Here is a 54,470-nt window from a genome sequence, read left to right as displayed (position 1 = left end):
ATTCCAACGCCTTGGGGTAATTGCCTTGGGTAGAATAGATCTCAGCCACCCTGGAGTAATAATCAGCGCTATTGGGATTAAGCCCCAGCGCCTTTTGCAGGCATTCCAGCGCCTTGGGGTAATTGCCTTGGGTGGAATGGATCTGTGCCAGGCCAACATATACATCAACATTATTGGGATTAAGCACCAGCGCCTTCTGCAGGCATTCCAACGCCTTGGGGTAATTGCCTTGGGTAGAATAGATCTCAGCCACCCTGGAGTAATAATCAGCGCTATTGGGATTAAGCCCCAGCGCCTTTTGCAGGCATTCCAGCGCCTTGGGGTAATTGCCTTGGGTGGAATGGATCTGTGCCAGGCCAACATATACATCAACATTATTGGGATTAAGCCCCAGCGCCTTTTGCAGGCATTCCAGCGCCTTGGGGTAATTGCCTTGGGTGGAATGGATCTGTGCCAGGCCAACATATACATCAACATTATTGGGATTAAGCCCCAGCGCCTTTTGCAGGTATTCCAGCGCCTTGGGGTAATTGCCTTGGGTAGAGTAGGATTGGGCTAAATTAAAATAAGCACCAGACAAATAATAGGGATTAAACTGCTGGCCATTTTCATAGTAAATACGATAATAATTAAACGCTTCGCCAACAGTTGTCTTGCCCGAATCAGATGAAGACTTTACATTAGCAGTAGCTGATATCTGCGTATCATCAACTGCTTCGCAATGCCCAATTATATCCGCTGATATTAATGCCGCAAATATTAAAAATAATAATTTCATCGGCTCTCCTCTTATTTTTTAAAACAGACCTTTTTATCCCGAAGATAATTTAATATAAGAAATGCAAATGCGCCCAGTAGCGTTACACATGAAATGATTAATCCGCACGCCCAGGATAATGGACGGAAGCTCAAAATAACCGTCTGTTTCCCCTTCTCTAACCATACTCCTCTCTGACAATAGTTTACACGGAATATTTTGGCATAACGTCCATTTATTGTAGCCCTCCAGCCAGGATACCATACCTCTGTTAATACTAACATTGAAGGAACGCTTACCTCTATATTTATATAAATACGGTTGGGATCTGAAAAATCTGTTTTTGTGATCGGGTTTTTTTTCTGTAAAATAGCAAACTGGGATTCTGATTCTGAATAACCCTTATCGCCCCGGGAAAATAAAGAATAGTCTCCGGGATCCATATAAACTGCATTTCTTAAATCTCCAATTATCAATTGACTAAGCTGCTCCTGTTCAGGAACAGAGATTATATTTGTAACGGTATACGCGCGCGGCAGCGCCCCGGGGTTAATATGCATAAAAAATCCCGGATCTCCGGATAAAGGTATGCCATTACTTTGTAAAAAAGGAAGCCTTTCTGTCGTAGTCAACAAATAACCTACAGAAAAGTTATCCAAAAAGGCTCTGCTAAGCGGGAAAGAATTATCTCCTTCGTAAAATGGCCAATCCATCGCCCTGGCATAGGCAACTTCAATGGCATACTTAAAACGCCTTTCTAAGGGGTGCATCTCGTATCCCATAAATGAAAAATGCTTATTAAGCTGGGCAAAATTGTCATGAAATGGCTGGTCGCTTGCTATCCGTAATATCGAATTTCCGGTCAAGGGAGGCAGCTCGAGCAGTTGGCGCCGAAGCATGCTGTATTCGAGGGGAGACTTAGCACGGGCTTGACCTGGCAGATAATCCTGGCTGAAATTCGTCCCGTAAAAAGCGACTGCTCCGAAAACAAAAAATTCTGTTGCCGCTAAACACGATAACAGGTAACCGGCCTTCTGCGAATGACATAAGAGCGTCACGCATATAATTAAAATAGCCGCTACCAATAAATACAGTAAAGACGAAAAAATCGGAAATTTTACTATAGAGCCTCTTTGCAACCTTGAAAGTAATGAAGCTGGCAGGATGTCATCCGGCTCGAGATATAGATAAAGGATTGTCTTATTTATTTCTTCCCTCCATACTTTTTGATAAACAAAAGAGGTGGGGTCTCCCTTCTGTAATTTGTATCCTATGGCGCCGTTACCCCTCTCGGGATAAATATAAATAAACTTGCCGGGTCCGACATCTACCTCAAATTCAAACCAGCCTTTAGCTGGAACGCTGTAACTAGAAACCCTTTTCCATTTTTCTCCGAGACCATCTATAGGTCCGTTGCTGTATCTTATTTCTCCGCTCGAGGGACCGCTAAAAAACACTCCCACCTTCTTGACTCTTGCCGTGTCAGGAGAATAAATTCCTACCGGCTCTCTTGAAAGCAGATACCCGTCAACTATATTAGCGCCTTCTCCTGTCCAGGCCGAAGAATAGATGCTTTTTTGAGGTTGGATTAAGGCCAAGCCAACAATAAAGAAAGAAATAAGCAGGTACAACCAAGCCCATCTTTTTATAAGTGAGATTGATTTGAAACTCTTATCTCCGACCAAAAATCCTGCACCCAAGGCGACCAATACCGCCACCGCAAAACACTGAATCATCCTATAGCGAATGGGATAAGGAAAAATATTAACCAGGGGGAGCGACCCGATTACATAACGATAAAACGGCAGGTGATCTCCTAACATGCAAATAACGGCAAAAAAACACAAGCCCGCCATTGCTATAACCCAATAGCGCCGTTTATCGTTTGGGACTATAAAGGACAGCGAGAAGGCGAGCGTTACGAGAAACATCACCGCTAACCCGCCGCTCATATTGGCATCATAGAATTTTAATGGGGGGACGGTAAAATTTGACCCCGTTATATTACCGAATAGATTAGGGGCAAAAAGAGTGGCGAGATAAAAAGGCGGCAATACGCTGTCGGGAGACAAAAGCGCCTCCTCGGGCGAAAGCCTCATATGGGCAAGAGTGTAACTAACCCCATCTGCCACAGGCAGGAGATAAACTGCGCTCAGCGCCAGCCCTAAGACTATTATGCCTCCTGCTATAAAAAGATAACCGAAGGCCCGCTTTAATTGCCTTTGCTTAACGGCCTGTAAAAAATATATAATAATGACGGCTATCCAGATAAATATTACGAATGGCATATAATTTGGGGCGCCCACCGTCAACATAAAAACAAAAATAAGCGCCGTTAATATAAGTTTCCACGGCCTAAAGTCCTCAATTGTTTTTATGTAAAGAAGCAGAAACCAGGGAAGCCATGCCTGCAATATTACTATTTTTAGCCAGACATATGCGTAAACAAATGTCGGGCTATAGATGTATGCAAGCGCTCCGAGTATCGCCGGGAAGAAATCGCATCTTAGCGCTTTTCTCAGCAAAAAAAACATTCCGCTGGCAGCTAATATGTAATGCAGCAAAAGCGGTATCAAATAAAGAAACCAATAGGCATGATTTATATTCTTTAAATTGGCCATTAAATAAAACGGCCAGAGTATTACGTAATAGGTATCGGCGTAGTAACGCGCGCAAAACGGAATGGCCCCGCACCATATATGCGGGTTCCACAACGGGAGGATACCTTTTTGAAGGTTGGTAGCAAGAAAAAAATGCCTTGGGAAAACCTCTAATGCTAAATCATCGTGGAATATGCCTTTTAGACCGAGCATGGCCGGCAGGAATAGAATCGCGGTAACAAGGATTATGAAAAGCACCGAAAATAAAGCGTACCGTTGAGCTTTATTCATAACCTAATCCGATAGCAGTTTGGGCCCTTTCATCATTAAACAAGTTGACGGCTTGCTTGGGATTGCTAAAATCTAAAAAACTCAGGGTACCTAGAATCTTCTTTTTCTGAAGTTGCAGGATTATTCACGTTTTTGAACCTAAATACCTAGGATTTTCGATGATAAAACGGGACGCCTGTCTTTTGAACAGCCTTGCTTTAAAACTGAGCGCGAAATGTAATCCTGTTTTAAATATCTTTAAAAGACTGTATTTTGAATTGCCGTGTTTACGCGGATGATGCCTTATTCTAATCTCGCCTATTGATTGAGCTAAGCAAGCAATCAAAGGCTTGATAAAACGACACCCTCTGCCTCGGCTTAGGAGGCGATCCATTAAACTCCTCCTTATTGCCATAAAGGCGCATCCGTAATCATGCAATTTGACACCTGTCTTTAATCCAATAAACCAGTTTGCAAGACAGGAAATAGATTTTCTTACGCAACTATCATTCCTAGCATGCCTCCATCCGTTTACGGCCTCAAAGCCCTTCTCAATCTCTTTTAAGAACAAAGGGATATCTGCCGGATCATTCTGTAAATCACCATCCATAGTTATGATGACGTCCCCCTTGCTGATATCAAAACCTGCCCAGAACGCATATGCCTGACCGCAGTTTTTAGCAAGCCTTACAACCTTTATGCGACTATCGTTGGCTTGGATGCCTCGCAGAATTGAAAACGTCCTATCTTTGCTGCCGTCATCTACGACAATAATCTCGTAAGGAAAACACAAGGAATCCAATGTTGTCCTTAAGCCCGAACAAACCTCTGCCATATTGGGTTCTTCATTGTACACCGGGATAACAAGAGACAACAACTTTAGTTCCAATTTGCGGCTTTTAAAAAACTTTTATCGTTCAACAAAAACCCTAGCCCCTCACCCATCTCTCAATAACCTTGACTAAGTTATCGGTATCAAGTTTATTTAAACATTTCAGATATTCTCGCGAACCATACCTTCTGCAAAACTTATCCGGTATACCGATAGATTTCAAAAAATGCCCTGCGCCCCTCGCGCTGGATAATGCCTCGGCCATGGCGCTCCCGATCCCCCCAGTAGTAAAATGTTCCTCTATTGTCACGATATGCTTGTTATGTTCGATTTTCCTCAATATCTCTTCTGCATTAAGGGGTTTGATTCTAAATAAATCGATTACGCTTGCGCTAATCGCCTTCTGGGATAATCTTTTGGAGACCTCCAGCGAATTATAAACCATCCTGCCCGTGCTGATAATGCATAAATCTCCGCCTTTTTTCAATAAAGAAAACCCGGCGTTAGCATCAATGTCTTCTTTCTTTTTATACACTGCCGGAAGACCTTCCCTATCGAGCCTGATATACGCCGGCCCTTTATGTTTATGACTTATTTTTGCAAATAAGCTTGCGCTCAGGCTGTCGCTCGGACTATAAATTGTCATCCCTGGCAACGTCCTCATCAATGCGATATCTTCCGTTCCATGATGCGTTGGTCCTAACGTAGAGTAATCGAATCCAGCGCCTATCCCTACGACGGTGACCGGAAGATCCATACAACATAAATCTATCTTTACCTGATCAAAGCAACGCGCTGTCACAAAAGGAGATATGGCATAAACATATACGGTCTTGCCTGATAAGGCCAATCCCGAGGCTAAGCCGACCATGTTCTGCTCCGCTATGCCTACATTAATGTATTGTTTATTTAAATTCTTCCTGAATCTGTCGAGACATATCGCTCCGGTATCGGCGGTAACCAAAATTACCTTTTTATCTTTTTGGGCTATGCTATAAAGAGATTCGAAAAAGGCATCTCTCATTCCTCTAATCCAGTATTTCATTCCTCTCTTCTCTCGCCGATTCAAAACAACTCCTCTCTCGCCATCCTTAATTCCTTGCCCGTGGGTACGCGGAAATGCCAGATAGGCTTATTTTCCATAAACGAAATACCTTTGCCTTTTGTGGTTAAAGCTATTATTGCCAGGGGTCTTTCGGATTTTCTCCTCCTGATATCACTAAACGACGAAAGGATCTCGCGATAAGAATGACCGTCTATTATTCTGACTTCCCATCCGAAAGATTTCCATTTTCCGTCCAACGGCTCAACTTTTAGATAATTATTAAGAAAATCCGTAGCCGAGAGGCCGTTATGGTCGATGATAGCAACTAAATTATTTAAACGCTGCTGAGACGCAAACATTGCCGCTTCCCATACTGCACCCTCGTGGCATTCCCCGTCTCCCAGCAAGGCTATGGCAAAATGTTTCTTTTGGTCCATCTTCGCCGCTAAGGATATTCCGGCTGCGATGCATAAACCGTGGCCGAGTGAACCGCTCAAGGCCTCAACGCCGGGCACATTATTCTCAATGTGCCCGCCCAAACTGCTTCCTGCTTGGGTAAAAGTCATTAATTTTGACCTGGGGAAAAATCCCTTATCCGCCAGGATAGCATAGAGAGCTAAAGCCGCGTGTCCTTTGCTTAAAATAAACCTATCACGCCCTGGCCATCGCGGACGTTTAGGATCAACATTTAATATTCCGCAATAATAAAGCGCCGTCAGTATTTCGACGCATGAAAAGGAGGGAGCGATATGCCCCCCGCCGCTTTTAACTGCCATTTCCAATATTTTTTTCCTAATCCAGCTCGCTTTAAATTTCAAATAATCTATTCCGCGTTTTTTATCCATATACCTTTCGACTTTTCCTATCCATACTGCCGCTGCTCTTATCTACTGATGACCTCTTTGATTATGGTATCCGCGAGATTCTCGGCAATAAGCCTGTTGCCGCGGGCAGTAGCATGACCAAACTCGCCACCAAAACTGTCTACAAAGAGGTCTTCGTATCTGGCTTTTTTTAGCTCTTCCTTGAAGATCTTTTCGTTGCTTACGAAGATGATGTCTTCGTTAGAGTCAAAAATCTTTTTCAAAGGTTCTATGCTGCGCATCGGATACTGCATACAGACAAATTTAATTCCTCTTTCTGTAACAATCTTCTTGATTCTTCTGTAGTTATAGTAAGTTACGGGATTGTAATACTTGGCCCTGAATTCGTTTGCTTTCTTAATAAAAATCTCTGCCTTTTTATCATTTCCTTGGGCCCTATAATACAGGGCCTCAAGCGCATATAAACGGTCATTGTAAATATTTCTTTTTTTGGCCTGCTCCAGCAACTCTTCCAGCTCGCTGATTTTATTTTCCTGCATATAGCAACTGCCCAATTCAACATAAACGCTGATGTGCCTCGGATCAAGCTCTATTGCTTTTTGATACATTTTTTCTGCGTCAGCACATCGCTTAGAACCAGCGTAAAGATTTCCAAGCTCCCCATATGCCCAGTCGCTTCTAGGGTTTATTACTATGGCTCTCTTAAACATTGCCTCTGCCTGTTGATGTTTTCTTTGATCTCTATAACAATAGCCGAGCATCATATAAGTTACGTGATTTTCAGGTGCTAACTCTATCGCCTTTTGATATGTCTCTTCTGCTTCGACAAATGCATCATGAGAACTATAACAATCTCCCAGTTCGATATAGGCCTTGTAATTCTTAGGGTCTAAGGCTATAGCTTTTTTAAGTGCTTCTACTGCCTGAGAATAAGCCCCGTTCTTTTTATAATAACGCGCCAGCCTAAGATATGCCTCATCATCCCGGGGATTAATCTCTATTTTTCTTTTAAATATCGCCTCCGCCCTATTGTATTGCTTCCCAAATGCATAAGAATTACCATTATTAATAATTCCGGATTCGCAGTTTTTAGAAATATTGCTCTTGCGGCTATATCTTGTTCTTTTAATATTTTTAACAATTGCTAAGTAAATTTTTCTCGTTAAGTTATATATCTTTAACTGGGGAGGATACCTCTTTTTATTAGGAATCTCTAAATTATCATAAGGTGTATCGCGTATGCCATCGTTGATACCGCTCATTACGACAACCATATCTGGCTTAATTTTATTTAGCAGGTCATCCAGCTTTGAAACGATGACCGAGGTGTCCGTATCTGTTCTGCCTTTATTTATTACTTTAAATCTTACGCCTGTATTCTGTGCATTTAATACTTTGTCTAACTGCGCTGGCCAAGAATCCATTCCTCCCAATGCAGTAGTGCAATCACCGAGGGCCAAAATGCAATATACACCTTCATTTTTGGGAAATTGTATATTTTTGTAGTGTTTTAATGAAATAGTTATAGATTCTTCGAGACGCATCACCGCCTCAAGCGCAAAAAAAGAAAAAAAGATCGCCAAGGATACCACTGCTATCTTATAACGAAGCCTGGCATGTCGCATGAATTACTCCTTCCAAGAGACCTCTTTGATTATGGTATCCGCGAGATTCTCGGCAATAAGCCTGTTGCCGCGGGCAGTAGCATGACCAAACTCGCCACCAAAACTGTCTACAAAGAGGTCTTCGTATCTGGCTTTTTTTAGCTCTTCCTTGAAGATCTTTTCGTTGCTTACGAAGATGATGTCTTCGTTAGAGTCAAAAATCTTTTTCAAAGGTTCTATGCTGCGCATCGGATACTGCATACAGACAAATTTAATTCCTCTTTCTACCAGGATTTCTCTGAGTTTATTATAATTGTGCCTCGTAGCAGGATTATAATATCTCAACCGAAATTCTTCTGCCTTTCTATAATATTCGCCGGCTTCATAATATCTGCCTTCCTCCACATAAGAAGTAGCCACAAAACCATAAAGACGATCATTAACCAGCCCTTCCTTTATAATTCTTTTAGCTAGGTCGTGCGCCTCTTTTACCTTTCCTTGTTTCCTATAACAACTTCCTAATTCTGTATAAGCGGGTTCCCACCTCGGATTAAGTTCGACGGCCTGTTTCAGCGCCTCTTCCGCACTCCGGTAATCTTCCCGATCCTGATAGGCATTTCCAAGCAGGATATAGGCATCTGCGTTGCCGGGGTCAAGCCTAATCGCTTGTTTTGCCGCCTTCTCCATCTCTTTATTCCTGTCCTGTTCTCTATAACATTGCCCTAAGCCGATATGCCCAGCTGCATCCTGGGAATCCGCACTTATTGCTTTCTTAAAAGCATGCTCTGCTTCTTTATATTCCCCTCTCTCATAATAATAATACCCTAACTCAACGAATGCCTGCCCGTTAGATAAAGCCGCTTCTGCACCTAACTGCTTTCCGCCGCTAGAAATAGATGAAATTCTAAGAGACCCCCCATCCTTCTGCTTCTTAGATTGCGCCGCCTGATTAACCTTATTTATCGTATGCAGCCAAACTAATCTTGCTAATTTGTAGCTTTTCAGTCTGCTTATAAATAACTTGATTCTAAAAACCCGAGAATCTTGATACGGTATGGTCCCTACCCAGTCATTCACGCCTATCATAGTAATTACCATATCAGGATTGTATTTATCCAAGTCTGCTTTTAGGAGCGACAGCACAGCTGAGGATTCAACCGCCATTCTACCCATATTTATAACCTTGTAACTTATTCCGTTCTTATTCTCATTTAATATCTTTTCGAGTTGCGTAGGCCAAGAGCTATCTTCTCCTAAGGCTGTGGTTGATTCACCCAGGCATAAAATACAGTAGCTGACACCATTAGATAAAGATTTAAGTGGTGTTTTATTTTTATGCTTTCTTAATGACAGGAATGCGAAAGACGACAATTGCAGCCCCAACTCAAGAATAAAACAACACAGCAATATCCCAAATAATACCAGGCTTACTTTTTGCTTAATCGGCATTTGTATATATACTGCAGGGCTATTTACTGATGACCTCTTTGATTATGGTATCCGCGAGATTCTCGGCAATAAGCCTATTGCCGCGGGCAGTAGCATGACCAAACTCGCCACCAAAACTGTCTACAAAGAGGTCTTCGTATCTGGCTTTTTTTAGCTCTTCCTTGAAGATCTTTTCGTTGCTTACGAAGATGATGTCTTCGTTAGAGTCAAAAATCTTTTTCAAAGGTTCTATGCTGCGCATCGGATACTGCATACAGACAAATTTAATTCCTCTTTCTGTAACAATCTTCTTGATTCTTCTGTAGTTATAGTAAGTTACGGGATTGTAATACTTGGCCCTGAATTCGTTTGCTTTCTTAATAAAAATCTCTGCCTTTTTGAATTGCCCCTCATCTAAATAAGAGAGGGCTATGATGCCGTAAATGCGGTCGTGCTGTATCTCTCTTTTCCTGAGCAAATTGGCTAATTCTTCTACTCCTTCAAGCTTGCCCTGCTCTCTATAGCAAGTGGCTAATCCTAGATAGGCCTCAATTTCGTACGGGGCAAGCTCTATTGCTTTCTTGAACATCTCTTCTGCCTCGCCGTATCTCTGATGACTGCTATAAAGATGACCCAATTCACAATAGGCAGCACTGTCAGATGGGTTAATCTCGATTACCTTCCTGAACATTTTCTCTTGTTCCTTATATCTATGCTGGTTAATATAACAAGTTCCTAATTCAAAATAGGCCCTTGCATTATCTGGGGCTATACGAATGGCCTCTTTAAGAATTTTTTCCGATTCGGCATATCTTTCTTGCTCTCGGTAATAAGACCCTAGCACTATGTATTTATTATAGTCGAGCGGCGTAAGCTCTATTGCTTTTCTATATGCTTCTTCTGTTTCGCTATAGGCGCGCTCTTCTTGCCTTGCGTCAATTTCATTATCCTGAGAAGACTCGGCAATCGTTAAGCTCATTGCTTTTTTAAACATCACTGTTGCCTGATGATAGTCTTTTGTTTTGCTATAGAGCCTCCCTAATTCATTATAGACCTCGGAATTGTTGGGGTCGATTTTCAATGCCTTCTTGAACATCTCTTCTGCCTCGCCGTACCTGCTCTGGCTAGCATAACAAGCCCCCAGTCCGTCATATGCACTAAACATCACCGGAGAGATCTTCAAGGCCTTCTTGAACATCTCTTCTGCCTCGCGGACCCTATTAAGATTGTTATAGAGATGCCCTAATTCATTATAGACCTCGGAATTGTTGGGGTCGATTTTCAAAGTATCAAGTGCCATATTCTCTGTTTTCCTAAAACGCTTGCTCCTGTAGCCCGCATCAGCATAACTAGAAACCCGATTATTCAGAGAAACCCGGGTTTTATAAATACCCATTTCCCTCGCTTTGTTCATAATATGCAAAAAAATCGCTTTCGCTAATTTATAGACTCTAAGTCTCGAAAAAAATGGCTTTTTATTTACGAGTACGAGGTATTCGTGGGGCACTGTACGGGGACCATCGTTGATGCCTGTCATGGATATAACCATATCGGGATGATATTTAACAAGCGTATTTTCTAATGTTGAGGAAATGGTAGCGGTATCAATATCCTCTCTCCCGCCATTTATTACTTTAAATCTAATGCCGCTGTTACGTTCATTCAAAACAGTCTCCAGCTGCGCGGGCCAAGACGATTCCCCCCCCAAGGCGGTAGTAGACTCTCCTAAACATAGAATGTGATAAGCCCCTTTATCTCTCAAAGATGCGGCATTATCGCGTTCCCGCATTAATATAATTAAAAATCCTGCGGTACGTAAACTTACTTCAATAATCAAAGCGCATAAAAATATCCCTACAAGAATCAGGCCTATCTTCTGGAGAAAGGTTGTTTTATACACAATATGTTTTCCTTACTGAATACCACCTCATATTTACTGATCTCTCAACCTTAGCTCTAATCAATCGCATTTTAATAATTATACTCTATAAATATATGTCATAGAAAAATATTTCTAAACCCCGCTGCGCCCGACTCTCGTTACCTCATCCTTAACTCTTCCAATACAAAAACCGCTTCTTCATTTCTCGGATTCAACTCCAGCGCCTTCTCAAACATCCTTCTCTCGCGGTCATGGCGCCCCTCCCTCCGGTAGCGATACCCTAATTCAATATAGACGTAGTCCTTGCCTGGCGTAATATAGTATTTATCTCTGATAGTATTTATCTTCCTACCTTTTCCGGAAAGGCTCTCCTGGCTTTTGTCAATAACACCGAAGTTTTCTTTGCTGATAACCCATCTGGCATTCTGAGGGGCATCTGTAAAATTCTCCATCTCTTTCTCTGAAAACATCCATTTATAATTGCCATTGGGAATAAATAATTCCCCCATTTCAATGTTCCAACATAAATGCGGCAGGTAATCCGGCAGGTCCTCATCTATATACAACCTGTTACTGCTGTTTATATACCCTTGGCCTATGCCTCTTTTGATGCTGGAGATCATCCTCTGAAGCCCGGAAAGATGGTAATTATATATGTTCATGACCCTGTGGATACAAACAATGTTTAAGAAAAAGATTAGCGCCAAAAAGGCAAATATTAATTTCTTCCTGCGCCTGGATGGCTTAACGAACCTTTCAATGATAAAAGCAACAGTTAAGATAATAAAGGCGTTGGGTATATACTGATACCTGAATTCGCTGAGGCAATATCCTAAGGCGTTATCAAGAAGCCTGCAGAAAAAAATTATATAAGGTTCTGCGGTTAGCAAAAATAAGAAATAAACTATTATCTTCCATTCTTCAACGTATCTTTTTTTATAGAGATAAACAAAGAGCGCTGCTACGATCAAGCTAAATAAGCCGCCCATCGAATAAACAAACCAATTATTACCTCGGTTGATATAATTAATCAACGGACCGGCCATATATATATTTTCTGCCACCTTAAGGGGGAAAACGATTATGGGAAGGATAGCTACAGCGAGATTGTTGTAAATATTAAAAATTACAGAGAGGGCAGATAGAACAAAGACATGCGGTTGTAAAAAATCGTAGAAACTATAGCGGGGGTTAATGTATGTTTTTAAAGAGCGTGTGAAAAGAAAGGCGAGAAAATAAAAAATATAAACGCTTGCCAATATTAAGAAAATGGGCTTTTTAAGCGGCTTGGCCGCGTGCTTTCCTTGTGTTCTAAGGCTTTTTATAGAGGACAATATGACAATCCCGAGGGGCCAGAGGAAGAAACTTTCATAACAGAACATTCCTATTAAGAAAAGTAGCGCGCTCGCTAAAACTAAATGCATCCCCCCCTTTTTAAGGTATTCCATGAAGGCAATAAATCCCAGCAGAAATAAAGAGAAGCCCGCGATGATATGTATATGACAGGACCACAGCAGGATATCAAAGTGATTGAATAGAAAAGCGTAGAGAAAGATGAATGCTGCGATGAGAATCTTATCCTTGATAAAATAAAGGGCGAACCTGTAGAGGATCAAGAGGCTCAAAAAATAAAAGATGAAGTTTAAAATATTGTAAAAGATGAAGTTGGAGCCGAATAAAAGATAAAAAATATAGTAGAATAAGTTTGCAAGCGGACGGAATCCTACTTGCTCTAGCGGGTCAAAGCCCAGAATATGCAGACATTTTATCTGTCCGGGGAAACGCCCTAGATTATGAAAAGAATAAAACATCTCCCAATAATCGCTTAAGGGCGGATAGAAAAATGAGGGATAAGCTGCCAGGAATAGGCCTCCAAGAAGCAGAAAAAAAAATATTAGATTCCCCCTAGCGTTTATTACCCTTAAAACCATCTTTAACACTTAACCCCGGCCTCCTGTTTCAGGATTAAAACAGCGCTGTTCCCTTACTCTGGCAGCGGTATAGTTCTCCCCTAGCTTCTTCATTTCTCGGATTCAACTCCAGCGCCTTCTCAAACATCCTTCTCTCGCGGTCATGGCGCCCCTCCCTCCGGTAGCGATACCCTAATTCAATATAGACGTAGTCCTTGCCTGGCGTAATATAGTATTTATCTCTGATAGTATTTATCTTCCTACCTTTTCCGGAAAGGCTCTCCTGGCTTTTGTCAATAACACCGAAGTTTTCTTTGCTGATAACCCATCTGGCATTCTGAGGGGCATCTGTAAAATTCTCCATCTCTTTCTCTGAAAACATCCATTTATAATTGCCATTGGGAATAAATAATTCCCCCATTTCAATGTTCCAACATAAATGCGGCAGGTAATCCGGCAGGTCCTCATCTATATACAACCTGTTACTGCTGTTTATATACCCTTGGCCTATGCCTCTTTTGATGCTGGAGATCATCCTCTGAAGCCCGGAAAGATGGTAATTATATATGTTCATGACCCTGTGGATACAAACAATGTTTAAGAAAAAGATTAGCGCCAAAAAGGCAAATATTAATTTCTTCCTGCGCCTGGATGGCTTAACGAACCTTTCAATGATAAAAGCAACAGTTAAGATAATAAAGGCGTTGGGTATATACTGATACCTGAATTCGCTGAGGCAATATCCTAAGGCGTTATCAAGAAGCCTGCAGAAAAAAATTATATAAGGTTCTGCGGTTAGCAAAAATAAGAAATAAACTATTATCTTCCATTCTTCAACGTATCTTTTTTTATAGAGATAAACAAAGAGCGCTGCTACGATCAAGCTAAATAAGCCGCCCATCGAATAAACAAACCAATTATTACCTCGGTTGATATAATTAATCAACGGACCGGCCATATATATATTTTCTGCCACCTTAAGGGGGAAAACGATTATGGGAAGGATAGCTACAGCGAGATTGTTGTAAATATTAAAAATTACAGAGAGGGCAGATAGAACAAAGACATGCGGTTGTAAAAAATCGTAGAAACTATAGCGGGGGTTAATGTATGTTTTTAAAGAGCGTGTGAAAAGAAAGGCGAGAAAATAAAAAATATAAACGCTTGCCAATATTAAGAAAATGGGCTTTTTAAGCGGCTTGGCCGCGTGCTTTCCTTGTGTTCTAAGGCTTTTTATAGAGGACAATATGACAATCCCGAGGGGCCAGAGGAAGAAACTTTCATAACAGAACATTCCTATTAAGAAAAGTAGCGCGCTCGCTAAAACTAAATGCATCCCCCCCTTTTTAAGGTATTCCATGAAGGCAATAAATCCCAGCAGAAATAAAGAGAAGCCCGCGATGATATGTATATGACAGGACCACAGCAGGATATCAAAGTGATTGAATAGAAAAGCGTAGAGAAAGATGAATGCTGCGATGAGAATCTTATCCTTGATAAAATAAAGGGCGAACCTGTAGAGGATCAAGAGGCTCAAAAAATAAAAGATGAAGTTTAAAATATTGTAAAAGATGAAGTTGGAGCCGAATGTCAGATATAAAAAATAAGAGAATATGCGCGATAAGGGCTGATAACGCATATGCTCAAAAGGATCATGGTTTAAAACATGGAGCCATTTTATTGTTCCGGGGAGCTTATCGAGATGTTGATAAAAATAAAAGTTTTCCCAGTAATCGCTCAGAGGGGGATAATGAACGCAAGGAAAATAAATAATAAACAGCGAGGCGAATAATACAAAAGAAAAAAACAAAAAATATTTTTTTTCTGTGCTTTTATAAAAACTATTTAACATCGTTGATCTTAGCCGAAAAAAGGTTAAAAAGGTTCGCCTTTACGGTTCTGTAAGCGACATAATACTGCACACGATAACTGTATCTTGTGCCTTTATCAGCTCCGAAGAGCGCCTTGTAAACTCGGGCGGGATTCAAAAAATAAAATAGAGCAAAAATCCTGTATAATAAATAACTAGCTAATTTCTTTCGGCCTAGTATAACATTGGCCTTGCCAAAAAGCCTATATTGCCTAACGTCTCCCTTTTTATCCCATCTTCTCCAATAATCGGATCCGGGCCTCGGCTCCAAGATACTGATATGCCAAAGCGGAGATGTCTTGATAAGGTAAAAATAGGTATTAAGCGTTTCTTTTATACTTTCGCCAGGCAAGCCAATTATACCATGATTATGAATTAGGATTTTCCTCTTCTTTAAATTTTCGCATAAGGCCCTGTTATCTTCTATGGCATAAGGCTTGCGGTATTCCTTCAAAATGCGCGGATTAGCCGATTCTATGTTTACATTAACCTTAACGCATCCTGCTTTCGCTATAAGGTCAAACGTAGATTCTTTCTTGATGGACGCGGAGCCTACCCCCATCCCCCAGGGCACGCCTATATCTTCGCGAGCCAGCAGTCCGCAGAAGCTGCGCAGGTTATCTTCGTCAAGTGCCGCGTCATCGTCTTCTACAAATATGAAGTCAAGTCCTAGCTTCCCGGCAACCCTGAATTCGCTAAGCACCCTCTCCGGGCTCTTATGTCTATATCTATGCCCCCACATCTTCACGGTAGAGCAAAACGAGCAATTATAGATACAACCGCGAGAGGTTTCCATGCTTATGTAGCGCAGGCCTGAACGCCGGAAATAATACTCCAGGTCAAAATCAGAATAATCATTAAACGGCAGGGTATCCAGGTCCTCTATGGGCTGGCGGGGGGCGTTCCTTATTATTTTGCCCCCCTTTAAATAGAAGATCCCGCTCATATCATCTGCGGGCTTGCCCTTTAGAATCCTGCCTATAAAATCTGCAAAGACCAACTCCCCTTCCCCATAGAGAATATAATCGTATTTGTTAAATAAAAGGTCTTCCGGAACGAGGGTGGCATGATTACCTCCGGAGATGACGAGCGTATCGGGGTATTTTTCTTTTATCTCTCTGGCATATTGCATACAGTAGGGGGCGGCGTTAGTAAAGTTGCACGAAATGCCGATCACATCATATCGCTTTGCCAAAAGCCTGCGTAGTCCTCTCTGATAAGGCAGGTCGGATATATCCAATAATTCAATATCGCACCCAAGCCTCTTGCCTATAAGGTAGAGGTTCATAAGCCCAATGCTCGGGACGCGCTCATAGCAAGTATCAACGGCAGGGACTGTCAACAGTACCTTCATGGCTTTATGGTTCGCTTTGTTAAAAATGAACTTATAAGAACCGGCCAGGGGGTCTTAAGGACCTCTTCCAGGACGGAAACTGCTTTGTCTAACTCTTCCCTGTTGACGATCAGGGCGGGAGAAAAAACAATGAGGTTACGCCTGGTAAATCCCAGATAGGCCAGAAGATTATACCGGCCGAACAGGGCTGCCAAAACAATCGCTCCGGTTAGGCTAGCCAATGTCTGATTATCTTCAGAAAAAATATTCTTAGATATCCTATTTAACCCAAAAACGGGTTTAAGCTCGATTCCCCACAATAGACCTCTACCCCTCACGTCATTAACGCGCTCCGGGTATTTTATTTTAAGGGCGGACAGGCGCTCTCCGAGGTACCCGCCGAGTTTCCTGCTTTTTTCTATCAATCCCTCTTCTTTGAATATGTTTAACGCCTCGATCGCGGTAGCGCATTCTTCTGTCATACCGCTAAAAGTAGAGGAATGCATCATGCAGTCTTTTGTGCTACCGTAGGCTCGTAAGAATATCGGCCGTCGCACAGTATAACCGGCTATACTCGCCTTGCCCCCTCCGAAGGCCTTAGAGTAACATACTATATCTGGGACAATTCCTTCGGCCTCAAACGCAAACCAGTATCCCGTTCTTCCGAATCCCGTATATATCTCATCGAGTATCAGCACCACCTCGTTTTTCGTACAGATGTCGCGCACTTCCCGCATATATCCCTCCGGAGGGAAAATAATGCGTGTTCCGTGAATTGCCTCAACTATAAAGGCACAGACATCCTGTCTATGCTTCTCTATCATTTCCTTAAAGGCGTTGATGCTACCGTAGGGCACCCGGTAACACTGCTCTAACAATTGAAAATAGCTGCGTGATTCATCAAGGCTTGATACGGACATGGCCGCATGCGTCTTGCCGTGAAAGGAGTGATCCGTGTATATCAAACCTTTACGCGAGCCCCCGTAACACTTCTCGGCTGTTTTTAATGCGCCCTCCACTGCTTCGGCACCGCTATTGCAAAAAAATGAATAGTCTAAATCTTCCGGCAAGAGACTCGAGATATCAGCTGCCAAAGCAGCGACATAGGGAGAGAGAAAGGCCTTACAGATTTCCAGTCTTTTTTCCCTGGCTATCTTTTCGCGAACAGACAATATCCTGGGATGATTATGCCCTAACCCCAGGACGCCGTTACCTCCCGTCATATCCAATATGCGCCTTCCATCGTTTAGGGTAATGTACATCCCTTCTGCAGAGGAAGCCCACACCTCCTCAAAACCCAGCAACCCGAATAACTTCACCATACCCGGATTTACGTATCTGCGCATTAAAAGGTTCTTCGCCCGAGGCGGTAGCTTTTCTGCGTCTTCCAGTTTATACCAATTGCCTTTATCAATCATATCTGTCCCCTTATAATGTATTTTACATAATTCCCGCATGCATTAAAATTTATTCCAAAGATAAGGTTCCTGTCTATATAAGCCGGTATATAGCAAGCTCTGCAATTATCCCTGCTTATATTCCCGACCGCTGCTTTAATGCCGTCGTTGCGAATGTTGCCATACGCCCTGCCCCAAAAATTACAACACGGATAAACGCTACCGTCACTGTCAATAAATACAACACGGTCACCGTGGTAGCATTTAGGATATCCGGTACCGGCAGGAAGCTCCTGTTGGGTTGCGGTGCGTTTTTTATATGTAAACGGCCAGTTTAAGGCGAGGCCATAACTGGCAAGGCTAAATTGTATGGGCGCTTTTTCTCTCTTGCGATATATAATATGTTGGAGGAGAGACTTTAGCTTGACATCGGCCATGAGGTGCGGAGTCATTTCATTCTTACTAAACTGCGGGCGGAAATAAAACGGCGGTGAAAAATTAACCGTTATTTTATACCTGCGCGCTAAACCTATCAGCCAATCGATGTCCTCAGCAGCGGTTTTGTCGGTCAATACAGCGCTAAGGCGAACCGCTAAACCGCAAGAACAAGCAAACTCTACCCCTTCCAGGGCCCGCCCATATGCGCCTTCTCCGCGGTTGGCATCGTTCAGACCCGGCCTCCCGTCTAAACTGATACAGATTCTATCCAACCTTCTGACTATATCTGTTTTCTTCAAAACCAAAGTGCCGTTAGTGACCATGTCGCAGGCCATCCCAAAACGATGGGCCTCATCGATAACGATATCCAAGTCTTCGCGGAGGAGAGGCTCCCCTCCCTGCAGTTGTAATAGCTGCGTGCCTAGTTGTCGCATAACCCTTACTATCTCAAGGAGTTCACCGGTGCCGAAATCGCAACATCGGCTACGGTAAGGATGCTCTCCATAACAATACCAACAGCTAAGATTGCAGCGGTTAGTAACCCCAAGGATCGTGATAATGGGTAAGCGCTGTTTAAAAAAATTAGATTTTAACAGTGCGCCTATAACTCTAAGGTAGCGTATTGAACTCTTAAAACCCATCCGATGTATCCTTATCCCCTTAAAATACGCAGGATATCGCTTATCGCCTGTCTGAAAGATGAAAATGTCAACGCACTGGAGCTTCCGGATGCGCGCCCCTTTAACGGAGCCGGTAGTTCTATTACCTTGTAACCTCTCCGGACTGCCTTGATGATATTTTCGGCGGTAAAAAAGAAGCCGTCGCAAAGAGAAACGGACGGAGACAAGGCCGATAGCGGGAATATTGTCAAGCCGTTGTAATATTTTAGATTTAAGCGGAAAACGATATTTAAAAGAACGGTATAACCGCGGGAAATAAAACGCCGCAAATATGTCCGGGGGTCCTGTCCGCGATGATAACATGTTGCTATCGCGCCTTTTTTTAAATATGGCAGGCAGAGGATAAATTCCTGAGCTGAATTCTCATGGTCTGCGGGGAACCATGTAAAATAATCCCCCCGGGCTATTTTTAAGGCATCTCTGTAGCTTGCCCCGATGCCCATTCTTTTTGCATGCCGGATAACCCTGATATTTTTATGCATCCTCATTAGCTGAACGGAAACCTGCGTGGTAGAATCCGTGCTCCCGTCATCAACGATAATAATATCTAATCCCCCGACCTTCGAGTGCAGAGTCTCTAATAAATCCTCAACGGCTCCCCTCAGGGTTTTTTCTTCGTTAAACGCAGGCACGCAAATTGAAACAGCTATGTCAGTCATCATCGGCTGTTATATGAAATTAATATGGCTGTCAGGATGTCTAAGCTCCCAGAGATAAGTGTTAATTGCATCCATCCTGCAGGCCTTTCTGCATTTGGATATCTTCCATCTTTTATAGATAAAATCCATTACCGCCTTGCGTCTTTTCCCTTTCCAGATTTCAGTAAGGTTATTTTCGTAAATATTCCCGAGTGAAAATTCATTTTTCCCTAAAAAAATGTTGCAGGGATAAATGTTACCCTCCGTAGTTATAAGCGCCGTAAACGGCGCACCGATACAATATTTATACGGCCTGTCTGCCTTGAGCCTTTCCATGGTGTGACGGCGGAATATTATCTGAAAGCGGTTATTCGAGCATTTCTCAAGCTCTTTTTCTAAACAGTCCAGCCTCTTAAGATTTAATCTGGAGTCTATTCTATTTTTGCTAAAGGGATGTTGAGAATATGGTTTTATGACCATATAATCTATCCCCGCATCGCGCAGTACCTTAGTTGCTGTTTTAACCTCTTTGTAATTCTGCGGCAATAAGAGATACTGTGCGCCTATGCTGCAACCGTATTTGTTTTTTCTCTTAATCCTGACGGCATTTTCAAGGTTCCCGATTACCTTAGCAAAGTCTTCCTTTTTTGTCCCGTGTATAAGTGCATATGTATCTTTGGTGCCTGCATCTAAGCTTACCTTCATCCATGTCAGGTGCCTTAAGGTTTTTTCGGCCTTTTCCTCATCAAGCATAACCCCATTGGTCACAAGGGCTGCATCAATACCGCTTTTCTTTGTAAAAGCAATAATATCCGCGATATCCTTATGAAGAAGCGGTTCTCCTTCCCCCGAATAGAGAATGGATTTCGTCCCTTTCTTGCCAGCCATGCATATAAACCTTTTTGCCACGTCCGCATCAAGGCTCAGGGGTTTATATTCCAAGAAGTCAAAAGCGCAAAATATGCAGCGGTGGTTACAACCTCCATAAAGACCTATCTCCATGTAAATGGGATAGATATCTTCTCCCCTTAACCAGGCATACAGAGAAGGGACATGATAAATGAGCTTGTGACTGTCTATTTTGAACTTATCTAGGGCTGCCATAGATTTCTTCTTTATGCCTCTTGATGCCTTCCGCCCTTTCCGGGTCGCCCTTTAATCTGAAGTATTCTATCATATCGTTCATCGAGCCTATATTTTCCTCTTTTTCGAATTCATACGGAGCTATTATCTTGGTCTTTTCAAAGAAACCGTCCTTCTTTAGCAATCTTAAGTTGCGCGAGTTATTTATTATATTTGAAGAGGTTACAGCGGTATAGCCCGTAAACAGACAAACTGTGAATATAATAAGCGGCGTAGGCAATCTTGTCATCACGGCCTTATGCCTTGTAAAAGACAAGGACCTATCTCTTGATAAAATAGGAGCTAAATAAAAAATTCCGGCCAAAACAATTATCAACAAAGAAAAGCACGATTGAATTTTTATATATAGTTCCTTGGGATAAAACAAGGCGTAAAAAGCGCTTTTGATAATCGGTATCCGTATGTTTAGCGGAGGCATCCTAACAATGTATTTAAAGTCGACCCCCGTCATATATTCGGAAAGCGCAAGGAGATTCCAGGCGATGAACGGGATAACTGCAATAATGATTGCGTAACGCAAGCGTCTATTTTTAATTTCTAATACCCTGCTAAATAACAGTACGAATACAGGAAATTCTGTAAGCAACAGCCTGCCGGAGGTAGTTCCTCCTCCCCAGGCATAATTTTTTGACATAACAAATATCTTGATAAGGACATAGAAAATCAGAATAACAAAAAACAAATCGGCGTCTACCTCTCTACCCTTGCTATCAAACCGGCCTCCTGCTGCGTTAATCTTATTCTTTACTAAATCCGCGATTATAAAGATGCCCCCTAAGAAGCAAAGGTAAATGATGGGAGAGGTATAAAAAATCCCGCGGTAAGATGAAAATAGCTGCTCAAAAAAATAAGATTCTCTGAGATTTAGAACTCCAAGTTCACCTATATGGAACGTTCCGTATTTTATATAGTTATTTATAAAAATCAATGCCGCGCCCGGCAAGATGCCTAAGATAAAATATAATATGTTTCTAGGCGGCGCCTGTTTTAATAAAATCAAAGCGCTAAAGAACAAGCCGATGAATATCAGTTGAAACCATAAATCCAGTTTAACCGCTATGCAGATTGAAAAAAATAGTCCGTACAAGAACCAATCCGACTTTCTTCCGTTGACTAAATAACAGCAAAACAAGATAGAAACAACCGAAAGCAAAGACGCCAGTATATTCGCATTTCCGGGCTCTGCCAACATAAAATAAAGATAGGGGGTCCCTAAAGTTATTGCTGCAATAGAAAACAAGGAATTACTTTTATTAAAAAAACTGCGGCATAAAAAATAGGTAAGGATGACGGCGCAAAATCCAAAGATAACCGTACTGAATGACAGGGCGCACCTGATAATCCGCGATAAACCTTCACTGCTTAAACTCGATACTTTAAATTTTGAGGCGGCCCGATATATAAACTTGGCGTAGGCGTAAAAAGGAACCCAGAGAACTACCCCGCCGTGGTTATGGAAATCCGGCAGGTTATACGTCCCGGACACCCCTATCTTGCCAGAATCAAGATAATAAGGATAGCGCTGGCCTATGTCGTCGGCGGCGTTTAAATCCCCGTCTTCGGCTACGCTTGAAATATAAGCAAAATATATGGCGTCATCAGGGCCGTAAAAGTTTATATCATAAACCGAAAAAAGATAGGTAAATACCGCCAGAAGCAAAAGAACTGCTATGCCATTCTTATTTATTGATTTGAGCCTATGCGTCATCTTTGGATTAATTTACTGCGCCCCTTTACCCTGGATATCTTTTACCTCAACCGCAGTATATCCATAAACTTGAAAACGGTCCGTCTTAACCTTCATATCGCAAGGATTGCATTCTCCGAACCGGCTACATTCTCTAAATATATCTATAATTTCGAAGTTCGGGTCTAAAAGGTTGCCTATCTTAGAAGAATCTTCATAGAGGTCATGGTGACACCGGTAAATGTTTCCTTCCGGTCCGATAATAAGTTCGGACGTTCTGCAAAAACAACTCTTCTGCCGACTGCCTCCTATGGCTTCGGGATACAGATAAGTGCCGTATATGCGCCCCCTAAACTCACCCAAGAACTCTTTTGTCCTAAAGTCTATTCCCGCCTCTCTGCAGCGTTGTTGCGCCTTTAGAATATTTTCTTCGAAGCCGGGGTGCAAAATACCGAAAATCCCTACGGAAAACCCGGCATGCTGCATCTTTAAAACCTTTGTCATAAGTACGTCTAAATCGGCATGGGAAGGATGATAGCTTACCCTGATGCTGGGATAAGGCGCCTCCCTGCGCAAGCGGAGAGGATTAACGCTCTTAATGAATTCCTCGACATTAAATGAGAGATTGGTTAGGATGTCGATGTTTAAACCCATCCTGATATTTTTGATTATCCATATAAAATCCGGATGCATGGCCGGTTCTCCGCCTTGGATGGTAACGGGTAGGTCGTCGGGGCAATCGAGACGATTTAGGCCCTCTACCCACTCTTTACCGGAAATGCCTGTTTCTTTATATTTCTTCCTGCCGTTAAACCAGTTAATGCAGTAATCACAATTAAAGTTGCAATCCAAGGTCAAGAAACAGGCTATATAATTATATCTTAAGGGCAACTGCAGCCTTTTAAGCATTTCTTGTCTTGCATTAATAGCGCATGCCTGTTTTTTATTTCTCACCGTAATAATTCTATCCGTTTTTATCCTCGTGCCTAAACCACTCCTGCCTCAAGCTTCTCAGGAATATATGCAACGAGCTTAAAAAATTCGTTTTGGTAACATATATCTTTTTTCTGAATGTATGTGTCTTTGCCAAATGATAAATCAATGTAAAAACTGGATTGTGGGGCAGATATATTAAATAACGTACAATCAGGCTCCGGAAATAAGGAAAAACTACGGCCACCGCTCCCAATACGGATAAATTCATCTGGGCGTTTTTTTCTCTATCGGAAAAACAGCTGAGAAGCGATCTATATTGATAGGAGGTATGCATCTGTTTATAAACTGGCTTATAAAACCCTTTCTCTATTGCATACCTGCCGAGTTCTGTTTTTGGGTATGGATAAAATATCGGGAATTCCGACCAGGTAGCTTTAGCCTTAATTGCCAGATCGACCGATTTAATATCATCGCCAACGGATGTCCCCGGCAGGCCTAATATGCAGTTAGCAAAGGTGTAAATCCCGTATCTATCGCACAGGCGATGGGCGTTAACAATCTGTTTATCGGACATGCGCCGCCCGAGCATCTGGGCCCTGATGCCTTGATCCCCCGATTCTATTGACATGCTGATTGTGCGGCAGCCGGCGTATTTGAGTAATTTTACCATTTCTTCCGTAAGCAGATCTGCTCTCGTCAGGATAAAAAACGGCAGGTTCACGCGTTCCTTGTATTTCTTGGAAAATTCCTCAAGCCATTCGTCTGCGGTGTACGAAAAAATGTCATCATAGAACTTAATGCAACTTAAAGGCCACTTCTCTTGCACATGCTTAATCTGGTCAATAACGTAATCTACGCTATTGCGCCGCACCATCTTTCCTTTGCCGACATAGATATTACGCCAGGCCTTATTAAAACAATATGTACAATCGTAAGAACAGCCTCTGGAGGCAATAAAACTCTTGAGGGGGTATTTGCCCAAAGGGGTATTATCGTAAATTAATGAAAAATCTGGATGCGGCAGCATATCCAGGTTTTCCGTAAGCTCGCCGGCCGTAAATATGTTTCTATTATTCCTGGTGACAATCCCCGGGATGGCATCGATGGATTCCTTTCTGGAGAGCGCCGAAAGCAAGCTTACAAAAGCTATCTCGCCGTCCCCGATGCAAAGTGCATCCAGGCCTTTCTCCTCAGAGATAACCTCAGGGTAAAATGTGGGGTGGGGCCCGCCCATAATCGTAAATACCTGCGGGAATTCATTTTTGATCTCGGTATTTAACCGAAAATAATGCTTGGCCTCTCCGGTAGAGGAGCTATAACAGATAACATCGGGCTTGATATCGGCTATGCGCTGCATTGTATTCTCTGAATTCGTCTCGCACAGATACGTCTGATGGCCGTATTTTTTTGCAACCGCTGAAATGGTGCATAATCCGATGGGGGCTAGAAAATTCTCGCTTTTAAACATAAACAGAGTTTTCATTCTCCGGTTGACCTTGTTTTTGGGTTAAGGGAGTAGATCTCAAACGCCTCCAGCGGCACCTCGCAAAACGATAGATGAAACGGCAGAAGTCCCCAGTCATGAGAATAAAAGCCAGCTCGAAAATTACGATGATGAAGCGTTACATTCCCTTTATAACAAACCCTCTTTATTAAATGCCTGGAGTAATCTTCTTCCTTCATCTTCTTACAACAGATCTTATTGATGGCTACGGGCAGCACCCCCCGGGTCGGAGCGACAAAGACAAGCTCTTTATTTTTATCTAAGGCCGGTTCTGGATCTAAATATAAAAGCCCGGGATAATATTTAGATACGTAATATGCGTATCCCCAGGCCAAATGGAAGTAATAAGAGGCGGGACAAATATAGATCTCCCTGTATGGGCGGTTGCCATTCTTCAAAGAAACGATAAAGTCTCGATATAAACCGGCAGAGTAATAATCCCCGGCCGCCAAAACAGTAGAAATGACTAGCGTAAATAAGACCGCTATCTTGAAGGTGTTTTTAAAGAGTGGTCTTAAAAACCCATCGGATGATTCTGCTTGCTGATAAATAATTATAAACATGGGTGGCAATAATAAAAGCAGGAATCTCGCTGCAACGAACTGGATAACAACGGTAAAAACCAATACCAGTAAAAACCATAAAGCCAGGAATGCCTTATCATTATCCTGTGATTTTCGCGAGAGGGAATTAATCCCGGCTTCAATCATAATGCATATTATGAAAGTTGACGATATAAAAAGCATCGCCAGAAACGTCTTTTCAACGGCGGTATATTCCATAAAAATATTTTTTAACAAGACTGGCAAGAATCCTGCTACCAGAGAAACCAATAATATCGCCTTTCTTCTCTTAACCTTGGTTAGCCAAGGAAGAAAAAATACGGGAGTGATTGTCACCCCGGAAAGAAAGCTCAGGAAGGCAAATATCCTCATCGTGAATGCGCCTTGCGGCGGGTGTCTTATCGCTTGCAGTTTCCCTGATAATACTTCGAGAAAATATATCTTCCCGTAAAATAAAAAGTCGCGGCCGCACCATACGATAAATATCGCTAGAGGTATAAGCAGAAACAGATAATAGCGTTTCTGTTTACGTTTTATCAAGATATAAAGCGCCATGAGCGCAATAAGCAGGAGCCCGGAATATTTAATCAAGCTTGCCAATCCTGCCAGAAGGCCCGATAAAAACAGCAAGGGAATGTTGTCTTTATCCACTCCGTAGATAAATACTGTGGCGGAAAGAAGAAAAAAAGACAAAAGCGGTATATCTAACATAATACTCTGGGACATAATTAAGAAAACCGGGCTTATAACCAAAAGGAGTGTAGGCAGGAATGGTCTAGCGACGAATCTCGATGAAAGAAAGTACATTGATATGATTGCTAATACGGAAAACGGCAAAAGAAAAAGGTGCAACCAGAACTCACGCTCACCGAGAAATCTGATTATAGGCGCATAATAATACCCTATCAGCAAAGGATTATTTCCTAATGCCAGCGGCTTATCCAGAAGGTCAACGGGTATGGTTTCAATAATCCTGGCAATGGAATCTCCTTCAAACGGCACAATGACCGGATTCTTATTTATTGCCTCTGCGATACCGATAGTAAACGGGTCGTCAATATGAAAGGCCTTATTGAGAAAAAACGAATTATAAATTATAAATAGCAATAACAGATAGCGAAGTTTTTTCTTATGGTCTGCCATTATAATATTTGGTCTGCGGCATAACGTAATTTCTTAACAAAAAACAGAACTCTTTATCGTCCTGATTGTGGCTTTCATTATTCCACCACATGGGAACGCATTCCTCCTCCGGAATGCCCCACCCCCAGAACATTACTCCTGAAGCCCCTGCTGAAAAAGCGGCATCCATGGCTTCTTTAAATACTAAACTATACCGGCTCTTGGATTGGGGATCTTTTCTCATCTTATAATTGAAATCCCCCGAATCACTTAGGCCGAATTCACCGATTATAACCGGCTTGCCAATCATAAGAAAAGCATCTACCAGGGACCTGAGCTGCTCTGGATAATTATCCTTTAGTCTATATACGGGCTCCCCCTGTTGACGGGAAGAGGCATAGAAATGGACCGAAAAAAAATCAATATTAAAGGCATCGAATAACTGGGGTAACCGAGGGTAATTCTTAAGATCGGACTCGCCAATCGATAAGCCGATGGTTAAAAGATGCCTCCCATCCAATGATTTGATATAGTTCGATATCTCCTCTATCCAATGTTTTACTTCGCCATGAGAAAACCTTCGATATTCCAATTCATTCGCAATCTCCCAAGCTAATATTGTCGGGTCATCGCGATAAATTATGCCGTTTACGGAATTTCTCCTGGTAATTATCTGCTTAATCCTCCTCTTAAAAGCTAAAATACATTGTTTATTAGTCAGGTTGCAAAAGGGGGCATGTACATAAAAATATTTTTCTAAACTAGCGTGATCGCCGCTGCAACAACAATCGGTTAATGTTAATATAAGGTGGGTGCGGTTCCTCCGGGATATATCTATAATTCTATCGATATCCTCGTCCTTGGCCCATCCCCAATCCAGATAGATCCTTAAGACAGAAATGTTATTTTTCCTGGAAGCACGTATGGCTTTTTCGATATCTAGGCCCCAATCATCATAAAAAACAATATTTACGGCATTTGCCCCAATGAACCTAAAAGGTTTGCCTTCCTTGATGAACGCCGTATTTTCTGTTTTAATCCACGGCGTTCTCTTGATGCCGGTATCGGCTCTATATAAAAAATACAGGGATCCTCCCAGCAGCACCAGAGATAATATAATGTAGCTAAAAATGTTGCTTATCAAGACCCTCTTCATCGGCTAGCGTCTTTTTTGCTTTTCATCTTAGGATTTATGCATAGATAATATGCGTATTTTTTCCCTATATGGTAATCTAATACCGGCGCCCTTTTGAAAAACTCACACATCTGCTCTCTCTTAGAAGCGGAAAAATGAAGCGGGCCGGGACAATGACGATAGAGAACAAATTGTTTCCTGCAATCAAACCATTTGAAAAATTCCACATCTGGGGTATCGCAATCAACATCGCTCTGCGGCCTATATGTCATCACAATCAGGAAATCATAATCTTCATAATCAGGCACACTACAGATAGATAAGCTTTTAATCATATCCCTGTTAGACCTAACAAAAAATACATACTCGAATACCCCTCTTTTGATGTCAAAACACCTCCCCGTTAAAAGAACTCTTGTATCCTGAAGGTTACCTTCTTTATAGGCGTATACGTTATCAAAGAAGCGCTGCGCAGCTATCCCTTCATCGTAGAAATCTGGAGGACGGGCCCAGTCTTCATATTCAGGTATGGAATCTTCTACCGCCTTATTGGCCTTTCTGAGCGGGTAAGGAAGGAAATGGCTTCCAAAAGATAAGTCAAAAAATTGCAAGGTAGATAGCAAAATTATCAAAAAAATAGAAGCATATTTCACGGCCCGCCTTTTTATCCCCGCTAACCACGCTGCAGTCACCAAGGCGAATCCGATAAAAAGCGGGAAAAAGTATCTGTTAAAATTATTAATAAAAAACGGCAGAACGAGGCAGGGGGTTAACAAAAATATGGTCAAGATTGCTCTGCGGCGCATTTTCATCATTGCAAAAAAAAGCAAAGCAACAATAAAAGCCAAAGTGAATAGCAGCGAGATATGCCCTGCTGCTCTAATAAAATAATTCTTTACGACATAAGAAAAGGTATCCGCCAACGGTAGTTTAAAAAGTCCTGATAGGCGTGAAATATAGACTTGAGGAGCCACGCACCACCATAGATCCTTCCTGGGGAACCACCATAGGGATGTGATTATCAGCGGGAAAACAAAAACAACCAGAATTTTCAAAATATGCATGGAGGATTTTTTTTGTATGACTTTATATATTAAATAAAATAGCGGGCCTATTAAAAAAACTGCTGCCCGTGGGGTAACAAGAACAGCGACCGAAAACATAACGACGAAGGTGGCTAAATCCTTCATCGTTACAGAATTAGCTGCTTTTACCAAAAAATAAAATGTCATTGCCACTATGGCTATCTCGGCAAAATCAACTCCGTAGCCGCGTGAGGCTCCGAAAAAACTCGGATAAAAAGAAATTATAAAACTTGCCAATAAACCGGCTTCCCTTGAAAAAAGGTCTCTGCCTAATAAAAAAACAAATAAGATAGCAAGCAAAAGAAAGGGGATATTGGAAAAAACGGCGTTAGTGATATTCTCCCCAAAATAATAGTTAAAGACCGCCGTGTAGAGAGGAATAATTTTGAATTGGGAGCGCTTAGCCTCAAAAGTAAATTCTATTATGCCTTTACATTTATTCAAAAAGTTTTTTAAATTGTCTGTCTTTTTTTGCAATCGGAGGTATAGTTCGTGTTCAAAAGAAAGCGTCGTAAATTTTTCGGGAGAAAAAGAAAAGTAATCTTTTTTTATCCAAAAATAATTACAGACGGCATGGAACAAAAATAATGATAGCAGGATAGCAACTACTGTTTTATTTCGCATCTTGAAAAACTGAGGGTTAACGGCATCTTTAATCTAAATTGAATGGCTTTATGATAAATAACTCTTGGCAGTTAATAAACCGCTGTAAATTTCTTCTATCTCTTTCGCGTGGTCAGATATGTTCTTTACCTGCGATATGTTTCTCTTTAGCTTATCTATTATATCCGGCTGAGACACCAATAATTGCATTTTATGATAGAGGCCTTCTATATCTCCGGGTTGAAACAATATCCCATCCACGCCGTCAGAAACCAATTCGGGTATTCCGCCGATTCTAGACGCAATCACGGGAGTCTTGGAAGCAAAGGCTTCCTGTATAACCAGGGGTGCATTTTCATTCCAGATGGAAGGAACCGCTAATACATCCAATTCTTTAAAAATTTTTTGGGACTCTGCATGCTTAAATTCTCCCATAAACCTTATTCTCTTATCCTTTGCTATTCTTTTTAAATACGGTAAATAATATTCAAAGCCGATATATTGTTTTAACTTCCCGTAAATCTTCAATTCTGCCTCGCCTTTAACTTTATGGAAAGCCTCAAGTAAAACATGAATCCCTTTTGCCGGCAGGAGAGTACCGATAAAACCAAACCTGAGTTTCCTGCTAGGAATTTTATCTGTTACCTCAAACAGTCCGGCATCCACTCCGGAGGACAATATTCTCATTCTTCTCTGCGAAATGCCAAACTCCATAAATCTATCCCTTGCGTACCTCGAAGGAACGATAAACATGTCTATCCTATCCAAGAGACCGCGAATTTTGTGGCGCCGTTCCTCGAGCCTAATCAAGGCGGCGTTATCGCCAGGCATCCTTGGTATGAATTGAAAGTATTTTCTTCTGAGATAATCGGAAAGAAACTTCGGGGTAATACTTCTAATAATAAGATAGGTCCTCTTGGCTGTTTTTTTGACAGCAAGTAAATCATTTAAACAAATTATGCATTCCTCATCGAACTTTCCATATTGAGCCTTTGTGCATGGACGGCAGTCTTTTTTTAAAAGGTGCCAGCCCGGACACATGAGCCAATAATCGTGTAGCGTAAAAACAACGGGTATCTTCCTTTTATTTATTTCCTGTATCATGCCCACCGATAAAAATATAAGGTGGTGAATATGCACTATATCTGGTTTGACCTTATCGAGAAAAAGCGCAAATTGAATGTCTATCTTCTTATTGGCATAATAATATTCGAATGACGTGCATTCTCTAAACGTATTATTCAGCAGACAGATGCTCACCTGATTGTGTTTCTTATCTGTAACCAGGTACTCCTCTTGCCTGATATCAGATTTTCTGGAGAATAAATAAACTTCGTGCTTTCCGGCCAGGCGCAGAGACAGCTCGTATGCATATATCTCCGTGCCCGCCTGAGTTAGAAAAGGCAAACTATGTACTACCTGCAATATCTTCATACGAGAGTCACCTTCGACGCTTAGAATTTTTTATACCTAAGTGCTGCCCTAGTACCCCCGTGAAGGAAAAAATAGGAATTAGGTGGATATTTGAAATGATATTCCTGGGGCACCCTCCTTCCTTAATAAGCTGGCATAAATCTCTTAGTGCATAAAAGAAAAATATTTTTGGCAATTTACGCAAACTCTCTGCTGTATTCATCCCAAAAATTGCGTGGAGGGCGCTATAATTTATAAGATTCCTTCTATACCATCCCCATGCTGAAAAATCGTGTGAATGATAAACCACGGATTCCGGCTTATAGATAACCTTAAAGCCGTTTTCTAAAACTGTTTTTGACCAGAGCAGGTCTTCGGCAAAGTCTGTTTTGGGAAAGGGATACTTTTTCCAGACTGCTTTCCTGATGCAGGAAGAGACGTTTTCAAAGTTACAGAATTTGTGTTTTTGGTTCGCAGATAGATTGTCGTAATCCCCCCGCGTTCTAATACAACTCTCTCTTCTCTCCCCGGAAGCTGCATAAAATCTTTGCGACCTCATGCGGGTAATTATGCTCGCATCGCGGTGAGGAATCTGTCTGGAATAAACCCCGGCTACCATGCTATCCTGTTTTAGTTCATCTACGAGCTTTTTCATCCAATAATTATCGCGGGGTACGGCATCCTGGGTAAGCAAAACTATAAACTCCCCTCGGCTTTTGGATATAAGATAATTACGCGTAAGCCCATGGTTGAATTTATGCTCGGGAATATGGTAGACCTCAACCGGATATTTTTTTATTATCTCTAGGCTGGTATCATTTGATCCCGAATCCACAATGATAACCTCAAATCCGACATCAATCTCCTGAGCAAATACGGAGTCCAATACCGTTGCGAGGCGCTTTTCTCCGTTTTTTACCGGCATAACCACTGATATCTCAATATCTCTCATGGCCTTTAGAACAAATCGGCTCCAACTCTTTTATCGCTCCCACAACTTCATTAAGGTCTATCCTGTCCATGCATGTGACGTTCTTATCGCATATATTCTTATAGCAAGGGGCGCATTCTGATTTTGTAATTATTTTGCGGCCGCGGTTATAGAGGTCTATCTCTTGGGGGCAGGTAGGACCGAACAACGCTATGGCTGCCTTATTAAGGGCGACGGCTATATGCAACGCCAGGGTATCAGCGCTGATAACGGCGGAACAAAGATTAACCAAAGAGCAGAATTCACGGATAGTATTTTCATGACCGCTATCTATTATTTTATGATCTGTCAATTTTTTTAATATGGTTCCATTAATATCTTTTTCAAGGGGGCCCCCTAATAATAATATCTTTATATTCGTATTCAACCGTTCATATAGCAAGCCTATTAATTCGACTATCCTCGCCGGCTTCAAACTTTTATTGGCGAAGATTTTCCCTGCCCCTGTATTTATCCCAATTATAAAATCGCTGCTACTGAGATTTTGTCTTTTAAAAAATTCCGCTGCAAAATCTAATTCCCGGGGGCCTAGTCTTAATTCGTATCGTTCATTATTATAAGGCAACCCGACCGCCTCAAACATAATCTCCTGATAAGTTTTTTTATTGATGGAAAACTTCAATTCATTATCTAAACCAAGCAGGAAAGAGTATTCGGCTTTTTTGTTAAAAGGGTAGATTTTCCCTTTTTCATTTAAGCCGTATCCGCACTTCGCTGCCGCTTTAACTAGTTCGGCCAGAGAGGCTGCCTCGGAAGCCTTATCCAAAGAAATAACCAGATCGAAGCTTTCAACCTGTAGCAAAGTTGCGGATTCTAACCCGTATGTAAGGATACGGTCTATATAAGGGCTTAATTCTAATAGCTCATTGGCAGGTTCTTTAGTAAGCCAGGTTACATAACTGTCCGGGAATTTCACTTTTAAAGCAGGCAATAAAGCTGTAGTCCTTAAAACATCTCCCGCAGAAGCTAGTTTTATAACCAGTATTCTTTTCCCCATTGGGCGATAGGAATCGCAACTATTACATACGGAGCTGAATTGACATGGCTTGGCACCATTGAAATAACAACAATCAAATTTTATCTCTCTGCCATTAAGCATCTTATATAAATCTATGGGGGGTGCCTTTTTCAACTTTAACTCTTATATTAAAATTAAGCTTCTAGGTTTAATCTTCTAAAAATATCTTCTTTGGCGCGAATGTCGCGAAAGGTAACGTGTGACTTTATATCGTTAACGTTTACCGGAGAAAACTTATAGCAATTTTTACATCTTTCATGTGACCTATTCTCGGTTAAACAATTGCGCAATTCCCTGTAATTTTCTCCATTCCATATCGCCCCAAAATCATCCATGTTAATATTGCCTATAGGTCTGCCGGAAAAACAGCAGGGGTGGATATTCCCTAACCCGTCTATAAAAACAGTGTTCCAGGGGTCTTGGCATACGCTTTCTCGCTGCATGCCGTCTGTTAGGCCAAACCGAGGAGGCAGATTTAAACGCATATTATATCTTTGAGCCCTCTTTTGCGCTTCATCAAATATCCGGTTAGTGTTCTGGGGCGAGAAAAAACATGACAACCCAATCTGCTCAGGCAAAAAAATAGTTATATAGTTACAAAATACCTCGTTTACCCCGCGCAATCCTGCAAAATCCACAAAATCAGGTAAATTTTCAATATTTAATGAGGTTACAAGGAACATCAAGACTATCCATAATTTTGAATGGCAACTGTTCTCGTTTCTTAGCAGAATCAAATTGTCCAGATTCATGACAATCTGCTCAAAAAAATCAGACTGCGTAAGCGACCTATGGATAAGCGCATCAGATGTATGTAAGGAGACCTGTACCGTATAATTTCCGATTATCATCTTGCTCGCCATGGCTTCCGACAAGGGGGTGCCGTTAGTGGTAAGAATCTTGTTTGCTTCGGGGAAATGCTCGTTAAGATAACCTAAGAAGTCCGCTGCCCCGGGCCATAATAGGAATTCTCCCCATCCCGTAAAACAGATATCCGTAGCATTTTCTAAAAACCGGCGTAATTTATTTTCGAAAATTTTTTTATAAATATCGCAGTTGAAATCGGGGTCTTGACCTCTCCCCAAGCAAAAAATACAACTCATATTACATTTATAAGTTGAGCATAAAATTATGTTGCTAGGACCGGATTGCAGAATGTCTTTTCGGGCAACATATTCTTTTTCGTTAAGCGCCTTGTTTTCTGATTGCCCGGACCTCATTATCGTTTAAATTTGTAATTCAATTCCGGCAACTGCATTTTTCACCCACAGTGATACTATTATTTTTCGGCCTACATTCGCATAGAGAACAGGGGTAGGGTTTGGTATCTTCTTCCAAGAATCTCCTGCGGAATTCCTGGGCTGCCTCGTTATTCCATACCTGGATTAAAGTTCTACCCCCGATTGCCCCGACAAGACTTTCATAACGCCCATCCCGGCAACAGATAACTACCCGGCCGTCCGCAAGAATAGTCGGATAAACCCAAGGAAAATCGCAAAACTGACGGCCGGCATCTTCGTCCTTCTTAAAAAAATTGTCTCTGCTATCCTTGCTTTGAAGGCCGACGACGGCGCTATAGATATCCGCGTGCGAAATCTTCAATTCGGGCCTGAGGTTAAAGATATCGGTCTTTAAAGCCACCTCATCCGCCCCTAACTCTTTGGCAAATTCTTCGACCTTCGGCGCTTCATGGAAGTTATGCTCAAATACGATAAATTGAAAAATCACCCTTGGTTTCAGCATATTCATCGATTTTTTCAAAGCGCAGATTCCCCTGATAGCTCTAAGCACCGTCTCTAAATCCCCGCCGATACGATACTTCTCATATACCTCTTGGGTGATACCGTCTACAGAAAACGACAAAATATCTAAACCTGAATTGATAATATCTTCTCTTTTCTTCTCAGTCTTAAAATAATGCCCGTTCGTATGCATCTCAATAATAACCTCTGGATTTATCTGCTTAAGGTAACGTATCATATCAACGGCGCGGGGATTCATGAAAGGCTCGCCGTAATTATAAAGTTCGGCATGGGTAAGATACCGTCCAGTCTCATCCGCAATCTTTTTAAAAAAATCAAATGACATCAAAACAGGAGCCGCATTGTTAATCTCCCACTGCGGACATCTGCTGAAAGCCTCTTTTGAAGACGTACATCTTAAATTGCAGGCATTAGATATTTCCACGCGCAAACGATAGGGGTATCCACCGACTATTAGTTCTTTCCTGACAAATGAGGAGTCAACGCTTAAAATGTTCTCTGATTTAGTCGTTTTATCGTCGATAATGTGTACCAGCTCATTCCCGCATTCACAGGAATTCGCTTCACAAGGTTGCGGTTCTTTCAAAAGGCTAAAATCATCAGTTAGAATATTGCCCATCGGTTTAATAGCATGCGCACAACGGAAAATGTCACCATCCGGATGAACCCTTATATATGCCTGCCCGGCACTGCACAATTTGCCTTTAGTAGGAGCTTTTTCCAACTGGTATTTTTTCATCTTAGGGTCATCTGCAGAGAGCATGCCTACAAGACGCCTCTCCTCATCAGTATATCCCTGGGGATACAGAATCCCATTGTACACCCCAGAAAACGGAGAAACCACCAAGCCAAATCTATCGTTTTCTAATTCTTTCTTAATATCTAAGGCTTTTTTCAATAGGGGAGGATAGCCTACGCATGTCGGCGTAGCATCAAATCCCTTCTCTCTTAAGCGTCTTAATTTACTCTTAAAAATTCCTAAATCGGCAAACAAGGGGTGCAAACTCGGATGAATAGCCACTCTTTGAGGAAATACTGTATTAACAAATATCTCGGTTTCCCATGATAAATTGGTCACAATCGTCAGCGCGTGTCTCTTGGACAGCTCGGCGACTATCTTCATAAAGCCGGGATAGATAAACGGCTCTCCGCCGGATATACAGATATTTACACTCCCGTATCTATCATAAACTCTGTCCCAGCATTCAATCCATTTCTCAGCTGGTACATGCTTATAGCTTATCCTGCGGTCTGCCCAACTCTCGTAGAAAAAACAATAGGGACACCTATAATTACACCTATAAAAAATCTCCCAAGCCGCATGCAATCTATTGTTCAGGGGGCCGCGTTTCATTTTTCAGAATTCATATTCTCCCTATCTTTTTTGCTTCTCTCTTGAGTAGCAATAGCAGCGCTCAATATCTCAACCAGATTGTCCGCCATATACTCGTGACCTTTATAATTAACGTGCGACTTAGTCATAACCTTATCCCATTCTTCATAGCCAACTTTATCCTTGAAATACCCGTAATGATTTACATAGACTGCATTTATCCTTGAAGATATTCTGCCGAGGGCATCGTTGACAGCTCTAAACTGCATACTATTATAAGGATAATTCTCTACAACCATTATTATGCCTTCCTGGTCGCACAGGTCTTTCAAATCCGTCAGATTCTCTTCCAGGATTTTCAAATGAAGAGACCGACTGGTTCTATCCTTCTTTATATCTATTTTCTCGCTAATCAAATTAAGTTTGAGCATGTTTTTATTTTTTAAATAATTTAAGGTTTTTTCTATGTCGCCTCCAAAGGAATGCCGCGTTGCTTTATAAAGATCATTGTAATCAGTCGTATTTTCCTTATAGTTATTTATTAAATATAATCTTGCTTTTTCTGGATCCCTGGTAGCATTAAAAATTTTATGGTAACCAAGAAGGTATTCATTGTCGGGCAGGGGAATCTTGATTTCCTGGGATTTATAAAATATATTGTACGAAATCAAGTTATATAACTTTGCGATCTTCAATTTTTTAAAAAAGTTGGCGGACTGTTCGGCAAAACTAGTGTTTTCCAGCTCATTATAATTAATTATCCCGTTTCTAATGCGCTTGCGGGCGGTTATAATATCTTGGGTATTCCATCCGTTATTTGCCCCTGTCAAAACCACCAATATATCGGGTTTTATATTGCGATAGTTGTCTAAAAACTGATGTATTGCCTGCGATGAATTCGTGCTGCCTAAGGCAAAATTATATACCTGGATGCTTTTAACAGGGTAAAGGCGGTTCAATTCTTGCGTCACCAGCATTACATATCCCGGCCCCGGGGCTGCGTCAGCCCCCTGCGTCCAGGAATCCCCTATAAACATTATGCGTAAAGAATCGTCCTTTAGCGCTTCCGGGTTTTTAATTGTATATTTTAATCTTAGATATGCTGTCCCGGTTATCTGCAGTGCCGCTTCTAAAATTATTAAAAAAACTGCTGCGCTAATAAACCCTTTTAATACATAACCCGATACTGTCTTGATAACCAAGAATTTATTTCCTGGGTTACTATGCCGTTTCATGAGATTGCTATAGAAAATTCACGTGCTCCCTGTTTTGTTTTATATTCCACAGTATCTGATTAAAAGTATTATCGCGGCATAAAGGAATGCAGTCCTTAAAATCAATCCTTTTGGCTACCGTTTTTCTCCTCTTGGAATTCCAGATTTTCTTAAAAGAATCTTTTTTCAGGTCTCCGATACAGTATTTTTTGTATCCGCGGGTGTGGCAACAAAGATACATCTTGGCATCCGCAGCTACTACCGTCGCGAATTGATGCCCGTAACATTTCCGATAATGCCTGCCGAAACGCGGGTCGTGGGCCATATCATATTTGTGTTTGGAATAAAGCACCTGGAAACCATTTCCGGAATATCTTAGGCACTTTTTTATATTGGCCTGCACGTCTAACCAATGATACCCAAATTTTCCACCTCTATGGATCTGCATCGGCCTAAACTGCAGGTAATCAACGCCCATCCTTTTACTCAATGCCGCCGCCTTCTCCATATCGGTAGTCGTATAATCACAGGTAAGAAAACCGACGCCTACGGTGCATCTGTTTTTCATTTTTCTCTTGAGACCTGTCAAAACCCCGATATTATCAACGACCTTACGGAACTCACTATCATTCATGCCGTGGGTAGACTGGAACGCCCGCGGCGAGCCGGCATCCAGAGATACCCTAATCCAAGTGCAGCTCTCTAATAAAGCCCCTGCTATCTTTTGATTTAAGAGCGCGCCGTTGGTGATAAAGCCTACGTCTAACCCGCTAGCCTTCGCCAATTCCACGGCCGATAAGGTATGGGGGTTGCAAAGCGGCTCTCCGCCTCCCGTGAATATCAACCCCCTCACCTTGGCTCTCGCTAATTGTCTAATGATGGATTTAGCGGTAACGCCTGAAAGCGCGCTTTTATCGGCGACTCTGAAATAGTTAACTACGCACTCGGGGCACTTATGGTTGCATAAATTTGTCATGTCCAGCTCAACGGTAACCGGCGGGGGATTAAGTCCCTCGAGCCATTCATTAACGCGATCCAGATGCTTTAATATTTTATCGGAGCTAAACTGCCGGACATCGGTTTCCATAGTCGCTTCTCTTGTTCTATTTCTTCAATAACCTGATTTTAATAATATTGTAAAGTCTATAAAAGAGAAGAAATAAACTATAGGATGCTAAATATATGAATACGAGAACATGAAGAATGAGTCTGGGTATAAATAAAAATAAATTTATAAACCGGCTGTTTCGAGATCTATATTTAGCTATATCCTGTCCTTCCCTGAATGTTAAAAACTCCCAAGGGTTCCTGAATCTCAAAAGATACCATTCGTTCCATCTATTATATAAAAAGAGCTGTGCATTCATGAACAATAACGCAACTATTATCGGCGTCTTGTCCAAAGACATTACAACCACAAAATCGTAACCCCTTCTGCTTAGGATTAACAACTTAATGGCTAAACTATATCTTTGCGGCCTAATCCATTTTCCCGGAAAGACAGCTTTGATATCTGGAAAATTTTCTTGAAGATAGCCTCTTCTATGTTCAAAAGAAAGGATTGCGACCTCGGAAGCCGGAATGCGCCTCTGTGTTTCCGCTACAACGCTGCGCAGGTGCTCCTGCGGGTAATAACCGTTATCCACAATAAGAACGGAGCGCCTCAAGATTTTATTTTGTTCATCGGTCAGGATCACAAAGACCCTTCCAAGTCCGCTTAGCATTTTACTCATTCAGTCTGTCCTTTGATTAACCTCGCATCACGTCTCGACTAACAAGCCGGCCCATTCATTGCAGGGACAAAAGTCTGAATCGCACGGCATGGGCTTATCCAGCAACTGAAAGTTACCCGCAAACAGGTTCCCCAATGATTGGGATTTATGGGAACCACATCTATACGCAGACCCGTCGGCTTTTAGATTTACGTAAATTTGCCCGGCACGGCATATTTTTCTCTTTACCTCTTTAGGACGCAATTGATATTTTTCCTCCCCTCGCTCTCCCAAAAAAGGCTCGATAATATTTATTTCTTCCTGGCTGTATCCTTCAGGATACCTGACACCCCTATATTCCCCCCAGAAGGTTATTACCGAGAAGTCTATCCCGCAATAAGCGAATTTCTCCCTGTAATACGGAATGAGAGGGATTTGAGGCGGATATGCCAAATAGAGCGCAAAGGTTTTTATCCCATGCTCTTTAAGCGCCAGTAAGTTCCTGATAAAAACGCGCAGGTCTGCGAATAGGGGGTGCAGCGTCCCTGCGATGCGCACCATTTCGGGGTTTATCCCGCCTAGAGAGCTTGATAGATCAGTTGACAGATTAGAGGTAATCTCTATGAAATGCATTTTGGAAAGCTCTCTGATTATCTCGTTAAAATCAGGATAGATAAACGGCTCGCCTCCGATTATATCAATCCATAAGGAACCGTGTTTTCTATGCATGTCGGTCCAGATATCTATCAGCTTTTTAAATGGTAGGTATTTATTTTTATTTTTTAAAAACGTCCCGTCCGCCGCATACCAACAATACGGACAACGATAATTACAGGCATAATGTATATCCCAAGAGAATGTAATCCGTTTGTTATTCAGTTTTTCCATTAATATCCTAGCGCTTATGAGGTATAACCCAATGGGTTGACCACTGCCCTTCATCCGATACAAGCATACATCGCCAGCAAGGACACTGCTCTGACTCACAAGCCAGGGGTTCCTCCGATAACTTAAACGTCCCATCGATTATGTTGCCCAACTCACTAGCCGGGGTGCCGCAACACCTATGCACCAATCCATTAGGACGGATCTTTCCGTACATTTGCCCCATGCGGCATAATTTTCCTTTGGTCTTGTTCTTTTGTTCACCCATATTCCAATCTATTGTTTTTTTATTGACTTCGTCGGCCGCCACATACCCCTCATTTATAACCATCATTTCGCGCTCAGTATATCCCCCGGGAAATACCCTCCCTTCAAATTGCCCCGTGAACGGCAAAATTGAAAAATGCATCCCCGCTCTCTCTATTTCAAGTTTATATCCCGGCATGTCTTTTAGTAAGGCGGGATAAGCTACGTAATTTACCCACACTTCAAACCCGTTTCTTTTTAACCTTAAGGCTTTGTCTAAGAATGAACCGAAATCAGCAAATTCGGGATGAAAACTTACGCCTATCCGCGCTCTGTCCGGACTAACATTTTGTATAAAAGGCTCGATGTCCCAATAAAAGTTAGTTGAAAATTCCAAGGTATGTATTTTAGAAAGCTGTATTACTAAATCCATGGCTCCGGGATAAATAAACGGCTCGCCTCCCGATAACTGTATCTGGCACCTGCCGTACCTTTCATAAATATCTCCCCAAATAGCTAACCATTTATCAATCGGCAGGTATCGCGCCTCAATAAAGCCTCCCTGCCCCGGCTTTGGGGCATTACAATATGTGCACCTGTAGTTGCATCTATAATGGATATCCCAAGTAAAAAATACGCGGTGGGGAGGAATTGATTCTCTCGGGATGGTCTCCTTGATATTAAGAGACGACTCCAAGTTACCACCTCCCTCAATGGAATTACCTTCTTTCCGATGCTTTTGATATTCCCAATTCTTAAGCCAGACCTCTTCTTCTCCTACTATCATAGCCTTCCAACACGGGCAAGGGTTAATTTCGCACGCCTGGGGTTTATCCAACAATTGCAAGCCACCATTAAATATATTACCCAATTTGGGGCTACCTGATGCGCAACAGCGGAATACATCGCCATTATTGTCGATCTTGGCATACATCTGGCCCATGCGGCAAATGCGAGCGTGGATTCTCCCGATATCCATCTTTGATTCGTATATCTGCTTATTAGCATCTTTGTGCAAAGAAAGGCCGGCCTGCTCTTTAAGTAACATTTTTTCCTCATCTGTATATGACTCCGGATACCTTAGGCCGTTGAATGCGCCGCTAAAAAGCTGAATGATGAATTGTATTCCATTATTCTCTATGGTCTCTCTATAATATTTTAGTTGCGCCAAAAATGGAGGATATGCTACAAAGGTAACCGAAATATCGAACCCGCTATTTTTTAAAAATAGGACCTTCTTTAGAAATTCGTGGATATCAATGAACTGCGGATGAAAACTGCTTGATAAAAGCAGGCCCTCCGGACACAGTCGTTCCTTTAAATTATTTACATCCGCAGAGAGATTGGTCGAGACTTCCAGGGTATGATACTCTGAAAGCACCCGAAGAAACTGGATAAAATCCGGGCAAACAAAAGGCTCCCCTCCTGAAAATCTTATATGACAACTTCCGTAGCTCTCATATATCCCGCAGCTTATCTCCTTCATTTTTCCCATAGACAGGCGGGGCAGAGATTCAGTCGTTAATGGCTTATGAATTGAACAGTACAAACAATTATAATTGCACTGATGAGTAACCTCCCAGTTTAAAAATACCCTCTTGGGAAATATGTTTTTTCTGAAATACTTAGACGTCTCATTCATGATGGCTACCCGGGGCTCGAGTTTTCTTTAGATTAAATTAACGTATTCATTGCACGGGCAAAACTCCGCTTCGCAGGCCTTTGGCGAATCAAAGAGATTAAAATCTTCATCCGTAATATTTCCTATGAACTTATCTGCTAACTGACCGCATCTTACTACATAACCATCCCCTTGAACAATTGCGTAGGTATACCCCGCATTGCAGAGTTTTCCGCGGGGGGTTTCGGCGCCCAGATGATAAACAATCCTGTCGATGTCTCCTAAAAACGGACGTATAAAATCCAACTCCTGTGGAGTGTAGCTCTGCGGGTATCTCTTGCCTTCAAATTCACCCCAGAAAGCGGCAAGGGCAAAGTTAATCCCCGCTTCCTCAAAACGCCTTCTAAAAATATCTATCTGCCCCATTTGAGGAGGATAGGCCAAATAACATACGCCGGCCCGGAAACCCGCCTTTTTTAAAAGAAGGGTCTTTTCTATAAAACTTCCTATTTCAGAAAAGAGCGGATGGAAATTCAGGTCTAACGTTACTCTGCTGGGGGCTATCTGCTTAACAAAGGTATCGATATCACCTGACATATTCGTGGTAATCTTTATCCTGTGTATCAAAGACAGTATTTTTATTATCTCGATAAAATTCGGATAAAGAAACGGTTCCCCGCCGGTAATAGCGATATCTGCTTCTCCATAGCGATTGCGAACCTTTAACCAGTGCTTAAGCCATTCGTCGGGGGAAAGAAGAAGATACCGCCTGCCTTCGCTTATCCATTTTTTATAAAACCAGCAGTAAGGACAGCGGAAATTGCACTTATAATGGATATCCCAGGTAAACCGTAAAGGAACGCTATTTTCGACCACTAAAAGTTATCCCCCCAATAAACATCTATTTCTGACGCCTCCCTGCCTCTACGTATGACATGGGAGCGAAAATCATTAACCGCCGCCGGATTTGCCCTAAAACAATACTTAAAACAATCGCTGGTGCCATTAATTAAAGACTCCCTTAACCTGCGGTAATGCTGCCCGTTCCAAATCTCATGGAAATGTTTGGCATTTTTGAGATTGCCTCGGAAGTCTTCCGAGGCATCACATGGCAAAACATTACCGTCGATATCAAACATTACCTGCGTCCACGGCTCGCGGCAGATATCTAATTTGGGATATTCCTTCTGTTTAAACCTGGGGGGGAGCTCAAGTTGTACCTTTAGACTCCTTGCTAAATCTTCGGCTTCATCCAGCACGCTGTTGGTAATATCCTGTTTAAAAAAACATGAGAGATACTTCTGGGCAGGTACATATATATAGTTATAATAACATACGACCTTATCGACTCCCAGGTTGGAAGCCAACCTGACGAAGTTAGGAAGGTCCTCGATGTTCAAGGTTGTAGCTACAAAGGTAAGGTGGACGGCTGGCCTCTCCTTGTCTTTCCTGATATCAAGTAAATACTTCAATTGACCTAATATCTTATAAAAATTATCCATCCGGGTAAGGGTTTTGTGCAGCTTGTGATTGGAAGCGTGTAAAGAAAAATGAATTGTATACCTGCTTTTACTATCTACGATTTTTTTAGCTATGCTGGGGAGGAGACCCGAGCCGTTGGTCGCAAACATCTTCTCTATATGCGGAAAATTTTCATCGAAATAATCCAATATTTTTTCTGCCTCGGGCAAAAGAAGAAATTCGCCTGAACCCGTTAAAACAATCTTTTCCGCTATATAAAACAAAAAGTAGAAATTTTCAACAAAACCTTTCTTAAATTCCTCCAAGTCAAACATCTTGTAATTATCGCCGCGGGAGCAAAATACGCAACTTGAATTGCATGGTCCGGAGGCTTGAATGAACAAAACCCTTGGCCAGGAATTAAGGCTACTCTCATTATTATGATATTCCGTCTCGGTGAGCTGTTTATTGTCCCGCTGTTCGGCTATCGCTAAAGCAAAGCTTTTTTCTCTGCCAATCTTTTCTACCTGTTGATTTGACACTAAGGCGAGGGCAGAACATTTGGAGCCTATCTTATTGACAACTATCTGCAATTCGGAGAATAACCTCGCTCCGAGAATTTTTTCTCTTTCTTCTTCTTGTAATCCATAAAAATATTTTTCAATTTTTCCCACAACGAACTCGTTATCGGGCTCTGATTTATAATAGTTCAGGCAGCACTGAAGCATGTTCTTTATGTCTTTTTTCTGTTCGTAGTAATGCAGCAGATTAAACCAGCGGTCTAGCTCTACGGATGTCTGTACGCCGCTGGCTACTTCGATCCCCAAGGAAGATGCGAGATTGCAGAATTCCTCGCATCGCCTCAGTCGCTCGGGGTAGGTATTTTGGCTGTCGAGCGACTCCCAATATAAATGATTGGGCGGATTGGGCTTGATACCGAATTCTTCTAAATGCGCGTGTAAATAACTGTCTTCCTCCAGGGCGCAAAAGGTGCGGCTGGGATAAGCCCTATCCAGATACCTGGCATTTCTCTTGAGAAAACCAAGCGTCTGCCCGAAATCTTCTTCGCTCTCTCCGGGGAAACCAAACATAAAATTAGCGGTCACTACTATGCCGGCCTCATGGGTAGCCTTGATTACGATATCGGCATCTTCTATCCTGTATCGTTTTTTCATTAAATTCAATACCTTCTGCGACCCTGATTCGATGCCATAGATGAGATGCTTACAGCCTGCCGCCTTCATCTTGTTTAATAACGCAGGGGTCATCTCGGGCCTGATAATAGCATTAGCTGCCCAACATATCCTCCCCTTTAACTCAGAACCAATCATCAGGTCGCAGAATGAATTAAGCTCTTCTATATCTCCGTTAAACATCAAATCCAAGAAGTCAATATGCCTAACCTCGTCATTATTTTTATAGTGGAAGTGTATTTCATCAAAAATCCTCTTAGCGCTCATCCTGCGGTAGCCGGCCCAGAATGTCCGGGAACTGCAGAATACGCATTGTTGCCAACAACCGCGACTGGATAGAAATGCGACGTGGCCTTTATCGTCATAGTTGGATAGCGGCAATTGGGAAAAATCCAGAAACGGTAGATCATCCAAATCTCCGATTAAAGGCCGTTCGGGGTTAACCCGTATGCCTTTATTTTTAAAAGCTATCCCGCGGCAGGCATCTAAGTGTTCTTTATTTTCTATGAGCCTTGCCAATTCAGATAATGTTACTTCTCCTTCTCCGCATGCTACGATATCTACGGATGCGTCGCTTAATATTACTTTTATAAAATTCCTGTCAAAAAATAGGGTACCTCCGAATATTATAATGATACCCTTGTTGCGTTTCTTGATTGACCGCGCTAATTCCAGACTGGACAGTTTTGAAGCTGCCGTTACAGAAAAACAAACCACGCCATATCCGCCGTCAACAATCTGTTCTACGTATTTATTTATTGTGTCTTTGTTATCGGCAAGAAATTTTGATACGCACTCCTGATTGTACCAAAAAAGAGATTGTTCCCAGGCCCAGGTATTCTTATAATTTTCCTGGCGGCTAAGATATAGCTCGATATTCAAATCCAGAGCGCATATCTCATGTCCGTCTTTCTTCAGACAGGCGGAAAGCTGGGCTAAGGCGAGCGGCGGATCATAGGTGCCCCATACCGGGCATTGAATAAGTGCGATTTTCATAATATTGCTTCTGTATCAAAACCGGGGTTATTTAGATAAACGGCGTGTCCTTTATTTATTATCATCGCGATTAAATAACGAGTGGCAAGAAAGTATATCTATATTGATTAGTCCTGAGTGCCTGCATCCGTGGCATATATTTGCGTTATCTCTACCGCATCCGCCTCTCTTGCCGATAAACCTTCTTGCCCTGATATACTTTTCGTTATTCCAGAGTTCTTTAAACGGCTGCTTCAGTATGTTTGCGAAATCGTATTTTTCGTCTTCAACAGAACAGCATGGCGAAACGGATCCGTTGGAATTTATTACTATTGCTTCCCACGGCCAATTACAGAATTCTTCGTTGGCAGACTTGAAATAGCCGGAGGTATACTGGTCATCGCCAATCTCGCTATTTTTGTAATGACTGTAGTGCTCATTAAGTGGTATCCAATCTTTATTACCGATAAACGCCTTGGTGATCGATACGTCGTCAACCCCCAGGTCCCTGCCTATGGATTTCGCTTTTTCGGTCTCGTGCTCATTGTGCCTGAAGACAAGAAACTGCCAGCAGATATACGGATTTGCTTTGCGGAGCTCTCTTTTTTTCTCAATCAATAACCTGAGGTTATTTAACGCGACGTTAAAATCCCCTCCTATCCTGTATTTCGAATATGACCCCTGAGTTGCCCCGTCAATCGAGACGATTATCTTATCCAGCCCCGATGATACGATGTCCTCGGCGTCCTCTTCGCTGAAAACGTTAAGGTTTGAGTCTATCTTTGTGTCGATACCATACCCCTTGGCGCATCTTATCATCTTATAGATGTCTTTATTCAAAAGGGGCTCCCCCCAGTTGCAGAAATCTATATGGATTAAATACGGGCCTAGCTCATCTATTATCTTTTCAAAACTATCGAAGGAAAGCTTGGTTTTTTCCCTAGAGCCGCGATTCTGTCCGGTAGGGCAAAAAGGGCACCTAAGGGTGCAAAAATTTGCGGGATCAATGGTCAACCAGTAAGGATGGGATTCCAATTCTTCCCTGCGCTCCTGTTTCTCTTTTTCCATTGCAAGGAAGTTGCGTAATTTCCCCGCCAGGCCAAAGCGACTAAGCGCATCCCTGATTTTCTGTTGCATCCCGCTAAGCTCTCCGGCAACTTCTGCCGGGTAGATCTGCAGTTCAGCCCGCTGGGCAGCGCCAGGAGCTCCCTCCGGATCTTTGACGCATAGCTCTAATTTCGCAGAGACCGTATTGTTGCTGGATTCTCTTTCCATAGATTTAAGAAAGCACTCTTTGGCCATGGGATAGTCTTTCTTGAAAAGGTAATAATCCCCCAAGAGCGCCCATTTGTCGGGTTTCAACCTTAGTACGCCCGATGTCTCCGGAAGCCCCAAAGACAGGGCTAGACTACAAAATTCCTCATACCTTCTGAATCTCTCCGGATAATCGTTGCCGTCTGTCTCCCAATACAGATGATGATCGGGATTCCTGATGCCGAATTCCTCGGCATGGTTGTAAAGGTATGTGCCTTTGTCTAAAACGCAGAACGATTGGCTTGCTAGAACCGAATCAATGTTCTCCCTGTTTCTTTTAAGGAATTCCAGTGTTTCCTTAAAATCTTCCAATGTCTCAGTGGGAATGCCGAACATAAAATTAACCTGGGTGCCAATCCCTGCCTGATGGGTATCCCTTAATACCCTTTCGGCATCCGCAATAAAGAAGTGCTTATTCATGCTGTCCACTACTCTCTGCGAGCCGCTTTCAATGCCATATCCCAACCATTCGCAACCGGCCTTTCTCATTTTTCCTAAAAGTTCCGCGCTCATCTCTGGCCTTATTACCGCCTGACCGGCCCATCTTACCACCAGACTATTCTGTATTACCAAATCACAAAACCTGTTTAATGATTTTATATTCCCGTTTAAGAGTGAACCGATAAAATAAAAATATTCCGTTCCGGGAAAACGCCTTATCTGATAAGCAACCTCTTCGAATATTCTCTCTCCGCTCATGGAACGATAATTTTGCCAAAACTGCCATTCGCTGCAGAAATGGCAACGAGTAATGCATCCCCGGCTGTCAAATATCTCTAGGCGTTCGGGCTGACGATAATGACCGGCCATAATATCTTTTCTGAAATCGCTATAATCTGGAAAGGGGATAAGATCAAGATCTCTCACTGCAATCCCGTCGCCGCAATCAAAAATCTTCCCTTCTTTTTTAAGTAAGGCGCCCGGGCAATTTTCTACCTTGCCGTCCAGTTCTACCATATTCACTAACTCTAATAATGTTGTGTCTCCTTCGCCAAGCGCTACGACATCTACGCAATCCTCTTTTATTATCTCTGAGCCCCGTAAATGGCGGCAGCAGTCCGGACCTCCAAAAACAATAATTCTATCCCTGGATTTAGCCTTAATCCTGCGAGCTACCTCTAAACTGACAAGCAGAGAACTAAACTGAACGCTAAAACCGATGATTTTGGCGCCGCTGTCTAAAATATGTTTTACTTGAAATTCCACCATCCTCTCGTTGTCCCGGATAAACTCTGTAATGAGGGACTTGTTGCTCCAAAAGGAATAGAGATCCTTGTCATCCCACATCCTCCTGTACTTGTCAGGTCCGCTACAATAAAGTGCGTTATTGATATCGTAACTGAAAACACGATGTTCATTTTGACGCAGATATGCTGCAAAAAGCGCCAGCGTATAAGGAGGGCAATCCCTGCCCCAGCCCGGGCATTGCACAAGAGCAACTTTCATAATTTATACCCTTTCAAGATCTTTAAAAGCCCTCCGGGGCGGAAGTTTATGTGCGAACGGATGTCGTTTATATTTTCTGCGCGGTATCTCTGGCAATGTTTGCACCATTTATGGGGCGGCCCCTCTACCAAGGACTTGCGCAACTGCCTATAACTTGAGCCGTTCCAGATAGTCTGAAAGTCCATCCTGTCCAAATAGCCGAAGTGACTGCCTGCATAACAACACGGCAGGACCGAAGATTCATTCTCCACATAGATGTATTTCCAGGGTTCGGCGCACAGGAGGCTCCCTGTTCCTTGACTACCCCGGCCGAATCTCGGAGGCAGTTTCAAAATCAAATCCAACTTAGCAGCGCGTTCTTCGGCCTCCTCCAGGCTCCGGTTGGTTAACTCTTGTTTAAAGAAACATGAAAGCTTTAGCTGGGAGTGATGGAATGCCGTCATATAATTACATCGCACCTCGTCTACCCTCAGGCGATGGGCAAACTCCACAAAATCCGCAAGATTCTCCACATTCAGGCTGTTGATAAGAAAAACCAGAATCACGCTGGGGCGCTCTTTTGACTTACGCATAGAGATTATTTGTCTTATTCTGGCTACAATCTCGTCAAAGGAGTCTAATTTCGTCAAGGCCCTGTGGAGCTCTCTATGAGAGGCGTGAAGAGATATCTGCACTGCGGATTGGCTCTGGGTAAGTAAATTTAATATCTTATCATTGGCTAAAGGCGCTCCGTTTGTAGTATATATCTTATTAGCCCATGGAATTTTTTTATTTACATAATCCATGAATTCCTCTACCCGCGGCATTAAAAACAACTCTCCGAAACCGCAGAAGCTCACATAGCTTGCTCTTGATAAAACGTTTTCCAGTCTCGGCTCAAAAAATTCCCTATATCTCTCAAGCGAGAAAATCCGGGGTTTTCCGCCTAAACAAAAAACGCATTTCCCATTGCAGGCGTAATGCGTCCCTATACCGATACCCTCGGGAGAAGACTCTAGGGCTATCTTGCCTGTTGCATATTCAAAGTCATTCAGAAGCAAATTTTTATTGCGGGCGGCGATAGGATAGGATGCCTCCTGCGCTCTTTTGGTTGCGGTGTTTATGATATTCCGCTTAAGCTCCGCAATCCGCTTTGATCTCTTTTCTTGGGCTTCAACCATATCCTTAAGGATTAATTGCTCAAGACCTTATCCAATACCGGGAAAAGAATGCAAACCAGCCAGCAATGGCAATTCCCGCTGGAAATAAATCTCCTTAGTTGCTCCGCCTTATCGCAGGTCCAGAGATAATCAAACTTATTCTCTCTTAGATTCCCGACAGAATTATCTTTATGGGTTGGGCAGAAAAATAAGTCTCCGTAAGGATTCAGCATCGCGAATCTATAACCGGCAACGCATTTCTTAAAAAACCTCTGGGGGTTAATCTGATATTTGACAAGGTGCGACCAGAAATAAAGCTGAGCCATCAGCCCTTTATCCTGCATGCCTTTAACGCCGCAGATGGCATTGTTACCCATCTTATCGGATATCCCTTCCATTATGCGTCCGATTTCTTTTTCTGCGAGACTCAGCTCCTGGGGCGTCCAGTTAAACTCCTGTCTTGATGACTTGGGAACGACAAATTGAGCAAAGAAATTTACGCCTTCGTCGTCAGCAAACTGTTTTGCCGGCACAAGCTGGTCTACGTTATACGGAGTAAGGGTAAAGGTCAACGATAAATCCACCCCCGGCAACTCTTTTTTGCAGCGGCTGATTGTTTGGCAAAGACGCAAAAATGCGCCGTCGGCCCCCCGGATTTTATCATGGGTTTTTCCTATTCCGTCCAGAGAACTTCCCAGCCATAGAGATCTGGGAGAAAACCTGTCCAAGACCTCCTTGGATTTTTCTACTATCGTGTCGGTTGCCATTCCATTGGTTAATATGCCGATTGAGCCGTCTGGAAATTTTCTGGTGAAAAAACCGCAGAGCTCTGCTATATCGTTTCGCATGAACGGCTCCCCTCCAGAGAGCACGACGGTTTTTGTTTTCTGCAAGAGACGGGATTCATCTACGAACTTCCTAATCTCTGCAAGAGAAAGTTCCTTGCCCGGAGATGACGGCATTCTTTTGTTATAATCCCATAGGTCGCACATAATACACTTGCTGTTACAGCTATATGTCAATTCTATGTGCAATTCTTCTGGGCCGTCAGAGACCATTCCCAGATCGCCTTCTGTCTGCGCTATCTTTTGCTCAATGAAATTATTCGTGTAATTTACGACTTCTTCGGTTGCACCTTGAGACAAACAGGAGAAGATATCCTTTTGGAAAAATGATAGCCCCCTATATACACCATCGAGCTTATCCGCGCTTCCTTTCCAATCATATCTATCTTGAACCAGGCGCTTAGCGTTGGCTACGATCCGCTCTCTCAGGGGTGGGTCGCTTAAAAGGCGAATCACCTGTCTTGCGAATTCTTTCGGTTTCTCCGCAAGCAGAATATCCTTTTCCGGCCTAGCATCGATACCGGAGGACCCGTTCCTGGTAGAAACCACCGGCACCCCGCAAGCCATCGCCTCCAGCACTTTTCCTTTTATCCCCGCACTTATGCGTATGGCATTCACAAAAACGGCGGCTTCCTCCAGGTAAGGCTTAACATCAGGCACCTCTCCTATAAGCCTTACGCTGTCTTCCTTGGCGATGGCCTCTACAGCTGGCGTCGGATTCGAACCTACAATCAGCAGTTGAACGTCCGGAACGCTTTTTTTGATGATCGGGAGTATCTTCTTCGAAAAATAAAGCACAGCGTCCTCGTTGGGATAATGAAGATAGTGCCCTACGAATATCAATTTATTTATTTTTCCCGCAGACCGTCTGGAAGAAAAATGCCCCAGATCTACCCCGGTCGGTATCAGGGTAATGGCGCTCTTGGGAAAAAGCCCCCTCAGCACGGCATCATCCTCTCTTGAGAGGCTAATGACCCTGTCTGTTTTTTTAATCTGTCGGTGGTGGAAATTAACCTTTTTTAAATGGTCAACAAAGGACTTCGCCGGGTTGCCTTTATTCTTATAATAAGATTTGCGCAGCGAAAGGATGCTTATATCGTGCTCGGTATAAACTATAGGGGCGGACTTGACATAGTCAACCAGGTATAATAATTCATTTGTTTCTATGTGTATAATATCCGCTGCTTTCGTATCTTCAAGCTCCTTGAGCTTCTCCACCAGCTCCCGGCTATAGCTATAGGCTATTTTATACAACTCCGGGTAAAATAAACGTGAGGAAAAATTCAAATCCAGAGGGGATTTTGCCAATACCGTATAAACCTCGCTAAACAATTCTTTGATTTTTGGTATATACGCCAATTCGTCCTTATGGTCAATGAGACTGAGGAGTATAAAATTATATTTTTCAGACAGCGATTTAACTAGGTTATGGATTCTTATCTTGCCGCCCGCATTAAGCGGATATGGCAGAAACCGTGAAACCAATAGCACCGTCGGCTTGCTTTCGCTAAGATGCCGGGAGCCTCTATTTATGAAATTATTATAATAAAGCGTGATGCTGTTAAAAATTTTTCTATCTTGCGGATGTACGACAAACCTCCTTTCTAAAATGCGATGCAGTAGGGTTTGAGGCAGATGGTTCAAGGCCCATAAAAATCCTCTCAGGAAATTCATTCTGTTAAGATAGAGGTGCCAGGGAAGAAAATTAAAATGTTCCTTTAAAATGCGGCTATCGGTAATATTCTTCCAGGTGAAAAGAAGTTCGTTTTTTATCTCCTTGGGGCGCTCATAGGTCAGGGTTGCCCGTCCTTTATGATAGAGGATGCTGCCCGGTTCATAGATAACCTTCAACCCTCTCTTCCAGGCACGGTAACCTATATCTATATCCTCCCAACAGTTCGGTCTGTAGATATTGTCAAACCCCCCAAGCCACATAAAATCGGACTTGCGAAACACCGCCGCACCGCCGATAGCAAATACGGAAGGTGCGGGCTGCCGCAGCCTGTCGCCATTGCCTGTTTCGGACTCATTCCATAATCTTACGTAGCCGTCCTTAAAATTGCCCATGTGCATCCCCCAGGCAAAGGTCTCTCTATCCCAGGCGTAGAGTTTGGGGGTAGCCGCAAACACATCCTGCCTCTTGAAATGCCTGACCAAAGGCTCCAGGAATCCCTTGGTCAGAATAATATCATTATTCAGCAATACCACCAGCTCGTTGCTCGCCGCTTTAATGCCTCTGTTGCAACTGAAACCAAAACCCCTGTTCCTCTTATTTATCAGCAGCTTTACCTGCGGGAAGTGTTCCTTGATATAGGCAACGCTACCGTCTGTGCTGGCATCGTCCACTACCAGGACTTCGCTTTTCCCTTCATTAATCCCTTCAGCCGCAAACAAAGAAGGTAAACATTCTTTAAGCAACTCTGTGCCATTGTAATTCGGGATTACTACGCTTATTTTAATCTTTCCCGCGTCTTTGTTTTGAATGCCTCTCCTCCGGGGAAGGATATTTTTCAACAGCGGCCTCAGTATAAGCCATGCCGCATATTCAAAAACAAAAGATGCTGCTAAAAAAACAAATAAAGGCACTAAGGTCAAAGTAACGGCGAACCAGATCGCCTTCCCTAATCTTATCTTCATTGCCTTGATGCCCTTCCTCGCATTCCATATAGTTGTCCAGAAGGGGCGCAATATTAAACGGAAGCCTTCAGAGTTATAAATTCCGTCCAACTCTCTTCTTAACTGGCCTATCTGTTGTTCTTTTTCAATGCGGAGCTGCCCGATCTGCGCGTCTTTTCCAATAATCTGGCTGTCTTTGATAAGGACCTCATCCATCCTCCGGCGTAACTGATTCAGAATATTACTCAATTCTTCTTTATAACAATCCAGTTCGTGTTCCTTCTCCTTAACGATTTTTTCTTTCTCAATCTGCAATTGCTGTATTCGAGAATCTTTTTCAAGCAACTGCGCCTGATTCTCCTCCAGATTAACCAGCCTAGCAGCAAGGTTTTCCGCCAGACGGGATAATTCATCTTTAAGCGCTCCGTTTTCCGCCTCTTTTTCAATAAGTTGCCCCCCCCTAGACAGGGTCTCTTCGGCTCTCCGTGCAAGCTCATCCTTTACGCCTTTTAACTGGTCTCTTAGGGCGCCGAGCTCTGCCAGTTTCTCAATCAGCTGTCCGTCTCCAGAGAGCGCCTCTTCGGTTTTCTTCTCAAGCTCATCCTTTACGCCTTTTAACTGGTCTCTTAGGGACTGTGATTGGGATTCTTTCTGATCTGCAAGAGAAGCAACGCGCTTAATTTCGTCTTTTAAGGAAAGCGCCTCTTGTTCTTTCCGTTTCACGATATCCGTAATTTGGCTATTCAAAGAACGCGCCTCGGCCTCTTTTTGCCCTACGATATAATTGACATGCTCAATTTCGTCTTTTAGGGAGAGTATTACTTTGTTTTTTTCTTCTTCGTTTTTACGCAATGCCTTCGTTAATATGTCGTTTTCGTAATTGACAATTTTACTTACCTCTCCAAATAAGTCTGAGATTGCCTTCCTGGCTACGTCTAGGGGGTGGGTCTTTATAAGCTTCATAATTATGTCGGGGAACAAAGAATATATCCTGCCGCAAGAGTCAACCGAACCTTCTGCCGTAAAATAACCGCTGCCCACCAAGGAACTGGTGAGCTTCTCGGGATAATGTTTGGCCAAAAATAACAGCCGGTTTCTCTCTATATAATAACGCGCTAATTCCTCTGTAGCTGTGCCGTGGAACCTGTGGTAAACAACGCTATCGGGGACAAAGATAAGTTTATAACCAAGCTGCCTCAGCCTAAAAGATATATCTACGTCTTCTCCGTATATAACAAAATCCTCATCGAAAAACCCGACCCGCGAGACAGCCTCTTTTCTATACAAGACTGCCGCCCCGCATAAGCTGGGTACCTCATCAATATTATTATAGCTATCTCTATGCTTTCCGGCCCCCCTTTCCCCCCAGTAAAAATTAGGTAATTCACAATGGCTGGCGTTTTGCAATGTGCCGTTCCAATGCAGTATCTTGCTTCCGGCCGCAGCAATCTTTTTATCGCTGGAGATGACCCTTATCAACTCTCCTAGCCAGTCCTTGTCTAATTTAGTATCGTTGTTGGCTATCGCAATATATCCTGAACGGGCTGCCTTTATTCCTAAGTTAACGGCTTTGCAGTAGTTATTAGTACCGTTTTGGATTATTCTTACCCTGGGGTATCTCTTTCTCACAAACTCTACCGAGCCGTCTTCCGATACGTTATCAATTAAAATTATCTCTAATTTATTCTTGGGATAGCGCAGCCTTGCTATGGAATTAAAAAAATCCCCGAGGTATCTCCTGCCGTTAAAATTTACGGTTATGATGCTAACTTTTGGATAACGATTCTTCATTGCTGCCCTCCGGATGTAATTTATAGTTACGGTAATTTATATTTCCAGCCGTGCTCTAAATAAACCGTCCCGTGGTCATCGCCCGCAAAAGACATCTGAAACGTAGAAGCCCTGTGTTTATAAAATACCGGCTCTGCTATTCTGTTTTTTAAAAGACCTATCGAGAGGTAATACTTACCGCTCAGAAGCGGAAATCTGGGATAAACGA

The 54,470-nt window shown here is 42.5% G+C and carries 38 protein-coding genes; 1 reads left to right on the top strand and 37 read right to left on the bottom strand.

All coding sequences use genetic code 11. The features are described from left to right. From WC441_04695 to WC441_04650, 10 genes are all read right to left on the bottom strand, one after another. The coding region (locus tag WC441_04695) for a tetratricopeptide repeat protein (GenBank protein ID MFA5163782.1) at nucleotides 1–778 on the bottom strand (778 nt) is incomplete at its 3' end. An 11-nt stretch (nucleotides 779–789) separates the two neighbouring features. Next, nucleotides 790–3,045: a YfhO family protein gene (locus WC441_04690; protein ID MFA5163781.1), complete on the bottom strand. Its 2,256-nt coding sequence runs from the start codon at nucleotides 3,043–3,045 to the stop codon at nucleotides 790–792. 727 nt (nucleotides 3,046–3,772) lie between these two features. Beyond that, nucleotides 3,773–4,501 carry a glycosyltransferase family 2 protein gene (locus WC441_04685; GenBank protein ID MFA5163780.1) on the bottom strand — a complete coding sequence of 243 codons (729 nt, stop codon included), beginning with the start codon at nucleotides 4,499–4,501 and terminating at the stop codon, nucleotides 3,773–3,775. Nucleotides 4,502–4,556: 55 nt separating this feature from the next. Then, a complete protein-coding gene (locus WC441_04680) occupies nucleotides 4,557–5,504 on the bottom strand; it encodes a transketolase C-terminal domain-containing protein (GenBank protein MFA5163779.1) in 948 nt (315 codons plus the stop codon). Between the two features lie 20 nt (nucleotides 5,505–5,524). Continuing rightward, the gene (locus WC441_04675) at nucleotides 5,525–6,349 is read right to left on the bottom strand and encodes a transketolase (GenBank protein ID MFA5163778.1); all 825 of its coding nucleotides are present in this window, start codon (nucleotides 6,347–6,349) and stop codon (nucleotides 5,525–5,527) included. Nucleotides 6,350–6,387: 38 nt separating this feature from the next. Continuing rightward, on the bottom strand, nucleotides 6,388–7,872 hold the full coding sequence (locus WC441_04670) for a tetratricopeptide repeat protein (protein ID MFA5163777.1): 1,485 nt from the start codon (nucleotides 7,870–7,872) through the stop codon (nucleotides 6,388–6,390). An 84-nt stretch (nucleotides 7,873–7,956) separates the two neighbouring features. Further along, complete coding sequence (locus WC441_04665) at nucleotides 7,957–9,381, bottom strand: tetratricopeptide repeat protein (GenBank protein MFA5163776.1); 1,425 nt, start codon at nucleotides 9,379–9,381, stop codon at nucleotides 7,957–7,959. Nucleotides 9,382–9,400: 19 nt separating this feature from the next. After that, nucleotides 9,401–11,260, bottom strand: a complete 1,860-nt coding sequence (locus tag WC441_04660; protein ID MFA5163775.1) for a tetratricopeptide repeat protein — start codon at nucleotides 11,258–11,260, stop codon at nucleotides 9,401–9,403. Nucleotides 11,261–11,400: 140 nt separating this feature from the next. Then, a complete protein-coding gene (locus WC441_04655) occupies nucleotides 11,401–13,053 on the bottom strand; it encodes a hypothetical protein (GenBank protein MFA5163774.1) in 1,653 nt (550 codons plus the stop codon). 154 nt (nucleotides 13,054–13,207) lie between these two features. Then, nucleotides 13,208–14,689 (bottom strand): hypothetical protein, encoded by a 1,482-nt coding sequence (locus tag WC441_04650; GenBank protein MFA5163773.1) that lies wholly within the window; start codon nucleotides 14,687–14,689, stop codon nucleotides 13,208–13,210. Between the two features lie 50 nt (nucleotides 14,690–14,739). Between WC441_04650 and WC441_04645 the strand changes: the two genes are divergently transcribed. Then, nucleotides 14,740–14,925: a hypothetical protein gene (locus WC441_04645; GenBank protein ID MFA5163772.1), complete on the top strand. Its 186-nt coding sequence runs from the start codon at nucleotides 14,740–14,742 to the stop codon at nucleotides 14,923–14,925. Nucleotides 14,926–14,993: 68 nt separating this feature from the next. On the opposite strand, the gene WC441_04640 is transcribed toward WC441_04645, so the two are convergent. From WC441_04640 to WC441_04510, 27 genes are all read right to left on the bottom strand, one after another. Next, a complete protein-coding gene (locus tag WC441_04640; protein MFA5163771.1) occupies nucleotides 14,994–16,376 on the bottom strand; it encodes a radical SAM protein in 1,383 nt (460 codons plus the stop codon). Continuing rightward, nucleotides 16,373–17,812, bottom strand: a complete 1,440-nt coding sequence (locus tag WC441_04635) for an aspartate aminotransferase family protein (protein ID MFA5163770.1) — start codon at nucleotides 17,810–17,812, stop codon at nucleotides 16,373–16,375. The genes WC441_04640 and WC441_04635 overlap by 4 nt, the downstream gene beginning before the upstream one ends. Then, nucleotides 17,770–18,831 carry a radical SAM protein gene (locus WC441_04630; protein ID MFA5163769.1) on the bottom strand — a complete coding sequence of 354 codons (1,062 nt, stop codon included), beginning with the start codon at nucleotides 18,829–18,831 and terminating at the stop codon, nucleotides 17,770–17,772. Before WC441_04630 ends, WC441_04635 begins: the two co-directional genes overlap by 43 nt. An 11-nt stretch (nucleotides 18,832–18,842) precedes the next feature. Next, entirely contained in the window at nucleotides 18,843–19,532 is a 690-nt protein-coding gene (locus WC441_04625) for a glycosyltransferase family 2 protein (protein ID MFA5163768.1), read from the bottom strand. A 6-nt stretch (nucleotides 19,533–19,538) separates the two neighbouring features. Then, nucleotides 19,539–20,612, bottom strand: a complete 1,074-nt coding sequence (locus tag WC441_04620) for a radical SAM protein (protein ID MFA5163767.1) — start codon at nucleotides 20,610–20,612, stop codon at nucleotides 19,539–19,541. Beyond that, nucleotides 20,596–22,359, bottom strand: a complete 1,764-nt coding sequence (locus WC441_04615) for a hypothetical protein (protein ID MFA5163766.1) — start codon at nucleotides 22,357–22,359, stop codon at nucleotides 20,596–20,598. The genes WC441_04620 and WC441_04615 overlap by 17 nt, the downstream gene beginning before the upstream one ends. Before the next feature lie 12 nt (nucleotides 22,360–22,371). Beyond that, a complete protein-coding gene (locus tag WC441_04610) occupies nucleotides 22,372–23,247 on the bottom strand; it encodes a radical SAM/SPASM domain-containing protein (protein ID MFA5163765.1) in 876 nt (291 codons plus the stop codon). 55 nt (nucleotides 23,248–23,302) lie between these two features. Next, complete coding sequence (locus tag WC441_04605) at nucleotides 23,303–24,757, bottom strand: radical SAM protein (protein ID MFA5163764.1); 1,455 nt, start codon at nucleotides 24,755–24,757, stop codon at nucleotides 23,303–23,305. Beyond that, nucleotides 24,754–26,484 carry a glycosyltransferase family 39 protein gene (locus WC441_04600; GenBank protein ID MFA5163763.1) on the bottom strand — a complete coding sequence of 577 codons (1,731 nt, stop codon included), beginning with the start codon at nucleotides 26,482–26,484 and terminating at the stop codon, nucleotides 24,754–24,756. The genes WC441_04605 and WC441_04600 overlap by 4 nt, the downstream gene beginning before the upstream one ends. Then, a complete protein-coding gene (locus WC441_04595; GenBank protein ID MFA5163762.1) occupies nucleotides 26,471–27,619 on the bottom strand; it encodes a cellulase family glycosylhydrolase in 1,149 nt (382 codons plus the stop codon). Before WC441_04595 ends, WC441_04600 begins: the two co-directional genes overlap by 14 nt. Beyond that, on the bottom strand, nucleotides 27,616–29,307 hold the full coding sequence (locus WC441_04590) for a glycosyltransferase family 39 protein (protein ID MFA5163761.1): 1,692 nt from the start codon (nucleotides 29,305–29,307) through the stop codon (nucleotides 27,616–27,618). Before WC441_04590 ends, WC441_04595 begins: the two co-directional genes overlap by 4 nt. A gap of 48 nt (nucleotides 29,308–29,355) precedes the next feature. Then, entirely contained in the window at nucleotides 29,356–30,720 is a 1,365-nt protein-coding gene (locus tag WC441_04585; protein MFA5163760.1) for a glycosyltransferase family 4 protein, read from the bottom strand. Nucleotides 30,721–30,727: 7 nt separating this feature from the next. After that, nucleotides 30,728–31,651, bottom strand: coding sequence for a glycosyltransferase family 2 protein (locus WC441_04580; protein MFA5163759.1), 924 nt, complete (start codon nucleotides 31,649–31,651; stop codon nucleotides 30,728–30,730). Next, on the bottom strand, nucleotides 31,638–32,822 hold the full coding sequence (locus tag WC441_04575) for a glycosyltransferase family 9 protein (GenBank protein ID MFA5163758.1): 1,185 nt from the start codon (nucleotides 32,820–32,822) through the stop codon (nucleotides 31,638–31,640). The genes WC441_04580 and WC441_04575 overlap by 14 nt, the downstream gene beginning before the upstream one ends. 20 nt (nucleotides 32,823–32,842) lie before the next feature. After that, nucleotides 32,843–33,928 (bottom strand): radical SAM protein, encoded by a 1,086-nt coding sequence (locus tag WC441_04570; protein MFA5163757.1) that lies wholly within the window; start codon nucleotides 33,926–33,928, stop codon nucleotides 32,843–32,845. Nucleotides 33,929–33,947: 19 nt separating this feature from the next. Next, nucleotides 33,948–35,825, bottom strand: a complete 1,878-nt coding sequence (locus WC441_04565; protein MFA5163756.1) for a radical SAM protein — start codon at nucleotides 35,823–35,825, stop codon at nucleotides 33,948–33,950. Further along, complete coding sequence (locus tag WC441_04560) at nucleotides 35,822–37,039, bottom strand: SGNH/GDSL hydrolase family protein (GenBank protein MFA5163755.1); 1,218 nt, start codon at nucleotides 37,037–37,039, stop codon at nucleotides 35,822–35,824. Before WC441_04560 ends, WC441_04565 begins: the two co-directional genes overlap by 4 nt. Before the next feature lie 7 nt (nucleotides 37,040–37,046). Continuing rightward, the gene (locus WC441_04555) at nucleotides 37,047–38,105 is read right to left on the bottom strand and encodes a radical SAM protein (protein ID MFA5163754.1); all 1,059 of its coding nucleotides are present in this window, start codon (nucleotides 38,103–38,105) and stop codon (nucleotides 37,047–37,049) included. A 16-nt stretch (nucleotides 38,106–38,121) separates the two neighbouring features. Further along, entirely contained in the window at nucleotides 38,122–38,751 is a 630-nt protein-coding gene (locus WC441_04550) for a hypothetical protein (GenBank protein ID MFA5163753.1), read from the bottom strand. Between the two features lie 27 nt (nucleotides 38,752–38,778). Then, complete coding sequence (locus tag WC441_04545) at nucleotides 38,779–39,618, bottom strand: radical SAM protein (protein ID MFA5163752.1); 840 nt, start codon at nucleotides 39,616–39,618, stop codon at nucleotides 38,779–38,781. A 7-nt stretch (nucleotides 39,619–39,625) separates the two neighbouring features. Next, nucleotides 39,626–41,356 carry a radical SAM protein gene (locus WC441_04540; protein MFA5163751.1) on the bottom strand — a complete coding sequence of 577 codons (1,731 nt, stop codon included), beginning with the start codon at nucleotides 41,354–41,356 and terminating at the stop codon, nucleotides 39,626–39,628. A 174-nt stretch (nucleotides 41,357–41,530) separates the two neighbouring features. Continuing rightward, nucleotides 41,531–42,358: a radical SAM protein gene (locus tag WC441_04535; GenBank protein MFA5163750.1), complete on the bottom strand. Its 828-nt coding sequence runs from the start codon at nucleotides 42,356–42,358 to the stop codon at nucleotides 41,531–41,533. Then, nucleotides 42,358–45,132: a radical SAM protein gene (locus tag WC441_04530; protein ID MFA5163749.1), complete on the bottom strand. Its 2,775-nt coding sequence runs from the start codon at nucleotides 45,130–45,132 to the stop codon at nucleotides 42,358–42,360. The genes WC441_04535 and WC441_04530 overlap by 1 nt, the downstream gene beginning before the upstream one ends. A gap of 51 nt (nucleotides 45,133–45,183) precedes the next feature. Next, on the bottom strand, nucleotides 45,184–47,871 hold the full coding sequence (locus WC441_04525; GenBank protein ID MFA5163748.1) for a radical SAM protein: 2,688 nt from the start codon (nucleotides 47,869–47,871) through the stop codon (nucleotides 45,184–45,186). Then, nucleotides 47,868–49,031 carry a radical SAM protein gene (locus WC441_04520; GenBank protein ID MFA5163747.1) on the bottom strand — a complete coding sequence of 388 codons (1,164 nt, stop codon included), beginning with the start codon at nucleotides 49,029–49,031 and terminating at the stop codon, nucleotides 47,868–47,870. Before WC441_04520 ends, WC441_04525 begins: the two co-directional genes overlap by 4 nt. An 11-nt stretch (nucleotides 49,032–49,042) precedes the next feature. Beyond that, nucleotides 49,043–54,262: a glycosyltransferase gene (locus tag WC441_04515; protein MFA5163746.1), complete on the bottom strand. Its 5,220-nt coding sequence runs from the start codon at nucleotides 54,260–54,262 to the stop codon at nucleotides 49,043–49,045. A gap of 26 nt (nucleotides 54,263–54,288) precedes the next feature. Further along, nucleotides 54,289–54,470: hypothetical protein (locus WC441_04510; protein MFA5163745.1), on the bottom strand; the 182-nt coding region annotated here is incomplete at its 5' end.

Source organism: Patescibacteria group bacterium, from assembly GCA_041651355.1.
In the GTDB taxonomy this organism is placed as follows: Bacteria; Patescibacteriota; Patescibacteriia; order Patescibacteriales; family UBA12465; genus JAPLVX01.
The sequence above is the reverse complement of the archived record's forward strand: the minus strand, read 5'-3'. Positions and strand labels throughout refer to the sequence as shown.

Excerpts from the sequence above, each read along its gene's own strand:
- WC441_04545 (MFA5163752.1), bottom strand. The coding sequence starts at position 39,618 with ATGGAAAAACTGAATAACAAACGGATTACATTCTCTTGGGATATACAT.
- WC441_04645 (MFA5163772.1), top strand. The coding sequence starts at position 14,740 with ATGTCAGATATAAAAAATAAGAGAATATGCGCGATAAGGGCTGATAAC.
- WC441_04680 (MFA5163779.1), bottom strand. The coding sequence starts at position 5,504 with ATGAAATACTGGATTAGAGGAATGAGAGATGCCTTTTTCGAATCTCTT.
- WC441_04525 (MFA5163748.1), bottom strand. The coding sequence starts at position 47,871 with ATGAAAGTTGCTCTTGTGCAATGCCCGGGCTGGGGCAGGGATTGCCCT.
- WC441_04540 (MFA5163751.1), bottom strand. The coding sequence starts at position 41,356 with ATGGGAAAAATGAAGGAGATAAGCTGCGGGATATATGAGAGCTACGGA.
- WC441_04515 (MFA5163746.1), bottom strand. The coding sequence starts at position 54,262 with ATGAAGAATCGTTATCCAAAAGTTAGCATCATAACCGTAAATTTTAAC.
- WC441_04635 (MFA5163770.1), bottom strand. The coding sequence starts at position 17,812 with ATGCGGGAATTATGTAAAATACATTATAAGGGGACAGATATGATTGAT.
- WC441_04625 (MFA5163768.1), bottom strand. The coding sequence starts at position 19,532 with ATGATGACTGACATAGCTGTTTCAATTTGCGTGCCTGCGTTTAACGAA.
- WC441_04560 (MFA5163755.1), bottom strand. The coding sequence starts at position 37,039 with ATGAAACGGCATAGTAACCCAGGAAATAAATTCTTGGTTATCAAGACA.
- WC441_04565 (MFA5163756.1), bottom strand. The coding sequence starts at position 35,825 with ATGAAACGCGGCCCCCTGAACAATAGATTGCATGCGGCTTGGGAGATT.
- WC441_04655 (MFA5163774.1), bottom strand. The coding sequence starts at position 13,053 with ATGTTTTATTCTTTTCATAATCTAGGGCGTTTCCCCGGACAGATAAAA.
- WC441_04610 (MFA5163765.1), bottom strand. The coding sequence starts at position 23,247 with ATGCTTAAAAGGCTGCAGTTGCCCTTAAGATATAATTATATAGCCTGT.
- WC441_04550 (MFA5163753.1), bottom strand. The coding sequence starts at position 38,751 with ATGAGTAAAATGCTAAGCGGACTTGGAAGGGTCTTTGTGATCCTGACC.
- WC441_04675 (MFA5163778.1), bottom strand. The coding sequence starts at position 6,349 with ATGGATAAAAAACGCGGAATAGATTATTTGAAATTTAAAGCGAGCTGG.
- WC441_04605 (MFA5163764.1), bottom strand. The coding sequence starts at position 24,757 with ATGAAAACTCTGTTTATGTTTAAAAGCGAGAATTTTCTAGCCCCCATC.
- WC441_04665 (MFA5163776.1), bottom strand. The coding sequence starts at position 9,381 with ATGCCGATTAAGCAAAAAGTAAGCCTGGTATTATTTGGGATATTGCTG.
- WC441_04590 (MFA5163761.1), bottom strand. The coding sequence starts at position 29,307 with ATGCGAAATAAAACAGTAGTTGCTATCCTGCTATCATTATTTTTGTTC.
- WC441_04580 (MFA5163759.1), bottom strand. The coding sequence starts at position 31,651 with ATGAGAGATATTGAGATATCAGTGGTTATGCCGGTAAAAAACGGAGAA.
- WC441_04630 (MFA5163769.1), bottom strand. The coding sequence starts at position 18,831 with ATGGGTTTTAAGAGTTCAATACGCTACCTTAGAGTTATAGGCGCACTG.
- WC441_04585 (MFA5163760.1), bottom strand. The coding sequence starts at position 30,720 with ATGAAGATATTGCAGGTAGTACATAGTTTGCCTTTTCTAACTCAGGCG.
- WC441_04620 (MFA5163767.1), bottom strand. The coding sequence starts at position 20,612 with ATGGCAGCCCTAGATAAGTTCAAAATAGACAGTCACAAGCTCATTTAT.
- WC441_04690 (MFA5163781.1), bottom strand. The coding sequence starts at position 3,045 with ATGCCATTCGTAATATTTATCTGGATAGCCGTCATTATTATATATTTT.
- WC441_04640 (MFA5163771.1), bottom strand. The coding sequence starts at position 16,376 with ATGAAGGTACTGTTGACAGTCCCTGCCGTTGATACTTGCTATGAGCGC.
- WC441_04600 (MFA5163763.1), bottom strand. The coding sequence starts at position 26,484 with ATGGCAGACCATAAGAAAAAACTTCGCTATCTGTTATTGCTATTTATA.
- WC441_04670 (MFA5163777.1), bottom strand. The coding sequence starts at position 7,872 with ATGCGTCTCGAAGAATCTATAACTATTTCATTAAAACACTACAAAAAT.
- WC441_04520 (MFA5163747.1), bottom strand. The coding sequence starts at position 49,031 with ATGGTTGAAGCCCAAGAAAAGAGATCAAAGCGGATTGCGGAGCTTAAG.
- WC441_04555 (MFA5163754.1), bottom strand. The coding sequence starts at position 38,105 with ATGGAAACCGATGTCCGGCAGTTTAGCTCCGATAAAATATTAAAGCAT.
- WC441_04595 (MFA5163762.1), bottom strand. The coding sequence starts at position 27,619 with ATGAAGAGGGTCTTGATAAGCAACATTTTTAGCTACATTATATTATCT.
- WC441_04615 (MFA5163766.1), bottom strand. The coding sequence starts at position 22,359 with ATGACGCATAGGCTCAAATCAATAAATAAGAATGGCATAGCAGTTCTT.
- WC441_04530 (MFA5163749.1), bottom strand. The coding sequence starts at position 45,132 with ATGAAAATCGCACTTATTCAATGCCCGGTATGGGGCACCTATGATCCG.
- WC441_04570 (MFA5163757.1), bottom strand. The coding sequence starts at position 33,928 with ATGAGGTCCGGGCAATCAGAAAACAAGGCGCTTAACGAAAAAGAATAT.